Here is a 56147-nt window from a genome sequence, read left to right as displayed (position 1 = left end):
GGTGGAAATCGGCGGCACCGAGAAGATGGCCAAGTCGAAGAACAACGGCGTCGACCCGCAGTCGATGATCGACCAGTTCGGTGCCGACACCTGCCGTCTGTTCATGATGTTCGCCTCGCCACCTGACATGAGCGCCGAATGGTCGGACTCCGGAGTCGAAGGTTCGCACCGCTTCCTCAAGCGCGTTTGGCGTCTGGCTCAGGCCCACGTCACCCAAGGTCTGCCGGGCAAACTGAACCTCGCTGCGTTGAGCGATGAGCAGAAAGCCGTTCGCCGTTCGATCCACCTGGCCATCAAACAGGCCAGCCAGGACGTGGGCCAGAACCACAAGTTCAACACCGCCATCGCCCAAGTGATGACCCTGATGAACGTGTTGGAGAAAGCCCCGCAAGGCACCGAGCAAGATCGTACGCTGATTCAGGAAGGCCTGGAAACCGTGACCCTGCTGCTAGCCCCGATCACGCCGCACATCAGCCATGAGCTGTGGCAGCGCCTGGGTCACGCCGACGCGGTGATCGACGCCGCCTGGCCGGTGCTGGACGATAGCGCCCTGGTGCAAGACAGCCTGCAACTGGTGATTCAGGTCAACGGCAAGCTGCGTGGCCAGATCGAAATGCCCGCCAGCGCCACGCGCGAAGAAGTCGAAGCCGCCGCACGCGCCAACGAAAACGTGCTGCGTTTCGTCGACGGCCTGACTATTCGCAAAGTGATCGTGGTACCCGGGAAACTGGTCAACATCGTCGCCAGCTAATTGGAGCAGGTGCCAGGCCCGGCCTGGCACCGAACAAAACCTTTCGGGCTGCAGCGCAGCCCACACGGTTTCAAGGGGAACAACAAGATGATCAAACGCAATCTTCTGGTGATGGGCCTCGCGGTCCTGCTGAGCGCCTGCGGTTTTCAACTGCGCGGCACCGGCACCAGCGAACTGGCGTTAAAGGAAATCGACCTGAGTGCACGTAATGCCTACGGCGAAACCGTGGTGATGATGCGCCAGGTCCTGCAAAGCAGTGGCGTCAAGGTCACTGCCGGCGCGCCTTACAAGCTGGTGTTCACTAACGAGCAGACCTCCCAGCGCAGCCTCAGCTACTCGGGCGCCGGCCGTACCGCCGAGAACGAACTGACCACCGTGCTGGACTACCAGATCGTTGGCCAGAACAACCTCTCGCTGATCAGCGACAAGCTGCAAGTGCAGAAAGTCGTGATGCATGACGGCAGCAACATCACCGGTTCGGTCCAGGAAGAGGACGAAGCCCGCAAGGAAATCCATCGTGAGCTGGTCCAGCGCATGATGTTACGCCTGCAGCAAATTACCCCGGCCCAGTTGGATCAGTTGCAGCAGACCGCCAACGCCCGCGCCAAGGCTGAAGCCGATGCACTGGACGCTGCACAGAAGGCTGAAGCGAATACCCCGCGTCAGTCACCGCTGCAAATTCCTGCCGAGTAAGTCTGACGGGGCGCCTTGGCGCCCCATTGGCCCCGCCCTATGAAACTCGCCCCCGCCCAACTCGCCAAACACCTGCAAGGCACCCTCGCGCCGGTGTACGTCATCAGTGGCGACGATCCGTTGCTGTGCCAGGAAGCGGCTGACGCCATCCGAACCGCCGCCCGTCAACAGGGCTTCGACGAGCGCCAGGTATTCGCCGCCGACGCCAATTTTGACTGGGGCAGCTTGCTGCTGGCCGGCGCCAGCATGTCGCTGTTCGCCGAAAAGCGCCTGCTGGAGCTGCGCCTGCCTTCCGGCAAACCCGGGGACAAGGGCGCTGCGGCACTGATCGAATACTGCTCGCGTCCGGCTGAAGACACCTTGCTGCTGATCAGCCTGCCCAAGCTCGACGGCAGCGCGCAGAAAACCAAATGGGGCAAGGCCCTGGTCGAAGGCGCGCAAACCCAGTTCGTGCAGATCTGGCCGGTGGACGTGCACCAGTTGCCGCAATGGATTCGCCAGCGCCTGTCGCAAGCCGGGCTCAGCGCCAGCCAGGACGCGGTCGAACTGATCGCCGCGCGGGTGGAAGGCAATTTGCTGGCCGCGGCCCAGGAAATCGAAAAGCTCAAGCTGATGGCCGAAGGTGGACAGATCACCGTGGAAACCGTGCAGGCCGCCGTGGCCGACAGCGCGCGTTTTGATGTGTTCGGCCTCACCGATGCAATTCTCAACGGCGAAGCCGCCCATGCCCTGCGCATGCTCGAAGGCTTGCGCGGTGAAGGCGTCGAGCCGCCGGTGATTCTCTGGGCTCTGTCCCGTGAACTGCGGCTGCTGGCCAATCTGTCACTGCAATACAGCCAGGGGGTGCCGCTGGACAAGGCATTCAGCCAGGCCCGGCCGCCGATCTGGGACAAGCGTAAACCGCTGATGAGCAAGGCCCTGCAACGCTACTCCGCGTCGCGCTGGGCGCAGTTGCTGCTGGAAGCCCAGCGCATCGACGCACAGATCAAAGGTCAGGCCGCTGGCTCGCCGTGGATGAGCCTGAGCCGCCTGTCACTGCTGATGGCTGGCCAGCGCCTGGCACTGCCTGCCGAGTAAACACAGCGCTCGGCCCCTGACTTATAGCAACACTGGACAGAGGCCGAACTTGGGCAGATGATGCGAGCCGCACCAGCCACCCCCAGGGAGCCCACTGCCCATGAGCAAGCAAAAACAGCCGAACAAGGCCAAATCCATCGTCGCCCAGCCACTGTTCCGCAGTCGCCAGGAACAGCCCACCAAGGGCAAAGGCAGCTACCGCCGCGAAGCCTTCCAGTCTAAAAGCTGGGAGGCTTCTTACTTTCTGGCCGCTTGAAGCGCAGCACCCCCTCTCCATGATAAGGTCGGCACTTGATTCGTATTCCCTGGACCTGTGCATGCCCTTTTGTATTTCCCGTCACTGGCACCTGCGCCCACTGATTGCCGCCACCAGCTTCGTCTTGCTGGTTGCCTGCGCGGAAAAGCCCACCGCTGCCGACGCGCAAACGCTGCAGACCGTTCCTGTTACCACCGCTCCAGCCGTGGTTGCCCCCGTGGTTCCTACCGGCGACAACCTCGAGATCCAACCGACCCAGACCTTCGAACAATGGCAAGCGGCCTTCCGCCGAGACGCCCTGGCCGCGGGCATCAGCCCGAGCCTGTTCGACCGCGCCTTTGCCGGGGTCAGCCCGGACATGAGCGTGATCCGCGCCGACCGCAGCCAGCCGGAGTTCTCCCGTCCGGTGTGGGAATACCTCGACGGCGCGCTGTCCGCAGTCAGGGTGCGCCGCGGCCAGGCCCTGCTGGTGCAATACGCCGACACCCTGAATGCCATCGAGCAACGCTACGGCGTCGACCGTCAGGCGCTGGTGGCAGTGTGGGGCATGGAAAGTAACTTCGGCAGTTTCCAGGGCGACAAGTCGGTAATCCGCTCGCTCGCCACCCTGGCCTATGAAGGGCGCCGTCCGGGCTTTGCCCATGCTCAGTTGCTGGCGGCGCTGCAGATCTTGCAGCAAGGTGATATCGCTCCCGAGAAAATGCTCGGCTCCTGGGCTGGCGCCATGGGCCAGACCCAATTTATCCCGACTACCTATAACACCCACGCCGTGGACTTCGATGGTGATGGCCGTCGCGACATCTGGGGCAGCCCGGCCGACGCCCTCGCCTCCACCGCGCATTACCTGCAAAGCTCCGGCTGGCAGAAGGGTCAGCCTTGGGGCTTTGAAGTGGTGGTGCCGAGCACCTTCAACTATTCACTGGCCGACGGCGCGATCCGCAAGAGCGTTGCCGAATGGACCCAGCTCGGCGTGAAGCTGCCTAATGGCGCCAGCGTGCCGCCCGGTTCCGAGCAACTGTCTGCCGCCCTGCTGCTGCCGGCCGGCTATCGCGGCCCGGCGTTCCTGATCCTCGACAACTTTCGCGCCGTGCTCAAGTACAACAACTCGTCGTCCTACGCACTGGCGGTCAACCTGCTGTCCGAACGTTTCAGCGGTGCCGGCCTGATCAGTGGCCAGTGGCCCAAGGATGACCTGCCGCTGAGCCGTTCCGAACGTATCGAACTGCAGAACCTGCTCAGCGCCAATAACTACGACGCCGGCAATCCGGACGGCATCATCGGCGCCAACACGCGCAAAGCCATTCGGGCGGCGCAGCAGTCGTTCGGCTGGCCCGCTGATGGCTACCCGACGCACAAGTTGCTTGAGAATCTGCGCAAGCGCTAAAAGCATCGCGGCGGTGCGACGATTCGACAAGCCCACTCCCACAGGATTGAATCGATGACCTGTAGGAGCGGGTTTGTCGAAACGTCGCACCGCCGCGAAGACTGACCACCAGGCGCTACACCCCTAAGCCCTGAGCACTACATCCTGCTCCAACACCAACGCCTGCTCCCCCGCATCCAGCCGCACCAGCGCCCCCAGCGGCAATGTCAGGTTCGGATCACAATGGCCGCTACGCCAGCCTGCCAGCACCGGAATCCGCAACGGCTCGAAGGTCTGCTTGAGCAAGCGGTTCAACGCTTGCTGGTCGACCCCGGCGATATCCCCGGCCAACACCCCACGCAATTTGTGCAAGTGCCCGGCCAGGCGCATCTGAGTCAGCAGGCGGTCGATGCGGTACAGCGGCTCGTTGACGTCTTCAATCAACAGAATCACCCCGTCGGCATCGATCTCGTACGGCGTGCCCATAGTCGCGGCGATCATCGCCAGATTGCCGCCCAGCAACCGCCCGTGCGCGATACCCGGCTCAATTGTGGTCAGTGGATAGGCCACCGGGTGAGTCAACACACTGCCGGCCTTCAACTGGCCGCGCAGCATGGCGAAAAACGAAGTGACCGTCGGCGGCTCCTTGTCCCCCAGCAGGTCAGCGTTAAGCAGTGGCCCGTGAAAGGTCACGAACCCGGCATAACGGCTGATTGCCAGATGCAACGCGGTGATATCGCTGTAGCCGACGAACGGTTTGGCATGGCGGCGCAACAGGTCGAAGTCGATGCGGTCCAGCAGCCGCGGCGTACCGTAGCCGCCCCGCAGGCAGATGATTGCGTCAACCTCGTCATCGGAAAACGCGGCGTGCAGATCATTGAGGCGTACCTCGTCACTGCCGGCCAGATAGCCGTCCTTCTCGTAAACCCCAGGAAATACCTTCAGCCCATAACCCCGGGCGCGCATCCATTGCACGGCCTTGTCCGTATCCAGCGCTCCCGGGCCGGCAGGCGCAATGACGCCAATGATCCCCTCGGGGGGCAGCGCTGGCACCGGCTTGTGTGGATTGAGGTGAACAGTCATCCATGGATCTCCCTGCGTGTAGTCGTGCACACACAGTAGTCAGGAACGGAGGCAAACAAAAGGCTCCGTTGGCAGGTAGGGGGGTTGTCGTATAGCGGGCAAAAAAATACCCGCCGGGCAACGAAGCCTCGGCGGGTATTGTTCAGCAAGCGTCAATCAGGAACCGATCAGCTCGGCCTTGACCAGCTTGGCTTGCTCGTCGGCGTGGTACGACGAACGTACCAACGGGCCAGAGGCGACGTTCTTGAAGCCCATCTTGTAACCTTCCTCGGCGAACCAGGCGAAGGTGTCCGGGTGGACAAAGCGCTGCACCGGCAAGTGGTTGCGGGACGGCTGCAGGTACTGGCCCAGGGTCAGCATGTCGATGTCGTGCTCGCGCATGCGCTTCATGACTTCGATGACTTCTTCGTCGGTTTCGCCCAGACCCAGCATCAAGCCGGACTTGGTCGGAATGTGCGGCATCATCTGCTTGAACTTCTGCAGCAGGGTCAGCGACCACTGGTAGTCCGAGCCCGGACGCGCAGCCTTATACAGGCGCGGTACGGTTTCCAGGTTGTGGTTGAACACATCCGGTGGCTCGGCAGCGGTGATGGCCAATGCGACGTCCATCCGGCCACGGTAGTCCGGCACCAGGGTTTCCAGCTGCACATTCGGCGACAGCTTGCGAATTTCGCGGATGCAGTCGGCAAAGTGCTGGGCGCCGCCGTCACGCAGGTCGTCGCGGTCCACCGAGGTGATCACCACGTACTTCAGGCGCAGGTCAGCGATGGCGATGGCCAGGCTTTCCGGCTCGTTGACGTCCAGTGGCTTCGGACGACCATGACCCACGTCGCAGAACGGGCAGCGACGGGTGCAGATGTCACCCATGATCATGAAGGTCGCGGTGCCACCGGAGAAGCACTCGCCCAGGTTCGGGCAGGACGCCTCTTCACAGACACTGTGCAGCTTGTGCTTGCGCAGCAACGCCTTGATGCGGTCGACTTCCGGCGACACCGGAATGCGTACGCGGATCCAGTCCGGCTTCTTCGGCAGTTCGGTGGTCGGAATGATCTTCACCGGAATGCGTGCAACCTTCTCGGCGCCGCGCAGCTTGACGCCGGCTTCTACCTTGGCACGCGGGGCCGGACGCTCGGTGACATCCAGCGTCGGGATCATGGTTTGCACTGCATCAGTAGTCATATCAGTCGATTCCGCCCGTTAGGGTCGTCTGCTCAGCATAGTCGAGGTGTTTGACGAGCTGCGCGCGCAGCCGGGCACTTACCTCGGCAAATTCAATCGGTCCTGTATGGTCACGTAGCTGGGTCATTGCCAACCCGGCGTAGCCACAGGGGTTAATCCGTCGGAACGGCTCAAGATCCATATCCACGTTCAAGGCCAGGCCATGAAAGGAACAACCGTGGCGGATCCGCAGTCCCAGTGAAGCGATTTTCGCACCGTTGACGTAGACCCCCGGTGCATCCGGCTTGGCCACGGCGGTCACGCCATAACTGGCCAGTAGTTCGATCAAGCACTGTTCCATGCGGCTGACCAGGTCGCGCACACCAAAACCGAGCTTGCGAACATCCAGCAGCAGGTAGGCGACCAACTGGCCGGGACCGTGATAGGTCACCTGCCCGCCGCGATCGGCCTGCACCACCGGAATATCACCCGGGAGCAGCAGATGCTCGGCCTTGCCGGCCTGGCCCTGGGTGAACACCGGCAGGTGCTCCACCAGCCAGATTTCATCGGCCCGTGAGCTGCCGCGCTCGTTGGTGAAGCGTTGCATGGCCTGCCAGACCGGCTCGTACGCCAGCTGGCCGAGCTCGCGAAAGCCCAGCGGATCGGACATCACAGCACCATGTGCACGAAGCCGGTGGCTCGCAGGTCGCTGTTGATGTTGTACAGCTGGTCCTGATCGGTCGCGACGATGTGCAACTGAATGGTGGTGTACTTGCCGTTGGTGCTTTGACGCTCATCGACACGCTCATCGTTGATGGTCGCGTGTTTCTTGACGATCTCGATGATCTTGTCCTTGTTGCCCGCACCGGTATCGCTGATCACCTTAACCGGGTAATCCGTGACAGGAAATTCGATCTTTGGCGCCTTTACTTCGGTATCGCTCATGGCGTAACGGCCTCGTAAGCCGTGCCAACGAGCATGGCCCCGCTCCGGGTAGGAGCAGGGCCATGCAGGTCAACACTGAATCAGTTGAACAAACCGTAGAAGAATAGACGGATGCTATCCCACATGCGGCGGAAGATACCACCTTCCTCGACCGCGTCCAGCGCGATCAGGTCGGCGCTGTGTACCACCTTGTCATCCAGTTTGACTTCGACCTTGCCGATCACGTCACCCTTGGCGATTGGCGCCATCAGTTGCGGGTTCATGGTCATGCTGGCCGCGAGCTTTTTCAGCTGGCCTTTTGGCAGGGTCATGGTCAGGTCGTCAGCCAGGCCAGCCTTGACCTGATTGGTGGTGCCTTTCCAGACAGGAGCCTGGGCCAGTTCGGTGCCTTTCTGATAGAAGGTCTGGGTTTCGAAGAAACGGAAACCGTAGGTCAGCAGCTTCTGGGTTTCAGCGGCGCGTGCCGATTCGCTATTGGTACCGAACACCACGGCGATCAGGCGCATGCCATCACGTACCGCCGAGGACACCATGCAGTAGCCAGCTTCGTCAGTGTGACCGGTTTTCAGACCGTCGACAGTCTTGTCACGCCACAGCAGCAGGTTGCGGTTCGGTTGCTTGATGCCGTTCCAGAAGAACTCTTTCTGCGAGTAGATCGCGTAGTGAGCCGGGTCTTCGTGGATGATCGCGCGCGCCAGCACAGCCATGTCGTGAGCCGACGAGTAGTGCTCAGGGTTCGGCAAGCCGGTCGGGTTCATGAAGTGGCTGTTGGTCATGCCCAGGTCGCCGACGGTTTTGTTCATCATGTCGGCGAAGGCGTCTTCGCTGCCGGCGATGTGCTCAGAGAGCGCAACGCTGGCGTCGTTACCCGACTGGATGATGATGCCGTGCAGCAGGTCGCTGACAGTCACCTGCGAGCCAACCTTGATGAACATCCGCGAACCACCGGTACGCCAGGCGTTTTCGCTGACGGTCACTGGGTCGTTTTCACCGATCTGCCCGCGACGGATCTCCAGGGTCGCAATGTACGCGGTCATCAGCTTGGTCAGACTGGCAGGCGGCAGGCGCTGGTCACCGTTGTTCTCGACCAGCACATTGCCACTGCTGGCGTCCATGAGCACGTAGGACTTGGCGGCCAGTTGAGGTGGCGACGGCATCATCTCGACCGCGAACGCGGCGGGAGAGAGAAGCAGCGGGACTAGCAGGCACAGGCGTTTGGCAAAGGTGGTGATGTTCATCCGTCTCTCGAAATCGCTAATGGAAACTGCCCTTGCGGGCAAAACTAATCAGACAACCTTCTAACGGGTTATCGCGTGTTCAGTTGTTCACTCACTGACCCTTGCCGGGCTTTTGTTGTACATCGAGCCAACAACTCAGGTCCTCCCCCCAATACCGCGAGCGAACCTTGATACGGGTACTGCTTACTCGGCCGTCACCAGGCTCGGCGAACCGAGATTGGCCAGGCGCACGCTGTTTTGCACTTGCGCAATTTCACCCTGCGAGCCGATCGGCCCCAGGCGAACCCGGTGCAGGGTCTGCTGATTGCGCACGATAGAACTGATGAACACCGGAGCGCTCACCATACCGCTGAGCTTCGACCTCAGGAGTTCGGCAGCGTCCGGGTTGGCGAACGCGCCCACCTGCAGATACTGGCCAGAGGCTGCTACAGAAGCGTTTTTTTTTGCATTGACCTGGATCGGCACGACAGCGGCGGCATGTTGCTGCGGCGGCGGGGTCCATTGCTCGACCTTGCCAGTCGATGCAGTGATCACCGGACCGCTGTTTTGCGCGACCTGCGGCTCATTGAGCATCAATGGCGCCGGGCGCCCCTTGGCAGCCCACCACTCTTGCGGGTCGATGCCCTCGACCTTGACCCGCGCGGTGCCGGTCTCGGCATAACCGAGTTTTTTCGCGGCAGCATAGGACAAGTCGATGATCCGGTCGGAATAGAACGGCCCACGGTCGTTGACCCGCAGGATCACCGTGCGCTTGTTGTCCAGGTTGGTCACGCGGACATAGGCCGGCAGCGGCAGGGTCTTGTGTGCGGCGCTCATGCCGTACAGGTCATACACCTCGCCATTGGCAGTGTTCTGGCCATGAAACTTGGTGCCGTACCAGGAGGCCGTGCCGGTTTCGACATAGCGCTTGGACTCGGGCATCGGGTAATAGGTCTTGCCCAGCACGGTGTAGGGGTTAGCCTTGTAGTTGCCGGTGTGCAAGGTCGGGGTGGCGTCGGGAATCCGCGACACATCGACGTCCCACCACGGCGCACCGTCCTTGTGGGCCCGGTTGATATCCAGCCCCGGGGTGGCGCGGACAACGGTCGGTGCCTTCGGTTGCGGCGCACGGCTGGTCGAGCAACTGACGATCAGCATCGACAGCGCGGCAAAAGCCACCAGCTTCAGGGGTTTGTGGATTGGCGATGCCAGCATTACTTGACGCCCCGTGCTTGGACCAGCTGTTCAGACAACTGATGTACGGCCATGGCGTACATCACGCTGCGGTTATAACGCGTGATTGCATAAAAATTCTTCAAGCCCATCCAGTATTCCGGGCCATTGTCACCTTCCAGACGAAACGCCGTCACCGGCATGTCGTCGCGCAGCGCATCATGACTCGACCAGCCCAGCGCTCGCAACTCCCCGACGGTTTTCGTCGGTTCGATCCCGGTGGTCAAGCCCTCGTCGACCTGCTCGCCACGCACATCGGCGCGACTGACCACCGGCTGCCCGGCCTCCCAGCCATGGCGTTTGAAATAACTGGCGACGCTGCCGATGGCGTCGTCGGCGTTGGTCCAGATATTGATGTGGCCATCCCCGTCGAAATCCACCGCATAGGCGCGGAAGCTGCTCGGCATGAACTGCGGCAAGCCCATGGCACCGGCGTAGGAGCCTTTCAACGTCAACGGATCAACCTGCTCTTCACGGGCCAGCAGCAGGAATTCACGCAGCTCCTTGCGGAAAAACTCGGCCCGTGGAGGGTAGTCGAAACCCAGGGTCGACAGGGCGTCGATTACCCGGTAATTGCCAGTATTGCGGCCGAAAAAGGTCTCAACTCCGATGATTGCGACGATTACCTGGGCCGGCACCCCGTATTCCTGCTCGGCACGCGCCAATACGGCTTCGTGCTGGCGCCAGAAGTCGACGCCGCGGGCGATGCGTGCATCGGTGAGGAACATCGGACGATATTCCTTCCATTGCTTGACCCGTTCAGCGGGGCGCGAGATCGCGTCGAGAATCGACTGCTTGCGCTCGGCCTCGCGGAACACGCCCATCAACTGTTCACCAGCGAAGCCGTAGTCACGGGTCATTTCACCGACGAATTCAGCCACTTGCGGCGAGCCCTCATATTCGCCGGCAAGCGCCGCCGGGGCGCTGCCAAGGATGCTTGCCAGGCCGAGCCACGGAGCGTATCGCGTTGCCCAGCCACGCATTACTTGCATTGAAATCTTCACCTTATTCAAACCTGCGCGATCCACTTACGATGGGTATGGATCGACATCAAAACCCCAAACGCTGACAGCAGTGTCACCAGCGAAGTTCCGCCGTAACTAATGAATGGCAACGGCACCCCCACCACCGGCAACAGGCCACTGACCATACCGATGTTGACGAAAACATAAACAAAAAACACCATGGTCAGCGAACCTGCCAGCAACTTGCCGAACAGCGTCTGCGCCTGGGCGGTAATCACCAGCCCGCGACCAATCAACAGCAGATAGATCAGCAGCAAGGCGCAAATGCCCACCAGCCCGAACTCTTCGCCCATGACCGCGATGATGAAGTCGGTGTGGCTTTCCGGCAGGAAGTCCAGGTGCGACTGAGTGCCCAGCAGCCAGCCCTTGCCAAACACGCCGCCGGAGCCGATGGCGGCCTTGGATTGGATGATGTTCCAACCTGTGCCCAGCGGGTCGCTTTCCGGGTCCAGGAAGGTCAGGATCCGCTGCTTCTGGTAGTCATGCATGATGAAGAACCACATGGCGATCGCCACCGGCACCGTGGCCGCCAGCACACTGAGAATCCAGCGCCAGCGCAAGCCGCCCATGAACAGCACGAAAGCGCCGCCGGCGAGAATCAGCAACGAGGTGCCGAGGTCCGGTTGGCGCACGATCAGGGCGAACGGGATGCCGATCAAAATCAGGCTGACCCCGACGTGCTTGAGCTGTGGCGGCAAAGTGCGCTTGGACAGGTACCAGGCGATGGTCGCCGGCATGATGATCTTCATGAACTCCGAGGGCTGGAAGCGGATCACCCCGGGAATGTTGATCCAGCGCGTCGCGCCCATGGCGTTGTGGCCCATGATGTCCACCACCAGCAACAGCAGCACGCCGACCACATAGCCCAACGGTACCCAGCGCGCCATGAAACGCGGTTCGAACTGGGCGATGATGACCATCGACACCAGACCGATGCCGAACGACGTCGCCTGTTTGGCCAGCAAGTCCCAGCTCTTGCCGCTGGCCGAATACAGCACGAACAGGCTGCCGGCCGCGAGGATCAACAGCAGGATCAGCAGCGGGCCGTCGATGTGCATGCGCTGCAATAACGTCGCTCGGCGACGCATCACATCCTCGCTGGAGAGAATGCGATCAAAATTACTCTTCACGGGCCGTAGCCTCCGCGGAATTGGGGCTGGCAAATTCAGGCTTGAGTCGACCGTCCTGGTCCAGCAGCCAGGCATCCATCACCTGGCGCACCACCGGCGCAGCGACACCGGAACCGGACTCACCGTTCTCGACCATCACCGAAACGACAATTTTCGGGTTGTCGGCCGGGGCAAATCCTACGAACAACGCGTGGTCACGATGCCGCTCCTGAACCTTGGAGCGGTCGTACTTCTCGCCCTGCTTGATCGCCACTACCTGAGCCGTACCCGACTTGCCGGCGATCCGGTACTGCGCGCCAATCGACGCCTTGCGCGCGGTACCCCGGGCGCCGTGCATGACCTGCTGCATGCCATGGTTGACTCGGGTCCAGTCCGCCGGATCACGCAGGACGATATCCGGCATCGGATTCTCATCCACCGGCTTCTCGCCCTCGATCGACTTGGCCAGGTGCGGCCGGTTCCACTTGCCCTTGTTGGCGACCAGCGCCGTGGCCTGGGCCAATTGCAGCGGTGTCGACTGCATGTAGCCCTGGCCGATCCCGAGGATCAGGGTTTCGCCAGGGAACCAGGCCTGACGCCGGGTGGCCCGCTTCCATTCGCGCGAAGGCATGAGACCGGGCGACTCTTCGAACATGTCCAGCGAGACCTTCTGGCCGATGCCGAACTTGGTCATGTAGGCCGACAGTCGGTCGATCCCCAGCTTGTGCGCCAAGTCGTAGAAGTAGGTGTCGTTGGAGCGCATGATCGCCGTGTCGAGGTCGACAAAGCCGTCACCGGTGCGGTTCCAGTTACGGTACTTGTGATCGTAATTGGGCAGTTGGTAGTAGCCCGGGTCGAATACCCGCGAGGTCGCGGTGACAACCCCGGAATCCAGGCCGGCAATCGCCACCGCCGGCTTGATGGTCGAGCCTGGCGGATACAGCCCGCGCAGGACTCGGTTGAACAGAGGCCGGTCGATGGAATCGCGCAACTCGGCGTAAGCCTTGAAGCTGATGCCGGTGACAAACAGGTTCGGATCGAAACTCGGCTGACTGACCATCGCCAGCACTTCGCCGGTGTTCGGATCCATCGCCACCACCGCGCCACGACGCCCGCCGAGAGCCGCTTCGGCGGCCTCCTGCAGTTTAATGTCGAGGCTCAGGATGATGTCCTTGCCGGGAATCGGATCGGTGCGCTTGAGCACCCGCAGCACGCGGCCGCGAGCGTTGGTTTCGACTTCTTCGTAGCCGACCTGACCGTGCAATTGCGGCTCGTAGAAGCGTTCGATGCCGGTCTTGCCGATGTGGTGGGTACCGCTGTAGTTCACCGGATCGAGGGTCTTCAGCTCTTTCTCGTTGATCCGCCCCATGTAGCCCACCGAGTGCGCAAAGTGCGCGCCCTGCGGGTAATGGCGCACCAGTTGCGCAACCACCTCGACACCCGGCAGGCGGAACTGATTCACCGCAATCCGGGCAATCTGCTCTTCGGTCAACTCGAACAGGATCGGCACCGGCTCGAAGGGTCGCCGCCCCTGACGCATGCGTTTTTCAAAGATCACCCGATCCTCGGGCGTCAGCTGCAGCACTTCGACGATCACGTCGAGCACTTGCTGCCAATCACCGGAACGTTCTCGGGTCATGCTCAGGCTGAAACTGGGCCGGTTGTCGGCAATCACTACGCCGTTACGGTCGAAGATCAGGCCGCGGGTCGGCGGAATCGGCTGAACGTGGACGCGGTTGTTCTCCGACAGAGTCGAGTGATACTCGTACTGGATCACCTGCAGGAAATACAAACGCGCGATCAGCACGCCGATCAGCAGCACCACTGCAATTGCCCCGAACACGACGCGGCCACGCACCAGACGGGCGTCTTTTTCGTGGTCCTTGATGCGAATCGGTTGGGACATGAGCGCAGGGTTACTTGTGGTAAGGGTGACCGGACAGGACTGTCCAGGCACGGTACAGCTGTTCGCCGATGAGGATTCGCACCAGCGGATGGGGCAAGGTCAGCGGCGACAGCGACCAGCGCTGATCGGCCCGCGCGCAGACTTCCGGCGCCAACCCCTCGGGGCCGCCGACCATGAAGTTCACGGTACGCGAGTCCAGGCGCCAGCGATCGAGTTCCACCGCCAGTTGCTCGGTGCTCCACGGCTTGCCATGGACTTCCAGCGTGACGATGCGTTCGTTGGGGCCGACCTTGGCCAACATCGCTTCGCCTTCCTGGCGAATGAAACGCGCCACGTCAGCATTCTTGCCACGGGTATTGAGCGGTATTTCCACCAGTTCCAGCGCCAGCTCGGACGGAAGACGCTTGGCATATTCATGCCAGCCTTCTTCCACCCACTTGGGCATGCGTGAACCGACGGCGATCAGGCGCAGTCGCACAGCGAACCCTTAAAGCTGGTCTTTGTTGAGCTTGTTGAAGTGCTCGTGCGGGTTTTCCGGGCTGTGATGCGCAGCGCTGGCCGAACGACTCTGCTCGGCACCTGCCCAAAGGCGCTCCAGGTCGTAGAACTGGCGGGCCGAGGCGGTCATCATGTGCACGATGACGTCGTCCATGTCCAGCAGGACCCAGTCGCTGTCGCCCTTGCCTTCTTCACCCAATGGCTTGACGCCCTGGGCTTTGACGGCTTCACGGACCTTGTCGAGCATCGCGCCGATCTGGCGGTTGGAAGTACCGGTGGCGATGATCATGAAGTCGGTGATGCTTTGTTTTTCACGAACGTCGATCACCTGGATGTCCTGGGCCTTGACGTCTTCCAGGGCGGCTACGGCAACCTTGACCAGCGCTTCGCCAGCCAGCACTTCACCAGTGTGTGCTTCAACCGGCAGCGGCGCGCTCTTGAAGGTGCCTTTGCGCTTTACTTTCGATACATCTTTGTTAGTCATATAAAACTCGTTTTGCTCGTATGTTCGGGCGCTTCAATACACGTTGTTGCCACGTGCCTTGAGCACTCCTATTCAGTTCGACGCACGGTACAGACCGTGCGCATCGATGTAGGCCAGGACCGCGTCGGGCACCAGGAAACGTACCGACTTACCGCTGGCCAGCAGTTGACGGATCTGGGTGGCGGATACCGCGAGCGGTGTCTGCCAGACGAATGCAATCTGTCCGCTCGGCCCTTTGAGGGCCAGCGGGTCGCTCACCGAGCGCGCTGCCAGCAAGTTGCGCAAGGCATCTGGCGGTTCGCTGTCGGCATCCGGGCGTTGCAGCACCAGGATGTGGCAATGCTGGAGCAACTCTTCCCAGCGATGCCAAGTGGGCAGGCCGCAAAATGCGTCCCAACCCAACAGTAAAAACAACTGGTCATCCGCGGCGAACTCCGCACGCATCAGCTCCAGGGTATCGATAGTGTAGGACGGCTTGTCGCGTTTGAGCTCGCGGTCATCCACCACCAGGGGCACAACCCCTGCTACCGCGCACTCGACCATCGCCAGACGATCGAGTGCCGACACCTGCGGCGTACCCCGATGCGGTGGCCTGGCGCTGGGCGTCAGGCGCAACTCATCGAGGTTCAACGACTCGGCCACTTCCAGCGCGCCGCGCAAATGGCCGATGTGCACCGGGTCGAATGTCCCGCCGAGCACGCCAATACGCCGTGCCGAGGGACTCACCGGGGCTGTCGGGTCGAGATCGCCCAAGTCAGACCGGCTCCTGGCCGCGCAACTGGCCATCACCGACCACAATGTACTTCTCGCAGGTCAGGCCTTCGAGACCCACCGGGCCGCGGGCGTGCAGCTTATCAGTAGAAATGCCGATCTCGGCACCCAATCCGTACTCGAAGCCATCGGCAAAGCAGGTCGGGGTGTTGATCATCACCGAGGCGGAGTCGACTTCGGCGACAAAACGCCGGGCTTCGCCCTGATGTTCGCTGACGATCGAGTCGGTGTGGTGCGAGCCATAGTGATTGATGTGCTCGATCGCCCGATCCAGGCCATCGACCACCAGAATCGAGAGGATCGGCGCAAGGTATTCCGTGCTCCAGTCTTCCTCGGTCGCGGCCACGGCATCGATGATCGCCCGGGTCCGCTCGCAACCGCGCAGCTCGACGCCCTTTTCGCGGAACTGGGCAGCCATGGCCGGCAGGAAGTCCTTGGCCACGGCCTGATCCACCAGCAGGGTTTCCATGGCGCCGCAGATGCCATACCGATAGGTCTTGGCGTTGAAAGCAATGCGTCGCGCCTTGTCGAGATCAGCGTGGGCACTGACGTAGACGTGACAAATGCCGTCCAGGTGCTTGATCACCGGCACCCGGGCATCGCGACTGACGCGCTCGATCAGGCCCTTGCCACCGCGCGGCACGATCACATCGACGTACTCGGGCATGGTGATCAGGGCGCCAACTGCGGCACGGTCGGTGGTTTCGACCACTTGCACCACGGCCGCCGGCAAACCGGCCTCGGCCAGGCCACGCTGGATGCAGGCGGCAATCGCACGATTGGAATGAATCGCCTCGGAACCACCGCGCAGGATGGTCGCGTTGCCCGACTTCAGGCACAGGCTGGCGGCGTCGATGGTCACGTTCGGACGAGACTCATAGATGATCCCGACCACACCCAGCGGCACGCGCATCTTGCCAACCTGGATACCTGACGGCCGATAACTCATGTCGCGGATCGCACCTACCGGGTCGGGCAACGCTGCCACCTGGCGCAAACCGACGATCATGCCGTCGATGCGTGCCGGGGTCAGGGCCAGGCGTTCGAGCATGGCCGGCTCCAGGCCGTTGGCCCGGCCAGCGGCCAGGTCCAGCTCGTTGGCGGCAGATAGCTCGGCGCGAGCAGCGTCCAGCGCATTGGCAGCAGCCTGCAGGGCGCGGTTCTTCTGCCCAGTGCTGGCACGGCCGATCACGCGGGAAGCGTCGCGGGCAGCGCGACCCAAGCGGGTCATGTAGTCAAGAACGGACTCAGTCATGGTCTGGTGTGGTCTTGGCAAATAGGAAAGCGGCAGATTATAGCTGTCGCGCTCTCCTACTAACAGCGGTGACAGGCGGATGGTCGAAATGGACTGCAAATAGACCGTCTTCAGCCTGGATTAAGCCAGCGATTGTTATCATTACGTCACTTTCGCCCTGACATAACTGCCGCCATGTCCATCCTGACCGCCCACCGGCAGCCCAAAGCCCTGCCAGACAGCTTCTTCAACCGTGACGCCCAGCTTCTGGCCTGTGAGCTGCTGGGCAAAGTCATCCGCCATCGGGTCGGCGATTTGTGGCTTTCGGCACGAATTATTGAAACCGAAGCCTATTACTGCGACGAAAAAGGCAGTCATGCCTCCCTCGGCTACACAGAAAAACGTAAGGCTTTGTTTCTGGATGGCGGGCACATTTATATGTATTACGCCCGAGGCGGCGATTCGCTGAACTTCAGTGCCCAGGGCCCGGGTAACGCAGTGCTGATCAAGTCCGGCTATCCCTGGATCGACGAAGTGTCAGGGCCGGCGAGCCTGGCGCAGATGCTGCTCAACAATCCGGACGCCAACGGCCGGCCGCGGGCCTCGCAACGCCTGTGCGCCGGCCAGACCTTGCTGTGCAAGGCGCTGGGTTTGAAGGTACCGGTCTGGGACGCGAAACGCTTCGACCACGACATACTCCTGGTCGAAGACCTCGGCCGACCGCCGACCCAGGTCATCCAGACCACCCGCCTGGGCATCCCTCACGGACGCGACGAACACTTGCTCTACCGTTTCGTCGACAGCGACTACGCCCCCTACTGCACGCGGAACCCTCTGCGCCGCGGCCAGGTCGAAAGCCGCGACTACAACCTGCTGTAATTCTCCCCTGAGCGGGCCAACGAACAATGATGGAGTTGAACCTATGGGCCCATGGCTCGACAGCCTGACCGCCTGGTTGACGGCAAACCCGCAGTGGCTGGCCGCTGCGGTCTTTATCGTCGCCTGTATTGAGTGCCTGGCGATTGCCGGGCTGATCGTGCCGGGCACCGTGCTGCTGTTCGCAGTGGCCGTACTGGCCGGCAGTGGCGCACTGTCACTGGGAGAAACCCTGTTGCTGGGCTTCCTCGGCGGCGTCCTCGGCGATGTGGTGTCGTACTTCCTCGGCCGCCACTTTCACCAGAACATCCGCCGCCTGCCGGGCCTGCGTCATCACCCGGAGTGGATTGGCAGCGCCGAGACCTATTTCCAGCGCTACGGTATCGCCAGCCTGTTGGTCGGACGCTTCATCGGCCCGCTACGGCCGATGCTGCCGATGGTCGCGGGGATGTTCGACATGCCCTTCCTGCGTTTCTTCGCCGTCAGCCTGCTGGCCGGGGCCGGCTGGGCCGTCGCCTACCTGCTGCCGGGCTGGGCCACCGGAGCCGCCATTCGCCTGCCATTGCCCGAGGGTTTCTGGCCGCAAGCCGGGATTGTCGCAGCCAGTGTAGCGGTCATGGTCGGCCTGAGCGCCAACAGCAGCCTGCGCAGTCATCGCAAAGCCGCGATGCTTATCGCCGGCATGAGCTTTCTGATCCTGGCGGGATTGTTCATTGGCTACCCGCACCTCAGTGCCCTCGATCAAGGGGTCATGACCCTGGTCCAGGAACACCGTAACCCGACATTCGATGAAGTCGCCGTGGTCTTCACGCTGATTGGTGAATTCCGCAACATGTTGCTGTTCAGCGCCTTGTTGGTCGGGATACTGCTGGTCACCCGGCAGTGGCGCCAGGCCATATTCGCCGGCAGCACGCTGCTGTGCACTGCGCTGGCCAACACCCTGACCAAACACTTCTTCGCTCGCGTCCGCCCTGAAGTCCTCAGCGAGCCGTTGACCACCTTCAGCATGCCCAGTGGCCACGCTTCGGGCTCTTTTGCACTGTTTCTGACCCTGGCCGTCTTGGCGGGTCGCGGACAACCGCCCAGGATGCGTCTGACCTGGCTGCTGCTGGGCTGCCTGCCAGCGTTGGCCATTTCTGTTTCGCGGGTGTATCTGGGAGCGCACTGGCCGACGGATGTACTGGCGGGGGCGATGCTGGCAGCGTGTGTCTGTGCCGCCAGCCTGTGGTTCAGTCAACGCCAGACTTCGCTGTCCGCCCTGCACCCCAAGGTCTGGTGGATCGTCCTGCCGGCGCTGGTTGGACTGCTCGGGCTCTTCGTGTTGAGGCACCTGCCGCAAACCATGCTGCGCTACGCCTACTGAGCACCTGAATTTTCCGGTACCCAGACAAAAAACCCCGACCTGAGAGGTCGGGGTTCTTTTTCAACACCTGTTCAACTGACCAGCATCACGAACTTTGACGCTTACGCATTTCCAGAATCAGCGCATCGGCCAAGAGTCCTGCGGTGATCGCCGTTTGCTCGAACGACTGCCCGAGACTGGCATTTTTCAGCATGTAGCCCACTGCAGCAGCTTCCCATGCTGCTCGCTCGGATACGAAAATAGTCATGATTTAAATTCCTTTTAGATAATGAAATTGGCCACTTCGTGTGACGCCCCGAGAAACTAAATAATTCGTCCCCCCTTCACAATGCTGGCTAGCTGACTCAAGCCTTGCCAATTGTTACTCAGGCAAACAGTTCGCCCTGCAACTCATCAAGCAAAGCCTGAATGGCATCCAGGCGTTGCTGCGGATCATCGAGCTGCAGCAGGTCGATCTTGTCCAGCTCCGAGAACGGCAACAGGTACGCCAACTGATTGGCCAGGGACTGCTGGCCGTTCGCCTCGGTGCCCATGTTCAAGGCCACCACCATCGGATGCTCGGCCAGGGCCTTGAGCAAGGCCACAAGGTCGTCATCTTCCTCTTGCAGCGGTTGCTCGGGCTCGTCCTCCAGCCACTCGACCTCGGCGACCAGCAGTTGATCGCGCTGCACCTCAGTACGCAACACCTTGAAGCGCCGCCCGCCCGCGACGCGGATCCCCAGCAGACCGTTGTCCTGCTGCTGAAAATCGGTAATCCGTGCTTCACAGCCGATCAGGGCATAGCCTTCAGGGGCGAGCCCCACTTCGTCGCCTTCGAGAATGCACACCACGCCAAAGCCTGCGCCCTGTTTCATGCAGCGACTGATCATGTCCAGGTAACGCGCCTCGAAAATCTGCAAATCGAGGACGCAACCGGGAAACAGCACGGTGTTCAGCGGAAACAGCGCCAGGCTCATAGACATGTCCTTAAACCACCATCGATACCGCCAACGGCAACAACACGGCCGTGGCCACACCCATCAGACTCATCGCCAGCGCGGCAAATGCACCGCACTCGTCACTTTCCTGCAGGGCCACCGAAGTGCCCACCGCATGTGCGGTCATGCCCAGGGCCATGCCACGGGCCTCCGGGCCATGCACCCCGAGACACGTCAACAGCGCCGGGCCGAAAATCGCCCCGAGCACCCCGGTAATCAGCACGAACACTGCCGCCAGTGCCGCGACACCGCCAATCTGCTCGGCCACCAGCATCGCAATAGGCGACGTCACCGATTTCGGCGCCATAGTCATCAGGATCATGTGCTCGGCGCCGAACCACCAGCCCAGCAGCACACACAGGCCGGTTGCCACCACGCCACCTATCACCAGCGTAGTAAAAATCGGCCAGAACAGTTGGCGAATACGTCGCAAGTTGAGGTAAAGCGGAACCGCCAGCGCCACAGTGGCCGGCCCCAGCAGAATACTGAGGATTTCGGTGCTTTTACGGTACTCGGCGTAAGTGAGACCGCATACCAGCAACACGCCGATCACCAGCAACATCGACACCAGCACCGGCTGCAGGAAAATCCAGCGAGTCTTCTCGAACGCCGCCAGCACCAGTTGATAGGCGCCCAGGGTGATGCCAATGCCGAACAGTGGATGATGGATCACTGCCGCCAATGCCCCCTGCCAGTCGAACATCATGGCTGTTCCTCCTGCCGCGCCTGGCGCTTGACCAATCGCTGCATCAACACCCCGACAAAGGCCATCGACAGCAACAGCGACAGCACCAGCGCACCGACGATCGCCCAGAAGTCCGCCGCGATATCGGCGGCATACACCATCACCCCAACGGCGGGCGGCACCAGCAACAACGGCAGGTAACGCAACAGGCTGCCAGCGGCCAGGCTCAATGGCTCACCGACTTCGCCACGCACAATCAAGAAGCCCAGCAGAAGGAGCAAACCGATGATGGGCCCCGGCAGTATCGGCAACAGCAAGTGATTGAGCGCCGTGCCCAGCAATTGGAACAGCACCAGCCAGGTCAGGCCACGAAGCAACATGAGTGATCTCCAGCAAAACCCACTCCCCACAAGCGGACCGGCCATTATAAGCATGGCATCCGCTATGCATGGGTATTCGCCAAAGGTATGGGAGGTTGACCGGCACAGCACGCCATGATGATCTAAGGTGGTTGGCGGTCCTTTCAAAAAAAACTATAAATCGTTGAATCAAGGAGAGTCTCAATGCCCTTTGTTGCCGTTGCACAGATCAAAGATTATGTCGGCAAGGAACTCGGACACTCCGAGTGGCTGACCATCGACCAGGAGCGAATCAATCTGTTCGCTGAAGCCACGGGGGACTTTCAGTTCATCCACGTTGATCCGGTGAAAGCGGCCCAGACACCGTTTGGCAGCACCATCGCCCACGGCTTCCTGACACTGTCGCTGATTCCCAAGTTGATGGAAGACATTCTGGTGGTACCAGAAGGCTTGAAGATGGTGGTCAACTACGGCCTGGACAGCGTGCGTTTCATCCAGCCGGTCAAGGTCGGCTCCAAGGTCCGGCTCAAAGTCGAATTGACCGACGCTACCGAGAAGAAACCCGGTCAATGGCTGCTCAAGGCCACCACCACCCTGGAAATCGAAGGCGAGGAAAAACCTGCCTACATTGCCGAGCCTCTGTCGCTGGCATTCGTGTAACCCCGGCCGGATGCGAAGCAGTTCTCGCTGTTTCGCACCGCGTCTCTATTTATCAGGCATATAGCTGCGGCATACTCGGTCGCCTAATTGCCCGGATCCCGTTATGCGCTCACTTGCACCCCTTGCCCTGACCCTATTGCTCACTGCGTGTGGCGATGGCGAATCGCTGTTGCCACCAGACGCACGCCTGCCCGATGGCGGGCGGTATCGCGGTGAACTGGTCGACGGCTTGCTGCAAGGCCAGGGGCGCATCGATTACCCCAATGGCAGTTGGTACGCCGGTCAGTTCGACAAGGGCCAGTGGCACGGCCAGGGTGAATGGCACGGCAGCAACGGCGAACTCTATCGCGGCGGCTTCCAGCAAGGCCTGTTTCATGGCCAGGGCACCCTGAGCACCGGTGATAGCAATTACACCGGCAGCTTCAAACTGGGGCGCCGCGACGGTGAAGGCACGCTCAAGGAACACGGCATGACCTACCGTGGCGAGTTCAAATCCGACCAGTATTCCGGACTGGGCCGCCTTGAACTCGAAGACGGCAGCCAGTACCAGGGGCAATTCGCCCACGGCCAGCCCAATGGCGAGGGGCAGCGCAGCGATGCCAGCGGCAATCAATTCAGCGGGCATTTCGTCAACGGCCAACTGGACGGTGTCGGCAGCTTCAACAGCGCCGAGGGCGACAGCTATGTCGGTGGTTTCAAGCAAAACCAGCTGCACGGTAAAGGACGCTATGAAAACGCCGACGGTGACGTCTGGATCGGCGCGTTCAAGGAAGGCGCGTTGAGCGGCAAGGGCGAATTGATCGGTGCCGACAACAGTCACTACATCGGTCACTTCAGCGACTGGCGCTTCAGCGGCCAGGGCCGCCTCAACCTGCCCGACGGCAGCTTCTATATCGGCCAGTTCGACAACGACAGCTATCAGGGCCAGGGCACCCTGGTGCTGACCGACGGCACAGTGCAAAGCGGCCACTGGATCAACGGCCAGCGGGTACGCGACGCCGATGGAAAACTACTTCCAGACACCCTCGAACTGGGCTTGCTGGCCCAGGGTCGACTGTTGGAAGAGGCATTGGCCAACGTACCGCCGTCAACACCTGCGGTGGAGTTGTACAGCCTGACCCTCGGCGGTGATGGCAAACAGAGCGTATTCCTCCGTGAGTCCGACTACGTCAGCAACATGCTGTCCAGCCGGTTCGGCGCTTATGGACAGATTCGCCTGGTCAATCATCGCGATCATTCCGGCGACCGGCCCATGGCCACCCGCGAGAACCTGCGACGGGCGGCCCTGACCCTGGCCGAGCGCAGCGGCCCGGAAGACCTGCTGTTCATCTACCTGACCAGTCATGGCACGGCGGAGCACGAACTGGTGCTCGACCAACCGCGCATGGAACTGGCAGACCTGCCCGCCGATGAACTGGCAAGCGTGCTGGCACCGTTGAAGAACCGCGACAAGATCATCGTGATTTCAGCCTGCTACTCCGGCGGCTTCATTCCCGCCCTCAAAGACGAGCGGACCCTGATCATGACCGCCTCACGGGGTGACCGCGTGTCGTTCGGTTGCTCCGAGGAGGCCGACTTCACTTATTTCGGCGACGCTCTGTTCGCCCAGGCCCTGAACCAGACCGATGACCTGGAGCAGGCCTTCAAGCTGGCCAAGGCCACGGTCGCCGAGCGTGAGCTGGCGGACAACTTCGAAGCCTCCGAACCACAGATATGGGCGCCCAAGGGAGTACTGGCGCGCTGGCAGGCACTGCGCAAGCAACAAGCGCGAAAAGCGCTGCAAAGTGCCGCGCTGGACAGCAAGGAAACAAAGAGCAACTAAGCTGAACAGTATCAAGGGAGAAACACTATGTACTTGACGCCTCAGCACGTACTGCTCGCTGGAGCCACCGGCCTGACCGGTGAACATCTGCTCGACCGACTGCTCAACGAGCCCACCATCAGTCGCGTATTGGCGCCCTCGCGCCGGCCGCTGGCGGAACATCCGCACCTGGAAAACCCGGTCGGCGCACCGGCCGAGTTCCTGCCGCAGCTCAGTGGCCGGGTGGACATCGCCTACTGCTGCCTGGGCACGACCATCAAGCAAGCCGGCTCCGAACAAGCATTCCGTGCAGTCGACCTGGACATGGTGGTGGCTTTCTCCAAACGTGCGCGGGAAATGGGCGCGCGGCATCTGATCGTGATCAGCGCGATTGGTGCCGATCCGAAATCATCGGTGTTCTACAACCGCGTCAAGGGCGAAATGGAACAGGCTCTGCGCGCTCAGGATTGGCCACAACTGACCATCTGCCGACCTTCGCTGTTGCTGGGCGAGCGCCTGGAACCACGGCTTGCTGAGCAATTCGCCGGCCCACTCTCCAGGCTGATCCCCGGCAAATACCGCGGCATCGAGGCCTGCCAACTGGCCCGTGCCATGTGGCGCTTGGCGCTGGAAGAACAGGATGGGGTGCGAATTGTCGAATCGGACGAACTGCGCAAGCTCGGCAAATAACCGCTACAAACCGCCGGTTGCCTGAAAGCCGACACCCAGCACTGTCAGCAACGACAGTGGCAACAGCAGGGTGTCGAGCAAGGCACTGGCAGGCAAATCGACACCCGGGTAGCTCGGCGCTTCAGCGCCGAAGCGGTCCTTGGCGCAACAGCCCCCTTGCATGGCATACAGGTCCAGACGCGTTCCCGAATACACCACCGGTGCGCCCGGCTGAGCAGCATCGAGGGTACGCACCGTGGCGCAGCCGGCCAGTTGCAAGGCCAGCAGCGCGACCAGCAGCTTATTCATCGCTGCTCAAATGGTGCTCGCCCCAGCGTGGCAGCATGTCTTGCGGGATATTCAACAGATTGAGAATCCGCGCCACGACAAAGTCCACCAAATCATCGATGGTCTGCGGCTGATGATAGAACCCGGGCGACGCCGGCAAAATGGTCACGCCCATGTTCGACAGCTTGAGCATGTTTTCCAGGTGAATGCTCGAGTAAGGTGCTTCGCGAGGCACCAGAATCAACTGCCGGCGCTCCTTCAGGGTGACGTCGGCGGCTCGCTCGATCAGGTTGTTGCACGCCCCTGCCGCAATTGCCGCCAGAGTCCCTGTCGAACAGGGCACCACCACCATTGCCGCTGGCGAACCGGAGCCCGAGGCCACCGGCGACATCCAGTCCTCCTTGCCATACACACGAATCTGCCCGGCAACCGCGCCGGTGTACTCGGTGAGAAAGGCCTGCATCATCTGCGGCTTGGGTGGCAGGCTGACGTCGGTCTCGGTGGCCATCACCAGTTGCGCGGCCTTGGAGATTAGGAAATGCACCTCACGGTCCTCCCGCACCAGGCAATCGAGCAGGCGCAAACCGTACTGCGCGCCAGAAGCGCCGGTCATTGCCAGGGTGATGCGATCCGGACCGTTGTTCATTTGAGCGCCTCGGCGAGTTTGCCATGCAGGCCGCCGAAGCCGCCGTTGCTCATGATCACCACGTGGGTGCCGGGCTGCGCCTGGCTCTTGACCCGCTCAATGATGCCTTCCAGCGAGTCACTGACAATCGACGGCACCGTGCACAGGGCTGCGGTCGCCGCCAAGTCCCAGCCGAGGTTGGCTGGCGCGTACCAGATCACCTGATCGGCATCGACCACACTTTCCGGCAGGCCGTCACGGTGCGCGCCGAGCTTCATCGAGTTGGAGCGCGGCTCAATGATCGCGATCAGCGGCGCATCGCCAATGCGCTTGCGCAGGCCATCGAGGGTGGTGGCAATCGCTGTCGGGTGGTGGGCAAAGTCGTCGTAGATGGTGATCCCGTTGACCTGGGCCACCACTTCCATGCGCCGTTTCACACTCTTAAATGCGCTCAGGGCAGCGATCCCCATGCTCGGGACCACGCCCACGTGTCGCGCTGCCGCCAAGGTCGCCAAGGCGTTGGCCACATTGTGCTGGCCGGTCATGTCCCACTCCACCACGCCCTGGGCGACGCCCTCGAACATGACTTCGAAGCGCGAGCCGTCCTCGCTGAGCAGCTTGACCTGCCACTGGCCGCCGGCGCCGGTGGTTTGCACCGGGGTCCAGCAACCCATTTCGATGACCCGCTGCAGCGCCGGTTCGGTGGTCGGATGAATCACCAGGCCTTCACTCGGGATGGTGCGCACCAAGTGATGGAATTGCCGCTCGATGGCCGGCAAATCGGGGAAGATGTCCGCGTGATCGAACTCAAGGTTATTGAGAATCGCGGTGCGCGGACGGTAATGGACGAACTTCGAGCGCTTGTCGAAGAACGCGCTGTCATATTCATCGGCTTCGATGACGAAGAACGGTGTGTCACCCAGGCGGGCCGACACCGAGAAATTCTGTGGCACGCCACCGATCAGGAAGCCCGGGCTCATGCCGGCGTGTTCCAGGACCCAGGCCAGCATGCTGCTGGTAGTGGTTTTCCCGTGGGTACCCGCCACCGCCAGCACCCAGCGGCCTTGCAGCACGTGGTCAGCCAGCCATTGTGGACCGGAAACATAGGGCAGGCCCTTGTTCAGGACGTATTCGACGGCCGGGTTGCCACGGGACATGGCGTTGCCGATCACCACCAGGTCCGGGGCCGGATCGAGCTGGGCCGGGTCGTAGCCTTGCGTCAGCTCAATGCCCTGCGCTTGCAGTTGAGTACTCATCGGCGGATAGACGTTGGCGTCGGAACCGGTCACGCGATGGCCCAGCTCTTTGGCCAGAACCGCCATCGAGCCCATGAAAGTGCCGCAGATACCCAGGATATGAATGTGCATAGTCAACCTCGTAAAACATCGAGGCAGGTTAGCGTAGGGTGGGGAAATTCGCACCCTTTAGCTGAGCGGACGCGGCGTGTCCGAGCAACTAGCGGGCGATCGCGTGTTTGCGCAGCTTGCGATAGAGGGTATTGCGGCTGATGCCCAGTTGCTCGGCGGTATGGGTCATGTGCCAGCGCTGCTGCTCAAGGGCATTGAGCAGGGCCAGGCGCTCGGCGTCATCCAGCGGAAAATCGGTCAATGGCGGCGCACTGCTCATCTGCGGCCGCGACTGGCGAATCATCGCCGGCAGGTCATCCAGGCCGATGCTGCCATCCTCACACAAGGCGGCCAGGGTGCGCAGAACATTGCGCAACTGCCGCACGTTTCCCGGCCAGGCAAACGCCAGCAAGGCCTGCCGCGCCGGTTCGGCAATCTGTACCGCCTCGTCGCCGGCTTCTTCTGACAGGAGAAAATCCAGCAGCTGCGATTTGTCGCTGCGTTCGCGTAGTGCCGGCAAGGCCACTTCCAGACCATTGAGCCGGTAGTACAGATCCTCGCGGAAACCGCCATCCTGCACACGATCGAGCAGATTACGGTGGGTGGCGCTGATGATTCGCACGTTGACCGCCTGCGGTTCGCCGCCAATGGGCACCACCAGCCGATCCTCGAGCACCCGCAGCAGGCGGGTTTGCAGGGCCAGCGGCATGTCGCCAATCTCGTCGAGGAACAAGGTGCCGCCATCGGCCTGTTGCAACTTGCCGCGCATGCCTTCCTTGCGTGCGCCGGTAAAACTGCCGCCGCGATAACCAAACAGCTCGCTTTCGATCAGACTTTCCGGGATCGCCGCGCAATTGAGTGCGACGAATGCCTTGTCCGCGCGCTGGCTGGCCTGGTGCACCGCCTTGGCGAACGCCTCCTTGCCGGAGCCGGTTTCGCCATTGATCAACAGCGGCACATCACGCTCGAACACCCGCAGCGCTTTACGGAAGTCCGCCTGCAGCCCTTCGTCACCCAGGCAAATGCCGGCCAGGGGTGGCCGCTCCTCGATTTTCCGCGCAGGCACCAGCGGCACCGGCACACTGCGCGCCTGGCCGCGCAGTACGGCAAACAATCCGCGCCCGTCGCGGGTCCGCAGCGGCCAACTGGCGCTGGCGTTAACGCTGGCGCGGGACAGCAGTTCGTCCAGCGAACAGTCGAAAAAGTTATCCACCGGCTTGCCCACCAGACCGCCACGAATGTGCCCCAACAGGTTCAACGCACTCTGATTGACCGCACTGATCCGCCCTTCGCCGTCGAACGCCAGCAAGCCTTCACTGAACAACCCCACCGATTCCGCCTGCAGGTGGAAGCGCAACAGCCACTGATTTTCGAAATGTCGCAGGAAATAGCAGCTCTCGATCATTTTCGCCGAGAGGTTGACCAGCGCCATGGTGTGGAACTGGCTTTGCCGGGAAACGTCGTGGCGCGCCGATGAGACGTCGAGCACCGCCAGCAATTCGCCATGGGGATCGAACACCGGACTGGCGGAACAGGTCAGGCCGGTGTGCCGGCCGCGAAAGTGTTCATCCTGATGAATGGTCAGGGCCTGGCGTTCCACCAGGCACGTACCGATGCCGTTGGTACCTTCGCAGGCCTCGCTCCAGTCGGCGCCCAACCACAGCCCCGCACGTTCGAAAATGCGCCGCTCGGTGGGCGCGGTGACACAGTTGAGAATCACCCCGCGAGCATCGGTCAGCAGCACCGCATGGCCGGCACCGGACAATTGCTGATGCAGGCTGGTCATTTCGCCGCCAGCGATGTGCAGCACCTGTTGCAGGCGCTCGCGACTCTCCAGCACACGGCCGTGTTCCAGCACCGTAGGGGCCATGTTCAACGCCGGATCGAGATGGTAATCCTCAAGGCAGCGCAGCCAGGAACGGGCGATCGACGGATCACTGCCCGGCCCCTGCAATTGGTGTTTGCCCTGGGTAACGGTCAACACCTGCTGGGCATGGCGACTCAAATGGTTGTTGTGCATTTCTTATTCTGCTCCAGGGGGTGCGGCGAACCTGGCCTGTGGACGCCCAGCATCCCCCAGCCATCGGCGCATTGCAATGGCGACGAGACCGGCCGGTCACACTGTGTGCCATAAGCGGTACAAAGTGTCACACCCGCTGTACCGCATCTGTCACAAGCCTCACCGAATCCATTGAGAAAAACCTGCCAACCCCTTGATTTACAAGACCTGGACGGCACTGGCCCGACCTTTGCTCTAGGCTTGTACAAGCGCTTACCGCGCGTACTCCCTTATAAGCACAAAAGCCAAGGAGACACTCATCATGCGTTACGCTCACCCCGGTACCGAAGGTGCAATCGTTTCGTTCAAGAGCAAATACGGTAACTACATCGGTGGCGAATTTGTCGCGCCGGTCAAAGGTCAGTACTTCACCAACACCTCGCCGGTGAACGGCCAACCGATTGCCGAGTTCCCCCGCTCCACGGCTGAAGACATCGAAAAAGCCCTGGACGCTGCCCACGCAGCCGCCGATGCCTGGGGCAGCACTTCTGTCCAGGCGCGCTCGCTGATCCTGCTGAAAATCGCTGATCGTATCGAACAGAATCTGGAAACCCTGGCAATCACCGAAAGCTGGGACAACGGCAAGGCCGTGCGCGAAACCCTGAACGCCGACATTCCGCTGGCCGCCGACCATTTCCGCTACTTCGCCGGCTGCCTGCGCGCGCAGGAAGGCAGTGCCGCGGAAATCGACGGCAACACCGTGGCCTATCACATTCACGAACCGCTGGGCGTTGTCGGGCAGATCATCCCGTGGAACTTCCCGATCCTGATGGCCGCCTGGAAGCTCGCACCAGCCCTGGCCGCCGGTAACTGCGTGGTACTCAAACCGGCCGAGCAAACTCCGCTGGGCATCACCGTACTGATGGAGCTGATTGGCGACCTGCTGCCGCCGGGCGTGCTGAACGTGGTGCAAGGGTTCGGCCGCGAAGCCGGTGAAGCCCTGGCCACCAGCAAGCGTATTGCCAAAATTGCCTTTACCGGCTCGACTCCGGTGGGCTCGCACATCATGAAGTGCGCAGCGGAAAACATCATTCCGTCCACTGTGGAGCTGGGCGGCAAATCGCCGAACATCTTCTTCGAAGACATCATGAAGGCCGAGCCGAGCTTCATCGAGAAAGCCGCTGAAGGCCTGGTGCTGGCGTTCTTCAACCAGGGCGAAGTCTGCACCTGCCCGTCCCGTGCGCTGGTACAGGAATCGATCTACGACGAATTCATGCAAGTGGTGATGAAGAAAGTCCTGCAGATCAAACGCGGCGACCCGCTGGACACCGACACCATGGTCGGCGCCCAGGCCTCGGAGCAGCAATTCGACAAGATCCTTTCGTACCTGGAAATCGCCAAGGGCGAAGGCGCGGAGCTGCTGACCGGCGGCAAGGTGGAAAAACTCGAAGGCAACCTGGCGAGCGGATACTACATCCAGCCAACGCTGCTCAAGGGCACCAACAAAATGCGCGTGTTCCAGGAAGAAATCTTTGGCCCGGTGGTCAGCATCACCACCTTCAAGGACGAAGCCGAAGCCCTGGCCATCGCCAACGACACCGAGTTCGGCCTTGGCGCCGGCCTCTGGACCCGCGACATCAACCGCGCTTACCGCATGGGCCGCGCGATCAAGGCTGGTCGCGTCTGGACCAACTGCTACCACCTGTACCCGGCGCACGCCGCATTCGGTGGCTACAAGAAGTCCGGCGTCGGCCGCGAAACCCACAAAATGATGCTCGACCACTACCAGCAAACCAAAAACCTGCTGGTGAGCTACGACATCAACCCACTGGGCTTCTTCTGATTGACCCTCCCGGCGACTTCGGTCGCCGGGAGGCGCTTCGCTGTCCGCGTCACCGCTTATTTTTGCATCGACTTCGCCGTTCACCCGCGGCGGATGCCTTGTTGCAAGCGCATTTCCCCGATTCATGCAGCGCTCGCCCCGGGCCTCAGGCTGCGCTGAAAAACAACAATAAGAAGGAACTATGCAATGGATCAGATCGGCAACTACGTGCTCTATCTCATTATGTTCTGTGCCGTACTCGGCGCCTTCGCCGCGATTTACAACAGCGATGAAGGGCTGGGTAAAGAATTCATGGAGGGCATCCATGCCACGGGCCACATCTTTGTCCCGGCGGCCGGCATCATGGCCTCCATCCCCTACCTGACCGTGGTCATCGAAAAAGCCTTCGGCCCATTCTTCAGCGCCCTGGGCGCCGACCCGGCGCTGGCGGCGACCATGATCATCGCCTCAGACATGGGCGGCTACCACCTGGCCTCGGCCCTGGCAGCCAGCAAAGAAGCGCTGGTGATGGCGCTGATTACCGGCTTCATGGGCGGTGCAACCATCGTCTTCTCAATTCCCATGGGCCTGGCGATGCTCGACAAGCGCGACCATAAATACATGGCCCTGGGCATCATGTCGGGAATCCTGACCATCCCACTGGGCGTGCTGATCGCCAGCGTGATCCTCGCGTTCAGCAATCCGCTGGTCCGCGAACTGGTCTCGACCAACGGCGAGGCCACCTATCAACTGGCACTCGGCCTGGGCAGCATCTTCGCCAACCTGCTGCCGATCCTGATCTTCGTTGTCGCCCTGGCCCTCGGCCTGCGCTTCCTGCCCGACCTGATGATCAAGGGTTTCATCGTCTTTGGTCGAACCCTCGATGCCGCGATCAAGTTGGTCCTGGTGTTCTCCATCGTCGAATACTTCACCGGCGTGTTCACCCTGGTCTTTGGCGCCTGGGGCTTCCACCCGATCATCGCCGATGCCGAGGACCAGACCCGCGCCCTGGAAACCGCTGGCTACATCGGCATCATGCTGGCCGGCGCATTCCCGATGGTCTACCTGCTGCGCAAATACCTCGGTAAACCGCTGGAAAGCCTGGGTGGCAAGATTGGCCTGAGCGCCGTCGGCAGCGCCGGCATGCTGGCGACCATTGCCAACATCCTCGCAATGTTCCGCCTGGTGCGCTTCATGCCGCCCAAGGACAAGGTGATCAACATTGCCTTTGGCGTGTGCGCGGCGTTCCTGCTCGGCGACCACCTGTCGTTTACCGCCAACTTCCAACCGACCATCATCCTGCCAGTGCTGATTGGCAAGATAAGTGCAGGTTTCATCGCCGTCGGTCTGGCGTATTGGCTGTCGGTGCCCAAGGCCCTGCAACTGGAAGCTGAAGACCGTGCCGCCGGAATCATTGCCGAAGGCGAGTACCTGGGCCTACCGGTGCCGGAAACCATCGCCCCGAACGGCGTCAAGGCCACGGCTTGAGTGCGCTGCATTGATGTGCGCAGGCTGCACCGGGCGTGGCATGCTGGATCGACCGCAGCCCCGCCCAGCGCACTTTCCAATTTGAACGGAGACTGAGATGGCAAGTTTTTCCCATAGCGTCGGCGCCCAGACGTACCGCTTCGACGACCTCAAGGACGTCATGGCCAAGGCCAGCCCGGCGCGCTCCGGAGACTTCCTGGCCGGTGTTGCCGCCCACAACGATGGCGAACGGGTCGCGGCGCAAATGGCCCTGGCCGACATCCCGCTCAAGCACTTCCTGCAGGAAGCGCTGATTCCCTACGAAAGCGATGAAGTCACCCGGCTGATCATCGACACCCACGATGCCCAGGCTTTTACCACCGTCAGTCACCTCACCGTCGGCGGTTTCCGCGATTGGCTACTCAGCGACGCGGCCGATGAACACAGCCTGCGCGCGCTGGCGCCAGGCCTGACTCCGGAAATGGCCGCCGCCGTGTCGAAGATCATGCGCGTGCAGGATCTGGTGCTGGTCGCGCAGAAGATCCGCGTGGTCACCCGCTTCCGCGGCACCCTCGGCTTGCGCGGCCGCCTGTCGACTCGTCTGCAGCCTAACCACCCCACCGACGAACCGGCGGGCATCGCCGCGAGCATCCTCGATGGCCTGCTCTACGGTAACGGCGACGCGATGATTGGCATCAACCCAGCCACCGACAGCATCGCCTCGATCTGTGCCATGCTGGAAATGCTCGATGCCGTGATCCAACGCTACGAAATTCCGACTCAGGCCTGCGTGCTGACCCACGTCACCACTTCAATCGAAGCGATCAACCGTGGCGTGCCGCTGGACCTGGTGTTCCAGTCGATCGCCGGCACCGAAGCAGCGAATGCCAGTTTCGGCATCAGCCTCAGCGTGCTGCAGGAGGGCTATGACGCCGGCTTGAGCCTCAACCGTGGCACCCTCGGGCAGAACCTGATGTATTTCGAGACCGGCCAAGGCAGCGCCCTGTCGGCTAACGCCCATTTCGGCCTCGACCAGCAAACCTGTGAAACCCGCGCCTACGCGGTGGCGCGCCACTTCAAACCGTTCCTGGTCAATACCGTGGTGGGCTTCATCGGTCCGGAGTACCTGTACAACGGCAAACAGATCATCCGCGCCGGCCTCGAGGATCACTTTTGCGGCAAGTTGCTCGGTGTGCCAATGGGTTGCGACATCTGCTACACCAACCACGCCGAAGCCGACCAGGACGACATGGACACCCTGCTGACCCTGCTGGGTGTGGCCGGGATCAACTTCATCATGGGCATTCCCGGTTCCGACGACATCATGCTCAACTACCAGACCACCTCATTCCACGATGCCCTCTACGCGCGCCAGACCCTGGGCCTGAAACCGGCGCCGGAGTTCGAGGCGTGGCTGGCGAAGATGGGCATTTTCACTCAGGGTGACGGCAAAGTTCGTTTTGGCGACAACCTGCCGCCGGCCTTCCGCCATGCCTTGGCGCAACTGCGATGAGCGACCTGATGATGGATAAATCGGCAATCGATACGCAAAACCCTTGGCTGGATCTGCGCCGCCTGACGCCGGCACGAATCGCCCTCGGACGCAGCGGCACCAGTATGCCGACCAACGCCCAACTGGATTTCCAGTACGCCCATGCCCAGGCCCGGGATGCCGTGCACCTGCCGTTCGATCATGCCGGGCTGAGCCGCCAGTTGACCGAAGCCGGGCGCGACAGCCTGTTGCTGCACAGTGCCGCCGCAGACCGCGACAGCTACCTGCAGCGCCCGGACCTTGGCCGCAAGTTGAGCGACGACTCGGCGCAAAAGCTGCGTGACTATGCGCTGGCACATCCCGGTGGCGTCGACTTGGCAGTGGTGGTAGCCGGCGGGCTGTCGGCGCTGGCCGTGCATCGCCATACCTTGCCATTTTTGGCGCGCATGGAAGAACAAACCCAGGCCGAAGGCTGGTCGTTGTCGCCGGTCATCCTGGTGGAACAGGGTCGGGTCGCCGTCGCCGATGAAATCGGTGAGTTGCTGGGAGCCAAAATGGTGGTGATCCTGATCGGCGAGCGTCCCGGCCTGAGTTCGCCTGACAGCCTCGGCCTGTATTTCACCTACAACCCCAAGGTCGGCCTGACGGATGCGTACCGCAATTGCATTTCCAACGTGCGCCTGGAGGGTTTGAGTTACGGCATGGCGGCACATCGCTTGCTGTATCTGATGCGCGAAGCCTGTCGCCGCCAGCTGTCTGGGGTAAACCTGAAAGATGAGGCCCAGGTGCAGACCATCGAGTCAGAAAACGACTCAGGGCAGCACGCCAATTTCCTACTCAATCACCCACAAGACTGAGCCGAATCCGCATTGCGTTTTGCCGCAGCTTTGAGGCAGAGTCGACGAACGGCTGCCCGTGCGATGACACGATTGTCGTCAAATCCAATGGAAACTGCCGTCATAACTACTTGAAGTTGAGGCCTCGCATGCGGATTATTCAAGCAACTCTCGAGCACCTGGACCTGCTGACGCCTCTGTTCGTCAAGTACCGCGAGTTTTACGGCTCGCTGCCCTACCCTGACTCCTCCCGCGCGTTTCTGGAAAAGCGCCTGCGACGCAAGGAATCGGTGATCTACCTGGCCTTTCCGGATGATGATGACGGCCGATTGCTGGGTTTTTGCCAGCTCTACCCGAGCTTTTCCTCGCTATCCCTCAAGCGGGTTTGGATCCTCAACGATATCTACGTGGCCGAAGACGCACGCCGCCAACTGGTGGCCGACAACCTGATGCGCACCGCAAAGAAAATGGCCAAGGAAACCCAAGCGGTACGCATGCGAGTTTCGACCGACAGCGCCAACCTGGTGGCGCAGAAAACCTACGAGTCCATTGGCTTTCGCGAAGACACCGAGTTCAAGAACTACATCTTGCCGATAAGTGACGAATTATAACTGCCGCCGTTGGCTCAACTGGGACGCACAGCGTCCCAGCGACCTGAATACGGGCTGTATCAGGCGCATTCAGCTTCGGCGTTGATGCATTTACCGGTCGCCTCCGAAATCCTTCGCTACAAAACCCACACGCTTTTCACCTTCGTGTCCGTATAATTCCGAGCTCTATGGGCCGTAAGAATTCGTCCACAGCCCTGTAGCTCTCCTCTCTATTTATTCCGCACAGGCTTGCCGAGTCGAGCCATCACACAGGTGCCCTCCATGGATTTCAACCCGCTCGACCTTATCCTGCATCTCGACGTCTATCTCGATTTGCTGGTAACCAACTACGGGCCATGGATCTACGCCATTCTGTTTCTGGTGATCTTTTGCGAAACCGGTCTGGTGGTAATGCCCTTCCTGCCCGGCGATTCCCTGCTGTTTATCGCGGGTGCCGTCGCGGCCGGTGGCGGCATGGACCCGGTGCTGTTGGGCGGCTTGCTGATGCTGGCGGCAATTCTGGGTGACAGCACCAACTATGTGATAGGTCGAACAGCCGGGGAAAAACTCTTCAGCAACCCGAACTCGAAAATTTTCCGTCGCGACTACCTGCAACAAACCCACGATTTCTATGACAAGCATGGCGGCAAGACGGTGACGCTGGCGCGCTTCCTGCCGATCATCCGCACCTTCGCGCCGTTCGTGGCCGGTGTCGCGAAGATGCCTTACCCGCGCTTCTTCGGCTTCAGTGTGTTCGGCACCATCCTCTGGGTCGGCGGCCTGGTCACGCTGGGCTACTTCTTCGGTAACGTACCCTTTATCAAAAAGAACCTGTCGCTGCTGGTGGTCGGAATTATCCTGCTGTCCCTGGTGCCGATGATCATCGGTGTAATTCGCAGCCGCCTCGGCAGCTCCAGCTCCAAAGCCCATCCGCGCTGAAGCACCATGGGACTACTGACCAGTTGGCGGCGCCAGCGCATTTTGGCCAAGCATCCGGTTGCCGATGAAACCTGGCAGCGGGTGCACCAGCACTTGAGCTTTCTCGACGGCCTGGACGATGACGAAGACCGCTGGCTGCGTGAGTCTGCGGTGCTGTTTCTGCAGGACAAGTACCTGACCTGCCTGCACGGCGTCGAGTTGCATCAGGAACAACGCCTGTTGCTCGCGGCGCAGGCCCAACTGCCACTGCTGCATCTGGGGGACTTGAACTGGTATCAGGGCTTCCACGAGATCGTCCTCTACCCTGACGACTTCCTCAGCCCGCAACGTCATCGCGACGCCAGCGGTGTCGAGCACGAGTGGGATGGTGAGCACAGCGGCGAAGCCTGGCAACAAGGGCCGGTTATTCTGGCGTGGCCAGGCGTCATGGCCAGTGGCGGCTGGGAGGGCTACAACCTGGTGATCCACGAACTGGCGCATAAACTCGACATGCTCAACGGCGACGCGAACGGCCTGCCGCCCCTGCACAGCGACATGCGGGTCAGTGAGTGGGCGCAGGTCATGCAGCACGCCTACGACGATCTCAACCGTCAGCTCGACCACAACCCCGACGCCGAGACGCCAATCGACCCGTACGCGGCGGAAAATCCGGCAGAGTTCTTCGCCGTCACCAGCGAATACTTCTTCAGCGCCCCGGACCTGCTGCACAGCGCCTATCCACAGGTCTACCAGCAACTGCAACTGTTCTACCGCCAGGACCCACTGGCCAGACTCGAGCGCCTGCAGGCCGAGCATCCGGCCTATCGCAGCCACGACTAAGGTCTACACGACTTCTGATACGTAGCACCGGCGCGGGAATATGCCTATAATCGCCGCCACTTTTTGGTCAATCCGGCCAAGTCATTTGGCCACTAACGGGGGGCAACGCCCAATGAGCTACAGCAAGATTCCGGCTGGCAAAGACCTGCCGAACGACATCTACGTCGCGATCGAGATTCCGGCCAACCACGCGCCGATCAAATACGAAATCGACAAAGACAGCGATTGCCTGTTCGTTGACCGTTTCATGGCCACCCCTATGTTCTACCCGGCCAACTACGGTTTCATCCCGAACACCCTGGCAGACGACGGTGATCCCCTCGACGTGCTGGTCGTGACTCCGTACCCGGTAGCTCCAGGCTCGGTCATCCGCGCACGTCCGGTCGGTATCCTGAACATGACCGACGACGGCGGCGGCGATGCCAAAGTTATCGCAGTACCACACGACAAACTGTCGCAGTTGTATGTCGATGTGAAGGAATACACCGATCTGCCAGCCCTGCTGCTGGAACAGATCAAACACTTCTTCGAGAACTACAAAGATCTCGAAAAAGGCAAGTGGGTGAAGATCGATGGTTGGGGCGACGCAGAAGCTGCCCGCGCCGAAATCATGAAATCGGTTGCTGCCTACAAAGGCTGAGACGGCACTGACCCAAGGTCACTGACGGCTTGAATAAACCCCGGACTTCCGGGGTTTTTTATTCCCATTAAACAGCTCGCAGACATTAACTAACAAAACTATACAAAGTGTTTATTCGAGTTTAGTTAACGCGCACCATATCGCACTGAGGAGCAGAATATTCCTGCATAAATTACTCAAGTTGTTTATTCAAACTTGTAAGTTCACTCCGTAAAATCCGCACTCATGAAAAAACACAAATGCGGCCCACGCTTCAAAGCACTCCTCAAGGAGGTGAAAATCACCCCGTCGGAGTTCGCATCTTTCTGCAACGTCGAGCCCCAGCACGTCAATAACTGGTACATCCGCGGCGTACCCTACCCACGCCTGGAAGAAATTGCCCGCCTCCTGAGCGTCAACAGCCAGTGGCTACTCAACGGCGAGGGACCCAAGTATCCCAGCGCAGGGCAACCCAGCGAACCCAACGCCGCGCCATGCCAACTTTCACCTGTCCATGGCCCTTACGGCGGCTCGCTCGACCTGGAAATTCCGCTGTACAAAGAACTTCCCAAGGAACCCGGTGCCAGTGCCACCCACGTCGTCAAAATTCCCGGCGAAGTGGTGCGCCTGCCACGGCACTATCTGGAAAGCCTGGAAGTCGAGCCCGCGAAGGCCATCTGCGTGACCATGGTTGGCGACAGCATGTCGGAAAAAATCGAAGACGGCTCGACCCTGGCCATCGACCGCGGCCTGACCCAGGTCATCGACGGGCATATCTACGCCATCAAGCACGACGGCATGTTGCGCATCAAATACCTGCACCGCCTCCCGGGCGGCGCCTTGCGCCTGCGCAGCCACAACAGCCACGCCTATCCGGACGAGCTCTTCAGCGCCGCTCAGATCGAATCCCAGAAAATCGAAGTACTGGGCTGGGTGTTCTGGTGGTCAACCCTCAATAAACAAAGGCCACCGGTCCCCTTCGGTTGATCCGGCAATGCCTCGCAATACACATCGCGCTGGGAATTTCCCAAAAAAATCAGTATGCTGCGCCGCACATTTGCATCGACCCGCCTAGCGCCGGTCCGATCGCACCGACAAGGCAGAAGACTTTCTCGCCACGTCCCGCAGCCGGACGCAAGATCCGGATGTACGTTTTGAAGGCTGGTACGGTTTACCAAAAATAAACCAAGCCAGTCCCCGAGAAGCCGGCCACAAGCCGGCTTTTTAATATCTGCTGCGCAGCAGCCTTCCCACATCACCGCCCTCCCGTACAAGCACCGACGTTTGCCCCACACCCCCCTATCTGCTAGTGTCGCGCCGGTTTAACGTCACCGGGATAGCCGCCATGGCCCGCAAAAAAGCTGCACTGGATTTCGAACAATCCCTCGCCGACCTGCAAACGCTGGTTGAACGCCTGGAGAACGGCGAACTGTCGTTGGAAGACTCGCTGACGGCCTTCGAGCAAGGCATTGGCCTGACCCGTGACTGCCAAGCGGCATTGGCCCAGGCAGAGCAGAAGGTCCAAGTGCTGCTGGAGCGTGATGGCGAATTGTCCGAGGCGCCGTTCGACGCGGAACAGCCGGAATGATCGCGATGTATTCGGCCGACAGCCAGGCGCGAGTCAACGCAGCGCTGGAAAAACTGTTCATCGCCCCGAGCCCTGAACTCGCCCGTCTTTACGAAGCCATGCGCTACAGCGTGATGAATGGCGGCAAGCGCGTACGCCCGTTGCTCGCCTACGCGGCGTGCGAAGCGCTGGGTGGCCAGGCCGAGCAGGCCAATGGCGCGGCTTGCGCGGTGGAGTTGATCCACGCTTATTCGCTGGTCCACGATGACCTGCCCGCAATGGACGATGACGATCTGCGTCGCGGCCAGCCGACTACCCACAAGAAATTTGACGAAGCCTGCGCCATTCTCGCTGGTGATGGCCTGCAGAGCCTGGCTTTCAGCGCCCTGCTCGATCCGCAGTTGAACTGCGCTGACGCCGAGGTGCGCCTGCAGATGGTCAGCGCCCTCGCGCTGGCGGCGGGCCCTGCCGGAATGGTCGGTGGCCAGGCCATCGATCTCGGTTCGGTCGGCCTCAAGCTGGATCAGCAAGCCCTCGAATACATGCACCGGCACAAGACCGGCGCGCTGATCGAAGCCAGCGTCAAGCTCGGCGCCCTGGCCAGCGGTTGCGCGGAAAATGCCGAATTGCAGTCGCTGCAGACCTACGCCCAGGCAATCGGTCTGGCGTTCCAGGTGCAAGACGACATTCTCGACGTCGAAAGTGACACTCAGACCCTGGGCAAGCGCCAGGGTGCCGACATTGCCCGGGACAAGCCGACCTACCCGGCCCTGCTCGGTCTTGACGCCGCCAAGACCTACGCCCTGGAACTGCGTGACCAGGCGCTGCACGCACTGCGACCGTTTGCCGCGTCGGCCGAGCCGCTGCGTGAACTGGCGCGTTATATCGTCGAACGGCGTAGCTGATCTGGCGCCCGCTGCCCGGCAACTTCCGCGCTCTGCGTGGGCAGCGTGCGCTGCATCAGGTAAACTGCCGCATCTTTTATACCTATAACGATTCGCCTGATGCCCACGACGTTTCATGAGATTCCCCGCAAACGCCCGACCACGCCCCTGCTCGACCGCGCCAACACGCCGGACGGCCTGCGCCGGTTAGGCGAAGCCGAGCTGGAAACCCTGGCTGATGAGTTGCGCCTGGAATTGCTCTACACGGTCGGCCAGACCGGTGGGCATTTCGGTGCCGGCCTGGGCGTCATCGAGCTGACTATCGCGCTGCATTACGTCTTCGACACGCCGGACGACCGGCTGGTGTGGGACGTCGGTCATCAGGCCTATCCACACAAGATCCTCACCGGTCGACGCGAGCGCATGGGCACCCTGCGCCAGAAAGACGGCATTGCCGCCTTCCCGCGTCGCTCCGAGAGCGAGTACGACACCTTTGGCGTCGGCCACTCCAGCACCTCGATCAGTGCCGCGCTGGGCATGGCCATTGCCGCCCGCCTGCAGAACAGTGATCGCAAGGCGATTGCGGTGATCGGTGATGGCGCGCTGACGGCGGGCATGGCCTTCGAGGCGCTGAACCATGCGCCGGAAGTCGATGCCAATATGCTGGTGATCCTCAACGATAACGACATGTCGATCTCGCGCAATGTCGGCGGTCTGTCGAACTATCTGGCCAAAATCCTCTCCAGCCGCACTTACGCCAGCATGCGCGAGGGCAGCAAGAAGGTGCTGTCGCGCCTGCCTGGCGCCTGGGAAATTGCCCGCCGCACTGAAGAGTACGCCAAGGGCATGCTGGTTCCCGGCACCCTGTTCGAGGAGCTGGGCTGGAACTATATCGGCCCGATCGACGGCCACGACCTGCCGACCCTGATCGCCACCCTGCGCAACATGCGAGACCTCAAGGGCCCGCAGTTCCTGCATGTGGTCACCAAGAAAGGCAAAGGTTTCGCCCCGGCGGAAGTAGATCCGATCGGCTATCACGCCATCACCAAGCTCGAACCGCTGGACGCCCCTGCCACCGCGCCGAAAAAGGTCGGCGGGCCGAAGTATTCCGGCGTGTTTGGTCAGTGGCTGTGCGACATGGCGGCCGCCGACCCTCGCCTGGTGGGCATCACCCCGGCGATGAAGGAAGGCTCCGATCTGGTGGCCTTCAGCGAGCGCTATCCACAGCGCTACTTCGATGTGGCGATTGCCGAGCAGCACGCGGTGACCCTCGCCGCTGGCATGGCCTGCGAAGGCGCCAAGCCGGTCGTAGCGATTTACTCGACGTTCCTGCAACGCGGCTACGACCAACTGGTTCATGACGTCGCAGTGCAAAATCTCGATGTGCTGTTCGCCATCGACCGTGCCGGTCTGGTGGGCGAAGACGGCCCGACCCATGCTGGCAGTTTCGACCTGTCATTCCTGCGCTGCATCCCGGGCATGCTGGTGATGACCCCGAGCGACGAGAACGAACTGCGCAAGATGCTCACCACTGGCCACCTGTACAACGGTCCGGCGGCGGTGCGCTATCCGCGCGGCAATGGTCCGAACGCGACCATCGAACAAGACCTGGAACCGATCGAAATCGGCAAGGGCGTGGTGCGTCGCCAGGGCAGCAAGGTCGCCCTGCTGGTGTTTGGCGTGCAACTGGCTGAAGCCTTGAAAGTGGCCGAAACGCTGGATGCCACCGTAGTCGACATGCGCTTCGTCAAACCTCTGGATGAACAGTTGGTACGCGAGATTGCTGGCAGCCATGAGTTGCTGGTGAGCATCGAGGAAAACGCAATCATGGGCGGCGCCGGCGGTGCGGTCAGCGAATTCCTGGCGCGGGAAAACATCCTCAAGTCGGTGCTCCACCTCGGCCTGCCGGACAGCTACGTCGAGCACGCCAAGCCCGCGCAAATGCTCGCCGAATGCGGGCTGGACGAAGCCGGGATCGAAGCGACAGTGCGCCAGCGCCTGCAACTGCTGAACCTTTAAATCTCTGGATACATGCCCCCCTGTGGGAGCGAGCCTGCTCGCGATGGCGGACTGTCAGTCGACTCTATAGTCGACTGATACACCGTCATCGCGAGCAGGCTCGCTCCCACAGTTGATTTGTGTGTGCCACGAAATATCACCGGACCATCAATGAAGCTCTACCCCCTCGCCCTGACGCTGACGCTGCTGCCGTCCGCGCCGCTACTGGCCGACACCCTCGACCGCGAACAAGCCCTGAAACTGCCGGACGTGCTGATCAGCGCCAATCGCCAGGTCGAAGCGCGCAACGACAGCAGCGCAGCCAACACCGTGTTCACCCGCGACGACATCGACCGCCTGCAGCCCACCAGCGTGGTTGATCTGCTGAGCCGCGTGCCGGGCGTACAAGTGGCGCAAGCCGGTGGCCGTGGCAGTTTGCCGGGGGTGTACATTCGCGGCACCAAGGCCGCGCAAAGCCTGGTACTGGTGGACGGCCAGCGCATCGGCAACTCGACCTCGGGGGACAGCAACCTGCAGCACCTGAATATCCAGCAGATCGAGCGCGTGGAAGTGTTGCGTGGCTCGCGCTCGGTGATCTACGGCAGCGATGCAATTGGCGGAGTGATCCAGATCTTCACCCGACGCAGCGCCGAAGCAGGCCTGCAGCCACGCCTGCAAATGGCTCTTGGCAGCAATCAGACCTGGGAGCGCAGCCTGGGATTGTCTGGTGGCGACCAGAACACCCGCTTCAACCTCGGAGCCAGCCTCGACGAAACCGCCGGGATCAATCGCACACACGAGTCGTACCCCAGCGATGGCGATCACGACGCCTACCGCAACCAGGCCCTGAGCCTGAGTCTGAGTCACAGCTTCAATGACGACATCGAAGCCGGCCTGAATATTCTGGATAACCGCGGCAAGAGTGAGTTCGACAACCCGTTCGGACGCTATGACGAAAACACTGATAGCAGCTTCCAGCAAAAACCCTATAGCGATTTCACCGTCAGCAGTGTCAGCAGCTACGTCGACGCACGCCTGAACGATACCTGGCAATCCCGGGTGGAAATCGGCCACAGCGAAAACCGCGAGGAAACTTTCGACAAGCTCAGTGACGAAGACTCGGTGTTCAACACCTACCGCGACTCGCTGAACTGGCAAAACGACTTGCAACTCAATGCGCAACACAGCTTGATTCTCGGCGGTGACTGGTACGAGGACCGGATCAACAGCAGCACCTCGTTCGACGAAGACAGCCGCTGGAACCGCGCCGCCTTCGTTCAGCATCGCTTCCGCGCCGAGCACTTTTCCACCGAATTGGGCCTGCGCCACGACGACAACCAGCAGTTCGGCAGCCAGAATAGCTGGAGCGGCACCCTGACCCTGCCGGTGAATGCCGACAACGACCTGTTGCTGACCTACAGCGAAGGGTTCCGTGCACCGACTTTCAGCGACTTGTACTACCCGGGCTACAGCAATCCCGACCTGAAACCTGAGACTTCAAAGAGCTACGAACTGCAATGGCGCAGCCAGTTGAGCGAAACCAGCCGACTGGAAGCCTCGGTGTACCGCACCGACCTCAAAGACGCGATTATCTCCCGCAACTATTCCCCTCCAGAAAATATCGCCTCCGCCCGAATCTACGGCTTCGAAGCAGCGCTCAAGCAGGAGCTGTTCGGCTGGCAGAGCAACCTTGGGGTTTCGATCATCGACCCACAGGACCGCGACACCGGCCACACCCTGGCGCGCCGCGCTCGGCGCACCCTCAATCTGGATCTGGACCGACAGTACGACCGCCTAGGCCTCGGCGCGACCTGGCAAGCGGTCAGCAGCAGCTATGACGATGAGAACAATCAGCAGCCATTGGGTGGATATGGCCTGCTTGGCCTGCGCAGCAGTTGGGCGGTGAACCGTGAAGTGAGCCTGCAGATGAAGGTCGATAACCTGCTGGATAAGTCCTACAGCCGGGCGTTGTACAGCTACCAGGGCAATCAGTATGGCTATCGCGAGGAAGGACGGGCGTTGATGTTTGGGGTGACGTGGACGCCGGAGCTCTGATCCGGAATTGATGTTGTCTGGGCCGACCTCATCGCCCGGGGGCGAGCAACCGGCATAGCTTGGCGGTTGCCTCGATCATCTGCCCGCTCGGGCGCTCCAGGCCTTTATCCGTCACCAACAGCAATTGCCCACGCTCTACCGCCTTCACCTGCGGCCAGGCTTTCCAGGCATCAAGCTGCGCTTGGGCGGCGGCAAGAATCACCTCCGGATTTCTTGCCAGCACCGCTTCGACGCTGACCTGGGGTGCCGGCAGCTGTAGGTCGGCGAAGATATTACGCGCACCACACACCTGCAGCGCGTCGCTGATGATCTGCTTACCGCCCACGGTGTACAGCGGCTGGTCCCAGACCTGATAGAACACTCGCAGTGGCTCGCTGCGCCGGTAACGCTGGCGCAAGTCAGAAAGGCGCTGACGCAAGTTTGCCGCTAAAACCTGGCCACGCTCAGGCCGACCCAACTGCTCGGCAATGGCTTCAATCTGGATGATGAGCTGTTCGAGGCTGTGGGGTTCGGCGACGAACGTGGGGATCCCCAGTCGACTCAGTTGCTCGCGTTGCGCCGGACCGACACTGCCCGGCCAGAGTAGCAACAGATCGGGTTTGAGGCTGAGCAGGCGCTCCATGTCCAGTTGCCCGTAGCGACCGACCGATGGCACGTCCTTCAACGCCGCAGGCCGTTCACCTGCGTCGAGCACGCCGACCAGCAGATCCGCACCGTTCAGTTCAACGACGATTTCCGAGAGTGACGGCGCCAGGCTGACCACCCGCTCCACTGCTGCCGCCGAGCCACTGATGGCCAGCACAACAACCGCCAGCCAGCGGCCCATCAACCGAGTTGACGCGGGATACGGTACAGGTAGAACAACACCGCTGTGGACAACCCGAGCAGGGTCAGCGGCACGCCCTCGAGGCCAACGAACACCGCCAGGGCAGCGATCCAGGCCGGCAGCGAGGCCGCCAGCAGGGCCTTGCGCCGCGTCGCCGCGAGGGCGATCCAGGCAGTTGGCTCTTCAGGGGTGTCGAGGGCTTTATGGGTGCTGATCAGGCCATGCTTGTAGCCGCCGAAGAATTTCAGGCTGACAAACATTGAAGCCATGCCGGCGATAAAAAACGGCATCGCCAGCACCGGTGCAACCGCCTCGCCATCACCGAACAGCGCATTGATCACCAGCAGCGGCAACAAGGCCAGCGCCAGATATTGCCACCAGTTGACGGACAGCCGCCGCCGAACCTGACCCCGGGTCACGCCCGGTCAGCCTCGCCCTGATGTTCATTGCCCATCATATGGTCGAGCTTGCTGGCTTTGGTCGCCAGGTACAGTTTGTTGTGCGGGTTATGGCCGGTGTGCAGCGGCACGCGCTCGGCGACCACGATGCCCATGTCGGTCAGGGCTTTGACCTTGCGCGGGTTGTTGGTCATCAAGCGCAGGGATTTCACCCCCAGGTGCTCGAGCATCGGCAGGCACATCGCGTAGTCACGCTGGTCAGCGGCGAAGCCCAGGCGCTCGTTGGCTTCAACGGTATCGGCACCACCATCCTGCAGCTCATAGGCGCGGATCTTGTTCAGCAGGCCAATGCCACGGCCTTCCTGACGCAGGTACAGCAACACGCCGCGACCTTCGCGGGCAATGGCCTGCAAGGCGGCTTCCAGTTGCGAACCGCAGTCGCAGCGCTGGCTGAACAAGGCATCGCCGGTCAGGCATTCGGAATGCAACCGGCCAAGAACCGGCGCACCATCGGCCACATCACCCAAGCTCAATACAACGTGCTCGCGGCCAGTGGACTCATCGAGAAAGCCATGCATGGTGAATTGCGCAAATGGCGTTGGCAGCTTGGAAGCGGCAACAAAAACGACAGGCACCGGTGTGCTCCTGATCTAGATTCTGGTAATTCGCAGAGGCGGCATTGTAACAGCAGGTCGCAATAGACGCTTAGGCTGAATTATTTGTCATAACTATCAAATAGTTTGATTACTCGACGGCGGGCTTGGCACTTCCTTCGAACGGATAAGGCTCCTGCCAGCGTTCGAAAATCGGCTTCAGCTTGCCGCTGCTGACCAGCAATGCCATGCGCAGGTCGTACAATGCCATCAGCGAGCGGGCCTGCGGCGTGTCGGCGAAGCCCAGGTACAACGGCAGTTCCGCAACGTGAGTAGAACGATACGGCTTCACGTCCTTGGCTTCCCGAACCACCGCGTCGACCTCAGTCTGTGCATCGATATAGAAGTCCGCGCGCCCCTGCTTGAGCATTCCCAGAATCCCCTGGCGCCGCTCGATCTGGGTGAAGTTTTTTATGTCCGGCAGGTACTTGTCGTATCGATAGCCGCGCACCCAGGCCAATCGGTACTTGCCCAGCGTTGCCAGAGTGGGTGTCGGCGTGCCGGCCAGACCGAGAGCATAAATATGATCGGAATCGAAGTTCCACTTGGGATACAGCACGCCTTCGACTTCGTCCCGGTAGGAGCCCACCATGGCGTCCACTTCCTTGAGCTGCACCAGGCCAATGGAACGGGTATAGGGCACCGTGCTGATCTTCAGTTTGACTCCGGCCGGTTCGAACACTTCTCGCAGAATGTCCCAGGCCATGCCGTGCCCGTCAGCGGCGGTATAATCTTCCCAGTCCTCGCTCGCCAGTTGGATAACGGCGGGCACTTCCGCCGCCCGGACGACAGAGCAGAACAGCGCAAACAGAACAATCCAGCACCCGCGCCTCACCATTCCCTAGCCCCTCGAATCATCCCTTAGGTGAAATACCAGACCAGCCCCTGCATGCCCAACCAGGCGAACACCCCAGCCAGTACGTCGTCGAGCATGATCCCGACGCCGCCGTGTACATGCCGATCGATCCAGCGGATCGGCCAAGGTTTGAGGATGTCAAAAAAGCGGAACATCAGGAACCCCGCCAGCAACCAGTACCAACCTTCCGGCACCAGCCACAGGGTGATCCACATCCCGACCATTTCGTCCCAGACGATGCCTTCGTGGTCGTGCACACGCAAATCGTCAGCCACCTTGCCGCACAGCCAGAAGCCGAACAGCATGGTGATGCCGAGCATCAGCCAGTAACCCCAGTCGGGTAACATCTGCCACAAAGGGATGAAGGGTAACGCAACCAGCGAACCCCAGGTGCCAGGCGCTTTGGGCAAAGTACCCGAGCCGAAGCCGAACGCCAGGAAATGCCAGGGATTACGCCACACCGACGGCGGCACAAACTCGGCCGGGACCTGTTTGGGATGATCTGTCACGGTGTCTCCTGAAAGTGTTGGTAGCCGCGGATCTGCGGGGTGATGTCCTGCCCGCTCGCGTCAACCAGGGTCACGCCCTGCCCGGCCATGACCCGACCGACCACATGGACCGGCCAGCCCTCGGTCAGCAGTGCCGACAGATGCTCCTCTGGCAAGGTAAATGCCAGCACGTAGTCGTCGCCACCACTGACGGCGGCAACGCGGGCCGCATTCTCGCCGAGAAAACCCACCAGCGCCTCGGACAACGGCAGTTTGTGATTTTCGATCAGCAAGCCGACAGCCGAAGCCTTGGCGATATGCCCGCAATCGGCCAGCAAGCCGTCGGATATATCCAACGCCGAACTGGCTTTGCCCCGCAGCGCCTGGCCCAAGGCCAATTGCGGCTGGGGCGACCAGTAATGCGCCAGTAAAGGCTCGGCAACGGCAGCAAGCGCCGTTCGCTGCCCCAATACCAGCGGCAAGGCACCGGCGGCGTTGCCCAGATCGCCGCCGACGCACAACAGATCGCCAACCTGCGCACCGCTGCGGGTCAGGGCCTGGCCGGCCGGCACCCGGCCGAACACGGTCATGGTCAGGCTCAGCGGGCCACGGGTGGTATCGCCGCCCACCAGACGCACACCACAGCCTTGGGCCATGCTGTTCAAGCCACGGGCATAGGCCTGCAGCCAATCGGCGGTCACCGTCGGCAAGGTCAGGGCAAGGGTAAAGGCAACAGGGGTGGCGCCCATGGCAGCCAGGTCGCTGACCGCCACGGCCAGCGAGCGCTGGCCGAGCAGGAACGGGTCGCATGGATCGGCGAAATGCACACCGGCCACCAGGGTGTCGGTAGAGATCGCCAGTTGCTCCCCGGCAGGCAGCGCGAGCAAGGCGCAGTCGTCGCCAATCCCCAGTGCAACGCCATCGCCCGCCTGCGCACAAGGCGCAGCGGCGAAGTAGTTGCGGATCAGCTCAAACTCGCCCATAGGCACATGTTCAAGCGCCAATCAGCGCTTGAACGCCTTCACTTCAGCTTCACGCAGGCGCGGCGCCAGCTTGTCGAGTACACCGTTGACGAACTTGTGGCCGTCGGTGGAGCCGAATACTTTTGCCAGCTCGATACCTTCGTTGATCACCACGCGATACGGCACGTCAACGCGCTTGAGCAGTTCCCAGGTGGACAGGCGCAATACCGCCAGTTCAACCGGGTCCAGTTCTTCGATGGTCAAGTCCAGGCAAGGCTTGAGCGCGGTGTCGATTTCGGTCTTGCTCGCCGGAACCCCGTGGAGGATTTCGCGGAAGTAAGCGCCGTCAACATCACTGAAATCGTTATCGACCCGGAATTGCGCTTCGATCTCGTTCAGCGAAGCCTTGGCCATGTGCCATTGATACAGGGCCTGGGTCGCGAGCTGACGAGCTTCGCGACGCTTGGCGCTTTTCGATGGCTTGCCGGCATCCGCAGGTTTCGGATCGCGCGGGTTGAAACGATCGCTTTCGTCGCTAATCACTTGGCCTCCAACTGCGCCAGCAGGCTGACCATTTCCAGAGCGGACAGGGCAGCTTCGGCACCTTTGTTACCGGCCTTGGTGCCGGAGCGCTCGATGGCTTGCTCGATGGAATCAACGGTCAGGACGCCAAAGGCAACCGGTACGCCGAACTCCATGGACACCTGGGCCAAGCCCTTGGTGCATTCGCCAGCCACGTATTCGAAGTGCGGAGTACCGCCACGAATGACCGCGCCCAGGGCGATGATTGCCGCGAACTCGCCTTTCTGGGCGACTTTCTGCGCAACCAGCGGGATTTCGAAGGCGCCAGGCGCGCGGATGATGGTGATGTCGCTTTCGCTCACGCCATGGCGAACCAGGGCATCAACAGCACCGCTGACCAGGCTTTCAACCACGAAGCTGTTGAAACGGCCCACTACCAGAGCGTAGCGGCCTTTAGGGGCGATGAAGGTACCTTCGATGGTCTTCAGGGTCATTCGATAGATCTCTTAAAGAGCCGGGACGCGTCTTCTACGCGCCCCTCAGTGATATTTGAACCGCGAACAAGGGGGTAAAAACTACCGGCCTTTATTCGGAGGGCACGTATTCTACAACTTCCAGATCGAAACCGGATATCGCATTAAATTTCATCGGTGCCGACATCAGGCGCATTTTGCGCACACCGAGGTCGCGCAGGATCTGCGAACCGGCGCCGACGATGCTGTAGGTGGTCGGTTTTTTCGGCGCTGCCTGCTCACCGGTTTCACGGATATGTGCCAGCAGCACGTCGCCATCGAGCGGGTGTCCGAGCAACAGCACCACACCGCTGCCGGCCTCGGCAACCGCAGCCATCGCGGCGCGCAGGCTCCAGCGACCCGGTTGCTTGACCATCAGCAGGTCGCGCAGCGGGTCCATGTTGTGCACTCGGACCAGGGTCGGTTCTTCGGCGCAGACAGTGCCCAGGGTCAGTGCCATATGCACATCGCCTTCCACCGAATCACGATAGGTCACCAGGTTGAATTGGCCCAGTTCGCTGTCCAGCGGCTGCTCGGCGATCCGCTGAACGGTACGTTCGTGGATCATCCGGTAGTGAATCAGGTCGGCAATGGTGCCGATCTTGATGTTGTGTTCGGCAGCGAAGGCTTCGAGCTCAGCACGGCGGGACATGGTGCCGTCGTCGTTCATCACTTCGCAGATCACCCCGCTCGGCTCGAAACCGGCCATACGCGCCAGGTCGCAAGCGGCTTCGGTGTGTCCGGCACGTGCCAGGGTACCGCCGGCCTGGGCCATCAGCGGGAAGATGTGGCCCGGGCTGACGATGTCGTCGGCCTTGGCATCACGGGCGGCGGCAGCCTGTACGGTGCGCGCACGGTCGGCGGCGGAAATGCCGGTGGTGACGCCGGTCGCCGCTTCAATCGACACGGTGAACTTGGTGCCGAAGCCCGAGCCATTGCGTGGCGCCATCAATGGCAACTTGAGCAACTCGCAGCGCTCGCGGCTCATCGGCATGCAGATCAGGCCACGGGCGTGCTTGGCCATAAAGTTGATGTGCTCGGGCTGGCAGCACTCGGCGGCCATGATCAGATCGCCTTCGTTCTCGCGGTCTTCGTCATCCATGAGGATGACCATCTTGCCTTGGCGGATGTCTTCAACCAGTTCTTCGATGCTATTGAGCGCCACAAGGCACCCCCTTTAATTCGAAATTTGAGCTCAGGATTTGAGGTAGCCGTTGGCGGCCAGAAAGCTTTCGGTGATGTTGCTGGCAGCCGGCTCTGCGGCCTTGTCGCCCAGCAGCAGGCGCTCCAGATAACGGGCCAGCAGGTCCACTTCGAGGTTCACCCGGCGACCTGGCTGGTACGAAGCCATGATGGTTTCGCTCAGGGTGTGCGGAATGATCGTCAGCAGAAACTCGGCGCCGTCCACGGCGTTCACGGTCAGGCTGGTGCCGTCGACGGTGATCGAACCCTTGTGGGCGATGTACTTGGCCAGCTCCTTCGGCGCACGGATGCGGAATTCCACGGCGCGGGCGTTTTCGGTGCGGGCAACCACTTCGCCGACACCGTCGACGTGACCGCTGACCAGGTGACCACCCAGGCGAGTGGTCGGGGTCAGGGCTTTTTCCAGGTTGACCGGGCTGCCGCTTTTAAGATCATTCATCGCGGTGCAATCCAGGGTCTCGCGGCTGACATCCGCCGCAAAACCGTTGCCTGGCAATTCAACTGCGGTCAGGCAGACGCCGTTCACCGCGATGCTGTCGCCCAGCTTGACGTCGCTCAGGTCGAGCTTGCCGGTTTCTACGTGTACCCGCACATCTCCGCCTTTTGGGGTCAATGCACGAATACTGCCGATGGATTCGATGATGCCGGTAAACATGGAGTCCTCCTCGAGAACAAAACCTTCTTGGCCGCAGCCGGGAATTATACGCTGGCTGATGGCACAGGAATGGCAGTGACCCGCCAGTCATCGCCAACCGCACGAATTTCAGTGATTTTCAGCGCCGGGGCATCCTTCATTTGCGCCAGGGGCCAGTCCAGCAGAGGTCGCGCGGACGATCCGAGGAACTTGCCGGCCATGAAGATCTGGTACTCGTCCACCAGGCCCTGCTGGGCAAAAGCGCCGGCCAGGCGTGGGCCGGCTTCCACCAGTACCTCGTTGACCCCGCGAGCGGCCAACTCGACCAGCAGTTGTCGCAGGTCTACCTGACCCTCAGTGCCAGGCACGATCAGACACTCCGGGCCGTTGGCGTATTGCTCTTCGACTGCGACGCAGGTCGCGACCAAGGCCGGCCCGGCCTTGAAGAAGGCGGCCTCCAGCGGCACCCGCAGGCGTCCGTCGATCAACACCCGCAGCGGCGGTCGGCTCAGCGCCAGGGCGGTCTGCTCGGCGTCCAGCCCCAGCTCGGCGGCGCGCACGGTCAGGCGTGCGTCATCCGCCAGCACCGTGTCGGCACCGGTCAGCACTACGCTGGCCTGGGCGCGCAGACGCTGCACCGCAGAACGGGCATCCGGGCCGGTGATCCATTGGCTTTCGCCGCTGGCCATCGCCGTACGGCCATCCAGGCTCATCGCCAGCTTGACCCGCACGAACGGCATGCCGTGCTCCATGCGCTTGAGGAACCCTTGATTGAGCAGACGCGCCTCGTTTTCCAGCACGCCACTGTCAGTGGCAATGCCAGCCTGTTGCAGACGCTGCAAACCGCGTCCGGCGACTTCCGGGTTGGGGTCCTGCATCGCCGCCACCACCCGCGCCAGCCCGGCATTGACCAGGGCATCGGCGCAGGGCGGCGTGCGCCCATGATGACTGCACGGTTCCAGCGTCACATAGGCCGTAGCCCCGCGCGCCAGCTCGCCGGCCGCGCGCAAGGCGTGGACTTCGGCATGCGGCTCGCCCGCGCGCTCATGCCAGCCTTCGCCGACAATTTGCCCGTCGCGCACGATCACGCAACCGACGCGCGGATTGGGATGGGTGCTGTAGTGGCCCTTGCGCGCCAGCTCTACGGCGCGTGCCATGTAATGGGCGTCGAGGATGGCCTGCTCTGGAGAAGTGGTCATGGCTTGATCGGCTCACGGGCCAGGCGATCGATTTCTTCACGGAACTCGTTGAGGTCCTGGAAGCGGCGATACACCGAGGCGAAACGAATGTAGGCAACTTCATCGAGCTTCTGCAGCTCGGCCATCACCAGCTCACCGACCACCAGCGACTTGACCTCGCGCTCACCGGTGGCGCGCAGCTTGTGCTTGATCTGCGCCAGCGAGGATTCCAGGCGTTCGACACTCACCGGACGTTTTTCCAGGGCGCGCTGCATCCCGGCACGGAGTTTTTCTTCGTCGAACGGCTGACGGCTGCCGTCGGTTTTGATCAGGCGCGGCAACACCAGTTCGGCCGTCTCGAACGTCGTGAAACGTTCGCCGCAGGCCAGGCATTCACGCCGGCGGCGCACCTGATCGCCCTCGGCGACCAGTCGCGAGTCGATGACCTTGGTGTCGTTGGCACCGCAGAAGGGACAGTGCATGGTGGCAGGCAACAAAAAAAGGGAGGGCCATGGTAGCGCATCCCGGTGGCAAGACAAGCCATAGGCTTTGCGGTATACAGACGGGCTATAGTGCCTGAACCATGGATTTGATCTCGCTGGAGCCGTAAATGCCGCTACGACCGCTCGTTTTACTCAGTTTCGCCGGCCTGTTGGTCGCCTGCAGCAGCGATGCGCCCAAGCCCGCCGAACCGACGCCCGGCCCGGCCCCGCAGATGGCCCAGAAAAAAGCCCAGGAGTCCGCCGCCCTTGGTCCGCTTCCCGCCTATCAACGTGAGTTGACCGGCTCCCTGCAGGGCGTACCGCAAGGCGCCGAAGTGGAACTGGCGTTGCTGGTGATCGACGAACGTTCGCGCCCGCAACAACTGTTGGCCAGCGCCAACCTGATCGGCAACAACCAGACTTTGCCGTTTCACCTGCGCTTCAACCCTGAAGCCTTTCCCGCCGGTGCCCGTGTTGAATTGCGCGGCCGCGCCAGCCAGTCCGGGCAATTGATTTTGCACCTGCCGGCGCAGCGAATTTTCCAGCCGACCACCCAGGCCCTGGGTCAACTGCAATTCGTCAAAGCACCATGAATGCACCGTTAGACCTGCAGCAGGCCCTCGACGACCTGCTCGGCGACGCACAACTGGTGCCTAGCCCATTGCCGGGCACCGAGCTGAAGTTGTGGCTGATCGATGGCGACAACATGGACCGCGCTTTCAGCCCGGAAGAAACCCGGCGCATCCTTCATGAGCCGCCGTACTGGAGTTTTTGCTGGGCCAGCGGCCTGGCGCTGGCCCGATACCTGGCCGAGCAGCCGCAGTGGGTCGTCGGTAAACGAGTGCTGGATTTCGGCGCTGGGTCCGGCGTCGCCGGGATTGCCGCGGTGAAGGCCGGCGCGCTCGAAGTGGTGGCCTGTGACCTGGATCCGCTGGCGATTGCCGCCTGCCGGGCCAACGCCGAATTGAATGGTGTCGAGCTGAACTACTCGGTGGATTTTTTCGCCGAGGCCGACCGCTTTGACCTGATCCTGGTGGCTGACGTGCTTTATGACCGCGCCAACCTGCCGTTGCTCGACCAGTTCCTCAGTCGCGGCCGCGAAGCGCTGGTGGCGGACTCCCGGGTGCGCGATTTCCGTCACCCGCTGTACCAGCGCCTGCAGATCCTCGAAGCCATGACCTTGCCAGACCTGGCCGAACCCCACGAGTTTCGTCATGTCAGCCTGTACCACGCCCGCCGGACATGAGGCTTTCGGCCATACCCCGGCACGCCGTATAGTTGTTCCATTCACGTTTTTTCGAGATGCCCCATGAGTCAGGACACGCCGTATATCTTCGATGCCACTACTGCTGATTTCGACCAGTCGGTGATCGAGAATTCATTTCACAAGCCGGTGCTGGTGGATTTCTGGGCCGAGTGGTGTGCGCCATGCAAGGCGCTGATGCCGATGCTGCAAGGCATCGCCGAGAGCTACCAGGGCGAACTGCTGCTGGCCAAGGTCAATTGCGATATCGAGCAGGACATTGTCGCCCGCTTCGGCATTCGCAGCCTGCCGACCGTGGTGCTGTTCAAGGACGGGCAACCGGTGGACGGCTTCGCCGGCGCCCAGCCCGAGTCCGCCGTGCGCGCGCTGCTTGAGCCCCATGTGCAGATGCCACCACCGCCAGCCGCCGATCCCTTCACACAAGCCCAGTTGCTGTTTGACGAGAGCCGTTTTGCCGAGGCCGAGGCTGCGCTCAAGGTACTGTTGGGCGAAGACAACACCCATGCTGGCGCGCTGATTCTGTACGCCCGTTGCCTGATCGAGCGCGGTGAGCTGAGCGAAGCCCAGGCCGTGCTGGATGCGGTCAAGAGTGATGAACACAAGGCGGCGCTGGCCGCTGCCAAGGCGCAGATCCAGTTCCTCGGCCAGGCCGCCAATCTGCCGGATGTCGCCGAACTGAAATCGCGTCTGGCGCAGAATCCGCAGGACGACGAAGCGGTCTATCAACTGGCGATCCAGCAGTTGGCCCGCCAGCAATACGACCCGGCGCTGGACTCGCTGCTCAAGCTGTTCATCCGCAACCGCAGCTACAGCGAAGGCCTGCCGCACAAGACCTTGCTGCAGGTGTTCGAACTGCTGGGTAACGATCACCCGCTGGTCACCACTTACCGCCGCAAGCTGTTCGCCGCGTTGTACTAAGACGCCTACTCGGGCGTGATCCAGCGATAGAGCGGCGTATCGGCGCCGCTCAGCACCTTGACGTCGGCACAGTGGCGCAAGCGCACCAGCAAGCGCTTTCCGGCCGACGGGCTGCCGGTCACGCCCTCCAGTTGCTCCAGCAAGTCCGGCCCGCTCAGTTCGCCGGCCTTGCGCAACAACTCCCGGGCAAGCTGCCATTGCCGATCATCCTGACTCGCCGGTTTGACGACCGTGGCTGCGGCAGGCGCTTCGCCATCGACGCGGCTGACCTGTAGCTGCGCGCCCAGTTTTGCCCAATCACCATCATCGAGTTCCAGGGTCAAATCCACCGGCCAGTCGCCGATGCTTCCACGTATGCGCAACATTGGGGTTCCCCTCAGGTTTGTACTGAACATGCTCCCATGCGTCTTGCGCAACGCCAAGCTTGAGTTCAAACTGCCGGACCAAGTGTTATAAGATTACATAACATAATTGTTAATTGACGACTCGGAGTGTTGCCATGCGCCGCCTGCTTCTCGCTTTGCCGTTTGCCCTGCTGCCACTGGCTATCGCCCAGGCCGCTGAAACCCACGATCACGAACACGGCAGCCTCGGTGCTCACGAGCATGGGGTCGGGCGCCTGAACGCCGCACTCGACGGCCAGACCCTGGAACTGGAACTGGAAAGCCCGGCGATGAATCTGGTGGGCTTCGAACATGCCGCCAGCACCCCGGCCGACAAGGCCAAGATCGCCGCGGTCCGCGCGCAACTGGAACAACCCCTGACGCTGTTCGGCTTGCCCAAGGCGGCCAATTGCGTACTCAGCGAGCAGGCGTTGGAGAGCCCGTTGTTCGGTGACAAACCCGAGGACCATGTGGCCCACGATCACGCAGACGAAGCCAAGGACGCCGACGCCCACGAGCATCACCACGACCACAGCGAGATCCACGCCCACTACCAGTTCACCTGCACCCAACCGGATGCGCTGAAGACCCTGGACCTGGCGCCGCTGTTCAAGACCTTCCCCGCCACGCAAAAAATTCAGCTACAACTGATTGGCCCGAACGGCCAGAAAGGCCTTGAGGTCACACCCCAGTCAGGCACTCTGAGCTTCTGAATCATCCTTCCCCAGCCGACCGGTTTCCCATGACCCAAGCACTTATCGAACTGACTGACCTGGGCTTCAACTGGCCCGGTCATCCGACGCTGCTGGATATCCCGGCGTTTCGCCTGGAGCCCGGCGAAACCTTGTTTCTAAAAGGCCCCAGTGGCAGTGGCAAGACCACTCTGCTGGGCCTGCTCGGCGGGGTGCAGAAAGCCAATCGTGGCAGCATCCGCTTGCTCGGCCAGGAGCTGAGTGACCTTTCAGCAGGCGCCCGCGATCGCTTTCGGGTCGATCACACCGGCTACATTTTCCAGCAGTTCAATCTGCTGCCGTTTCTTTCCGTCCGCGAGAACGTCGAACTGCCCTGTCATTTCTCGGCGCTGCGTACTCGCCGGGCGATCCAGCGTCACGGCAGTGTCGATGCCGCCGCCGCGACCCTGCTCGCGCACCTCGGGCTCAAGGATCCCGGCATCCTCGCCCGACGCGCCGACTCACTGTCGATTGGCCAACAACAACGGGTCGCCGCCGCCCGCGCCCTGATCGGGCAACCGGAACTGGTGATCGCCGACGAGCCGACCTCGGCTCTCGATTACGACGCCCGCGAAGCGTTTATTCGCCTGCTGTTCGC

At 61.6% G+C, this 56147-nt stretch carries 62 protein-coding genes (2 of these 62 only partly in view); 28 read left to right on the top strand and 34 right to left on the bottom strand.

Annotated features, from left to right (window positions below; all coding sequences use genetic code 11):
* The 5 genes from leuS to NR126_RS14145 form a co-directional block, all read left to right on the top strand.
* Positions 1-751 carry the 3' portion of a leucine--tRNA ligase gene (leuS, locus tag NR126_RS14165; protein ID WP_256830475.1) on the top strand. Its footprint begins 1856 nt before the window's first position, so only the last 751 of its 2607 coding nucleotides appear in the window; its start codon lies beyond the left edge, outside the window; its stop codon occupies positions 749-751.
* An 87-nt stretch (positions 752-838) separates the two neighbouring features.
* Positions 839-1444 carry an LPS assembly lipoprotein LptE gene (gene lptE, locus NR126_RS14160; protein WP_105754466.1) on the top strand — a complete coding sequence of 202 codons (606 nt, stop codon included), beginning with the start codon at positions 839-841 and terminating at the stop codon, positions 1442-1444.
* Positions 1445-1483: 39 nt separating this feature from the next.
* Positions 1484-2521, top strand: coding sequence for a DNA polymerase III subunit delta (holA, locus tag NR126_RS14155; RefSeq protein WP_027617766.1), 1038 nt, complete (start codon positions 1484-1486; stop codon positions 2519-2521).
* 100 nt (positions 2522-2621) lie between these two features.
* Complete coding sequence (gene arfA, locus NR126_RS14150; protein ID WP_256830474.1) at positions 2622-2777, top strand: alternative ribosome rescue factor ArfA; 156 nt, start codon at positions 2622-2624, stop codon at positions 2775-2777.
* Between the two features lie 61 nt (positions 2778-2838).
* Entirely contained in the window at positions 2839-4161 is a 1323-nt protein-coding gene (locus NR126_RS14145; protein WP_027617764.1) for a lytic murein transglycosylase, read from the top strand.
* Between the two features lie 123 nt (positions 4162-4284).
* Here NR126_RS14145 and NR126_RS14140 read toward each other — a convergent pair whose 3' ends face one another.
* The 13 genes from NR126_RS14140 to NR126_RS14080 all read right to left on the bottom strand — a co-directional run bounded on the left by NR126_RS14140 (position 4285) and on the right by NR126_RS14080 (position 16824).
* Positions 4285-5223 carry an LD-carboxypeptidase gene (locus tag NR126_RS14140; protein WP_256830473.1) on the bottom strand — a complete coding sequence of 313 codons (939 nt, stop codon included), beginning with the start codon at positions 5221-5223 and terminating at the stop codon, positions 4285-4287.
* Positions 5224-5379: 156 nt separating this feature from the next.
* Positions 5380-6402 (bottom strand): lipoyl synthase, encoded by a 1023-nt coding sequence (lipA, locus tag NR126_RS14135; protein ID WP_027617762.1) that lies wholly within the window; start codon positions 6400-6402, stop codon positions 5380-5382.
* A gap of 1 nt (position 6403) precedes the next feature.
* The gene (gene lipB, locus NR126_RS14130) at positions 6404-7051 is read right to left on the bottom strand and encodes a lipoyl(octanoyl) transferase LipB (protein WP_027617761.1); all 648 of its coding nucleotides are present in this window, start codon (positions 7049-7051) and stop codon (positions 6404-6406) included.
* Positions 7051-7326: a DUF493 domain-containing protein gene (locus tag NR126_RS14125; protein WP_027617760.1), complete on the bottom strand. Its 276-nt coding sequence runs from the start codon at positions 7324-7326 to the stop codon at positions 7051-7053. The genes lipB and NR126_RS14125 overlap by 1 nt, the downstream gene beginning before the upstream one ends.
* An 80-nt stretch (positions 7327-7406) precedes the next feature.
* Positions 7407-8564, bottom strand: coding sequence for a D-alanyl-D-alanine carboxypeptidase family protein (locus NR126_RS14120; protein ID WP_027617759.1), 1158 nt, complete (start codon positions 8562-8564; stop codon positions 7407-7409).
* Between the two features lie 183 nt (positions 8565-8747).
* On the bottom strand, positions 8748-9758 hold the full coding sequence (locus NR126_RS14115; RefSeq protein WP_027617758.1) for a septal ring lytic transglycosylase RlpA family protein: 1011 nt from the start codon (positions 9756-9758) through the stop codon (positions 8748-8750).
* Positions 9758-10768 carry a lytic murein transglycosylase B gene (mltB, locus tag NR126_RS14110; RefSeq protein ID WP_027617757.1) on the bottom strand — a complete coding sequence of 337 codons (1011 nt, stop codon included), beginning with the start codon at positions 10766-10768 and terminating at the stop codon, positions 9758-9760. Before mltB ends, NR126_RS14115 begins: the two co-directional genes overlap by 1 nt.
* A gap of 17 nt (positions 10769-10785) precedes the next feature.
* The gene (gene rodA / locus NR126_RS14105; RefSeq protein ID WP_051550489.1) at positions 10786-11889 is read right to left on the bottom strand and encodes a rod shape-determining protein RodA; all 1104 of its coding nucleotides are present in this window, start codon (positions 11887-11889) and stop codon (positions 10786-10788) included.
* 31 nt (positions 11890-11920) lie between these two features.
* On the bottom strand, positions 11921-13816 hold the full coding sequence (gene mrdA, locus NR126_RS14100; RefSeq protein ID WP_027617755.1) for a penicillin-binding protein 2: 1896 nt from the start codon (positions 13814-13816) through the stop codon (positions 11921-11923).
* Positions 13817-13826: 10 nt separating this feature from the next.
* Complete coding sequence (rlmH, locus tag NR126_RS14095; protein ID WP_003185785.1) at positions 13827-14294, bottom strand: 23S rRNA (pseudouridine(1915)-N(3))-methyltransferase RlmH; 468 nt, start codon at positions 14292-14294, stop codon at positions 13827-13829.
* Between the two features lie 9 nt (positions 14295-14303).
* Complete coding sequence (gene rsfS, locus NR126_RS14090) at positions 14304-14798, bottom strand: ribosome silencing factor (protein WP_027617754.1); 495 nt, start codon at positions 14796-14798, stop codon at positions 14304-14306.
* 72 nt (positions 14799-14870) lie between these two features.
* Positions 14871-15584 (bottom strand): nicotinate-nucleotide adenylyltransferase, encoded by a 714-nt coding sequence (gene nadD, locus NR126_RS14085; RefSeq protein ID WP_033866063.1) that lies wholly within the window; start codon positions 15582-15584, stop codon positions 14871-14873.
* A complete protein-coding gene (locus NR126_RS14080; protein ID WP_027617752.1) occupies positions 15553-16824 on the bottom strand; it encodes a glutamate-5-semialdehyde dehydrogenase in 1272 nt (423 codons plus the stop codon). Before NR126_RS14080 ends, nadD begins: the two co-directional genes overlap by 32 nt.
* A gap of 174 nt (positions 16825-16998) precedes the next feature.
* Here NR126_RS14080 and NR126_RS14075 point away from each other — a divergent pair, with 174 nt between their 5' ends.
* Complete coding sequence (locus NR126_RS14075) at positions 16999-17682, top strand: DNA-3-methyladenine glycosylase (RefSeq protein ID WP_256830472.1); 684 nt, start codon at positions 16999-17001, stop codon at positions 17680-17682.
* Positions 17683-17725: 43 nt separating this feature from the next.
* Positions 17726-19042, top strand: a complete 1317-nt coding sequence (locus NR126_RS14070) for a bifunctional DedA family/phosphatase PAP2 family protein (RefSeq protein WP_256830471.1) — start codon at positions 17726-17728, stop codon at positions 19040-19042.
* Between the two features lie 85 nt (positions 19043-19127).
* On the opposite strand, the gene NR126_RS14065 is transcribed toward NR126_RS14070, so the two are convergent.
* The 4 genes from NR126_RS14065 to NR126_RS14050 all read right to left on the bottom strand — a co-directional run bounded on the left by NR126_RS14065 (position 19128) and on the right by NR126_RS14050 (position 21084).
* A complete protein-coding gene (locus tag NR126_RS14065) occupies positions 19128-19289 on the bottom strand; it encodes a hypothetical protein (RefSeq protein ID WP_256830470.1) in 162 nt (53 codons plus the stop codon).
* Between the two features lie 118 nt (positions 19290-19407).
* Complete coding sequence (locus NR126_RS14060) at positions 19408-19998, bottom strand: LON peptidase substrate-binding domain-containing protein (RefSeq protein ID WP_105754427.1); 591 nt, start codon at positions 19996-19998, stop codon at positions 19408-19410.
* A 10-nt stretch (positions 19999-20008) separates the two neighbouring features.
* Complete coding sequence (locus tag NR126_RS14055) at positions 20009-20725, bottom strand: LrgB family protein (RefSeq protein ID WP_105754426.1); 717 nt, start codon at positions 20723-20725, stop codon at positions 20009-20011.
* The gene (locus NR126_RS14050) at positions 20722-21084 is read right to left on the bottom strand and encodes a CidA/LrgA family protein (RefSeq protein ID WP_027617747.1); all 363 of its coding nucleotides are present in this window, start codon (positions 21082-21084) and stop codon (positions 20722-20724) included. The genes NR126_RS14055 and NR126_RS14050 overlap by 4 nt, the downstream gene beginning before the upstream one ends.
* Positions 21085-21267: 183 nt before the next feature.
* On the opposite strand from NR126_RS14050, the gene NR126_RS14045 reads away from it, so the two are divergent.
* From NR126_RS14045 to NR126_RS14035, 3 genes are all read left to right on the top strand, one after another.
* Complete coding sequence (locus NR126_RS14045) at positions 21268-21723, top strand: MaoC family dehydratase (RefSeq protein WP_027617746.1); 456 nt, start codon at positions 21268-21270, stop codon at positions 21721-21723.
* Positions 21724-21826: 103 nt separating this feature from the next.
* Positions 21827-23545, top strand: coding sequence for a C13 family peptidase (locus tag NR126_RS14040; RefSeq protein WP_027617745.1), 1719 nt, complete (start codon positions 21827-21829; stop codon positions 23543-23545).
* Between the two features lie 27 nt (positions 23546-23572).
* Entirely contained in the window at positions 23573-24214 is a 642-nt protein-coding gene (locus tag NR126_RS14035) for an oxidoreductase (protein ID WP_027617744.1), read from the top strand.
* A 3-nt stretch (positions 24215-24217) separates the two neighbouring features.
* Here the strand turns inward: NR126_RS14035 and NR126_RS14030 are convergent, their stop codons facing one another.
* The 4 genes from NR126_RS14030 to NR126_RS14015 form a co-directional block, all read right to left on the bottom strand.
* Complete coding sequence (locus tag NR126_RS14030; protein ID WP_027617743.1) at positions 24218-24502, bottom strand: YceK/YidQ family lipoprotein; 285 nt, start codon at positions 24500-24502, stop codon at positions 24218-24220.
* Complete coding sequence (gene ubiX / locus NR126_RS14025; RefSeq protein ID WP_027617742.1) at positions 24495-25127, bottom strand: flavin prenyltransferase UbiX; 633 nt, start codon at positions 25125-25127, stop codon at positions 24495-24497. Before ubiX ends, NR126_RS14030 begins: the two co-directional genes overlap by 8 nt.
* Complete coding sequence (mpl, locus tag NR126_RS14020; protein ID WP_105754425.1) at positions 25124-26473, bottom strand: UDP-N-acetylmuramate:L-alanyl-gamma-D-glutamyl-meso-diaminopimelate ligase; 1350 nt, start codon at positions 26471-26473, stop codon at positions 25124-25126. Before mpl ends, ubiX begins: the two co-directional genes overlap by 4 nt.
* Positions 26474-26561: 88 nt before the next feature.
* A complete protein-coding gene (locus NR126_RS14015; protein ID WP_105754424.1) occupies positions 26562-28472 on the bottom strand; it encodes a sigma-54-dependent Fis family transcriptional regulator in 1911 nt (636 codons plus the stop codon).
* A gap of 301 nt (positions 28473-28773) precedes the next feature.
* Here NR126_RS14015 and NR126_RS14010 point away from each other — a divergent pair, with 301 nt between their 5' ends.
* The 13 genes from NR126_RS14010 (at position 28774) to NR126_RS13950 (ending at position 43539) form a co-directional block, all read left to right on the top strand.
* Positions 28774-30294 carry an aldehyde dehydrogenase family protein gene (locus NR126_RS14010; RefSeq protein WP_027617739.1) on the top strand — a complete coding sequence of 507 codons (1521 nt, stop codon included), beginning with the start codon at positions 28774-28776 and terminating at the stop codon, positions 30292-30294.
* A gap of 186 nt (positions 30295-30480) precedes the next feature.
* On the top strand, positions 30481-31761 hold the full coding sequence (eutH, locus tag NR126_RS14005; protein ID WP_027617738.1) for an ethanolamine utilization protein EutH: 1281 nt from the start codon (positions 30481-30483) through the stop codon (positions 31759-31761).
* 97 nt (positions 31762-31858) lie between these two features.
* Positions 31859-33253 carry an ethanolamine ammonia-lyase subunit EutB gene (locus NR126_RS14000; protein ID WP_027617737.1) on the top strand — a complete coding sequence of 465 codons (1395 nt, stop codon included), beginning with the start codon at positions 31859-31861 and terminating at the stop codon, positions 33251-33253.
* Positions 33254-33261: 8 nt separating this feature from the next.
* Complete coding sequence (gene eutC, locus NR126_RS13995) at positions 33262-34089, top strand: ethanolamine ammonia-lyase subunit EutC (RefSeq protein ID WP_372826476.1); 828 nt, start codon at positions 33262-33264, stop codon at positions 34087-34089.
* A 128-nt stretch (positions 34090-34217) separates the two neighbouring features.
* Positions 34218-34679 (top strand): N-acetyltransferase, encoded by a 462-nt coding sequence (locus tag NR126_RS13990; RefSeq protein ID WP_027617735.1) that lies wholly within the window; start codon positions 34218-34220, stop codon positions 34677-34679.
* Between the two features lie 261 nt (positions 34680-34940).
* On the top strand, positions 34941-35597 hold the full coding sequence (locus NR126_RS13985; RefSeq protein WP_027617734.1) for a DedA family protein: 657 nt from the start codon (positions 34941-34943) through the stop codon (positions 35595-35597).
* 6 nt (positions 35598-35603) lie between these two features.
* Positions 35604-36416, top strand: a complete 813-nt coding sequence (locus tag NR126_RS13980; RefSeq protein ID WP_256830468.1) for a zinc-dependent peptidase — start codon at positions 35604-35606, stop codon at positions 36414-36416.
* Positions 36417-36528: 112 nt separating this feature from the next.
* Positions 36529-37056, top strand: coding sequence for an inorganic diphosphatase (gene ppa, locus NR126_RS13975; RefSeq protein WP_027617732.1), 528 nt, complete (start codon positions 36529-36531; stop codon positions 37054-37056).
* Positions 37057-37281: 225 nt separating this feature from the next.
* On the top strand, positions 37282-38022 hold the full coding sequence (locus NR126_RS13970) for a helix-turn-helix transcriptional regulator (RefSeq protein WP_256830467.1): 741 nt from the start codon (positions 37282-37284) through the stop codon (positions 38020-38022).
* A gap of 358 nt (positions 38023-38380) precedes the next feature.
* Positions 38381-38623, top strand: coding sequence for an exodeoxyribonuclease VII small subunit (locus NR126_RS13965; protein ID WP_027617730.1), 243 nt, complete (start codon positions 38381-38383; stop codon positions 38621-38623).
* Positions 38620-39507 (top strand): (2E,6E)-farnesyl diphosphate synthase, encoded by an 888-nt coding sequence (ispA, locus tag NR126_RS13960; RefSeq protein WP_256830466.1) that lies wholly within the window; start codon positions 38620-38622, stop codon positions 39505-39507. Before NR126_RS13965 ends, ispA begins: the two co-directional genes overlap by 4 nt.
* A 99-nt stretch (positions 39508-39606) precedes the next feature.
* A complete protein-coding gene (dxs, locus tag NR126_RS13955; protein ID WP_027617728.1) occupies positions 39607-41505 on the top strand; it encodes a 1-deoxy-D-xylulose-5-phosphate synthase in 1899 nt (632 codons plus the stop codon).
* A 150-nt stretch (positions 41506-41655) separates the two neighbouring features.
* Entirely contained in the window at positions 41656-43539 is a 1884-nt protein-coding gene (locus NR126_RS13950) for a TonB-dependent receptor domain-containing protein (protein ID WP_256830464.1), read from the top strand.
* A gap of 28 nt (positions 43540-43567) precedes the next feature.
* Here NR126_RS13950 and NR126_RS13945 read toward each other — a convergent pair whose 3' ends face one another.
* The 12 genes from NR126_RS13945 to nrdR all read right to left on the bottom strand — a co-directional run bounded on the left by NR126_RS13945 (position 43568) and on the right by nrdR (position 52253).
* Positions 43568-44365, bottom strand: coding sequence for a cobalamin-binding protein (locus tag NR126_RS13945; protein WP_027617726.1), 798 nt, complete (start codon positions 44363-44365; stop codon positions 43568-43570).
* The gene (locus NR126_RS13940; RefSeq protein ID WP_027617725.1) at positions 44365-44784 is read right to left on the bottom strand and encodes a hypothetical protein; all 420 of its coding nucleotides are present in this window, start codon (positions 44782-44784) and stop codon (positions 44365-44367) included. Before NR126_RS13940 ends, NR126_RS13945 begins: the two co-directional genes overlap by 1 nt.
* Positions 44781-45398, bottom strand: a complete 618-nt coding sequence (ribA, locus tag NR126_RS13935; RefSeq protein WP_027617724.1) for a GTP cyclohydrolase II — start codon at positions 45396-45398, stop codon at positions 44781-44783. The genes NR126_RS13940 and ribA overlap by 4 nt, the downstream gene beginning before the upstream one ends.
* A gap of 109 nt (positions 45399-45507) precedes the next feature.
* Positions 45508-46254, bottom strand: a complete 747-nt coding sequence (locus NR126_RS13930) for an ABC transporter substrate-binding protein (RefSeq protein ID WP_256830463.1) — start codon at positions 46252-46254, stop codon at positions 45508-45510.
* Positions 46255-46277: 23 nt separating this feature from the next.
* The gene (locus NR126_RS13925) at positions 46278-46781 is read right to left on the bottom strand and encodes a phosphatidylglycerophosphatase A (RefSeq protein ID WP_027617722.1); all 504 of its coding nucleotides are present in this window, start codon (positions 46779-46781) and stop codon (positions 46278-46280) included.
* On the bottom strand, positions 46778-47743 hold the full coding sequence (gene thiL / locus NR126_RS13920) for a thiamine-phosphate kinase (RefSeq protein ID WP_105754418.1): 966 nt from the start codon (positions 47741-47743) through the stop codon (positions 46778-46780). Before thiL ends, NR126_RS13925 begins: the two co-directional genes overlap by 4 nt.
* A gap of 21 nt (positions 47744-47764) precedes the next feature.
* On the bottom strand, positions 47765-48265 hold the full coding sequence (gene nusB / locus NR126_RS13915; protein WP_027617720.1) for a transcription antitermination factor NusB: 501 nt from the start codon (positions 48263-48265) through the stop codon (positions 47765-47767).
* Positions 48262-48738, bottom strand: coding sequence for a 6,7-dimethyl-8-ribityllumazine synthase (ribE, locus tag NR126_RS13910; protein WP_003228649.1), 477 nt, complete (start codon positions 48736-48738; stop codon positions 48262-48264). The genes nusB and ribE overlap by 4 nt, the downstream gene beginning before the upstream one ends.
* 91 nt (positions 48739-48829) lie before the next feature.
* The gene (gene ribBA / locus NR126_RS13905) at positions 48830-49921 is read right to left on the bottom strand and encodes a bifunctional 3,4-dihydroxy-2-butanone-4-phosphate synthase/GTP cyclohydrolase II (protein ID WP_027617719.1); all 1092 of its coding nucleotides are present in this window, start codon (positions 49919-49921) and stop codon (positions 48830-48832) included.
* A gap of 30 nt (positions 49922-49951) precedes the next feature.
* On the bottom strand, positions 49952-50614 hold the full coding sequence (locus NR126_RS13900; protein WP_027617718.1) for a riboflavin synthase: 663 nt from the start codon (positions 50612-50614) through the stop codon (positions 49952-49954).
* A 44-nt stretch (positions 50615-50658) separates the two neighbouring features.
* Positions 50659-51792: a bifunctional diaminohydroxyphosphoribosylaminopyrimidine deaminase/5-amino-6-(5-phosphoribosylamino)uracil reductase RibD gene (gene ribD / locus NR126_RS13895; protein WP_027617717.1), complete on the bottom strand. Its 1134-nt coding sequence runs from the start codon at positions 51790-51792 to the stop codon at positions 50659-50661.
* Positions 51789-52253: a transcriptional regulator NrdR gene (nrdR, locus tag NR126_RS13890; protein WP_027617716.1), complete on the bottom strand. Its 465-nt coding sequence runs from the start codon at positions 52251-52253 to the stop codon at positions 51789-51791. The genes ribD and nrdR overlap by 4 nt, the downstream gene beginning before the upstream one ends.
* A 128-nt stretch (positions 52254-52381) precedes the next feature.
* Here nrdR and NR126_RS13885 point away from each other — a divergent pair, with 128 nt between their 5' ends.
* From NR126_RS13885 to trxA, 3 genes are all read left to right on the top strand, one after another.
* Positions 52382-52846: a YbaY family lipoprotein gene (locus NR126_RS13885; RefSeq protein ID WP_027617715.1), complete on the top strand. Its 465-nt coding sequence runs from the start codon at positions 52382-52384 to the stop codon at positions 52844-52846.
* A complete protein-coding gene (locus tag NR126_RS13880; protein WP_256830460.1) occupies positions 52843-53499 on the top strand; it encodes a methyltransferase in 657 nt (218 codons plus the stop codon). Before NR126_RS13885 ends, NR126_RS13880 begins: the two co-directional genes overlap by 4 nt.
* Before the next feature lie 63 nt (positions 53500-53562).
* A complete protein-coding gene (gene trxA, locus NR126_RS13875; protein ID WP_027617713.1) occupies positions 53563-54435 on the top strand; it encodes a thioredoxin in 873 nt (290 codons plus the stop codon).
* 5 nt (positions 54436-54440) lie between these two features.
* Here trxA and NR126_RS13870 read toward each other — a convergent pair whose 3' ends face one another.
* The gene (locus NR126_RS13870; protein ID WP_027617712.1) at positions 54441-54800 is read right to left on the bottom strand and encodes a hypothetical protein; all 360 of its coding nucleotides are present in this window, start codon (positions 54798-54800) and stop codon (positions 54441-54443) included.
* 134 nt (positions 54801-54934) lie between these two features.
* Between NR126_RS13870 and NR126_RS13865 the strand changes: the two genes are divergently transcribed.
* Both NR126_RS13865 and NR126_RS13860 read left to right on the top strand, forming a co-directional pair.
* Positions 54935-55531 carry a DUF2796 domain-containing protein gene (locus NR126_RS13865; RefSeq protein WP_256830458.1) on the top strand — a complete coding sequence of 199 codons (597 nt, stop codon included), beginning with the start codon at positions 54935-54937 and terminating at the stop codon, positions 55529-55531.
* 29 nt (positions 55532-55560) lie between these two features.
* Positions 55561-56147: the 5' portion of an ABC transporter ATP-binding protein gene (locus NR126_RS13860; protein ID WP_027617710.1), read on the top strand. 124 nt of this gene lie beyond the right edge of the window; 587 of the gene's 711 nt are visible here — the first part of the coding sequence; it begins with the start codon at positions 55561-55563; its stop codon lies beyond the right edge, outside the window.

This window comes from Pseudomonas sp. Pse1, assembly GCF_024519635.1.
Lineage (GTDB): Bacteria > Pseudomonadota > Gammaproteobacteria > Pseudomonadales > Pseudomonadaceae > Aquipseudomonas.
This window is presented reverse-complemented; position numbering and strand designations above follow the sequence as displayed.

Coding starts and splice junctions, on each gene's coding strand:
- mpl (WP_105754425.1), bottom strand. CDS start 26,473: ATGCACATTCATATCCTGGGTATCTGCGGCACTTTCATGGGCTCGATG.
- lptE (WP_105754466.1), top strand. CDS start 839: ATGATCAAACGCAATCTTCTGGTGATGGGCCTCGCGGTCCTGCTGAGC.
- NR126_RS13950 (WP_256830464.1), top strand. CDS start 41,656: ATGAAGCTCTACCCCCTCGCCCTGACGCTGACGCTGCTGCCGTCCGCG.
- trxA (WP_027617713.1), top strand. CDS start 53,563: ATGAGTCAGGACACGCCGTATATCTTCGATGCCACTACTGCTGATTTC.
- NR126_RS13870 (WP_027617712.1), bottom strand. CDS start 54,800: ATGTTGCGCATACGTGGAAGCATCGGCGACTGGCCGGTGGATTTGACC.
- NR126_RS14145 (WP_027617764.1), top strand. CDS start 2,839: ATGCCCTTTTGTATTTCCCGTCACTGGCACCTGCGCCCACTGATTGCC.
- NR126_RS13880 (WP_256830460.1), top strand. CDS start 52,843: ATGAATGCACCGTTAGACCTGCAGCAGGCCCTCGACGACCTGCTCGGC.
- NR126_RS14120 (WP_027617759.1), bottom strand. CDS start 8,564: ATGAACATCACCACCTTTGCCAAACGCCTGTGCCTGCTAGTCCCGCTG.
- NR126_RS14035 (WP_027617744.1), top strand. CDS start 23,573: ATGTACTTGACGCCTCAGCACGTACTGCTCGCTGGAGCCACCGGCCTG.
- ribD (WP_027617717.1), bottom strand. CDS start 51,792: ATGACCACTTCTCCAGAGCAGGCCATCCTCGACGCCCATTACATGGCA.
- NR126_RS13970 (WP_256830467.1), top strand. CDS start 37,282: ATGAAAAAACACAAATGCGGCCCACGCTTCAAAGCACTCCTCAAGGAG.
- nadD (WP_033866063.1), bottom strand. CDS start 15,584: ATGGCCAGTTGCGCGGCCAGGAGCCGGTCTGACTTGGGCGATCTCGAC.
- NR126_RS14040 (WP_027617745.1), top strand. CDS start 21,827: ATGCGCTCACTTGCACCCCTTGCCCTGACCCTATTGCTCACTGCGTGT.
- NR126_RS14055 (WP_105754426.1), bottom strand. CDS start 20,725: ATGATGTTCGACTGGCAGGGGGCATTGGCGGCAGTGATCCATCATCCA.
- NR126_RS14000 (WP_027617737.1), top strand. CDS start 31,859: ATGGCAAGTTTTTCCCATAGCGTCGGCGCCCAGACGTACCGCTTCGAC.
- dxs (WP_027617728.1), top strand. CDS start 39,607: ATGCCCACGACGTTTCATGAGATTCCCCGCAAACGCCCGACCACGCCC.
- NR126_RS13985 (WP_027617734.1), top strand. CDS start 34,941: ATGGATTTCAACCCGCTCGACCTTATCCTGCATCTCGACGTCTATCTC.
- NR126_RS14045 (WP_027617746.1), top strand. CDS start 21,268: ATGCCCTTTGTTGCCGTTGCACAGATCAAAGATTATGTCGGCAAGGAA.
- NR126_RS14030 (WP_027617743.1), bottom strand. CDS start 24,502: ATGAATAAGCTGCTGGTCGCGCTGCTGGCCTTGCAACTGGCCGGCTGC.
- lipA (WP_027617762.1), bottom strand. CDS start 6,402: ATGACTACTGATGCAGTGCAAACCATGATCCCGACGCTGGATGTCACC.
- NR126_RS14060 (WP_105754427.1), bottom strand. CDS start 19,998: ATGAGCCTGGCGCTGTTTCCGCTGAACACCGTGCTGTTTCCCGGTTGC.
- NR126_RS13965 (WP_027617730.1), top strand. CDS start 38,381: ATGGCCCGCAAAAAAGCTGCACTGGATTTCGAACAATCCCTCGCCGAC.
- ubiX (WP_027617742.1), bottom strand. CDS start 25,127: ATGAACAACGGTCCGGATCGCATCACCCTGGCAATGACCGGCGCTTCT.
- rodA (WP_051550489.1), bottom strand. CDS start 11,889: ATGCGTCGCCGAGCGACGTTATTGCAGCGCATGCACATCGACGGCCCG.
- rsfS (WP_027617754.1), bottom strand. CDS start 14,798: ATGACTAACAAAGATGTATCGAAAGTAAAGCGCAAAGGCACCTTCAAG.
- NR126_RS14080 (WP_027617752.1), bottom strand. CDS start 16,824: ATGACTGAGTCCGTTCTTGACTACATGACCCGCTTGGGTCGCGCTGCC.
- mrdA (WP_027617755.1), bottom strand. CDS start 13,816: ATGTCCCAACCGATTCGCATCAAGGACCACGAAAAAGACGCCCGTCTG.
- NR126_RS13945 (WP_027617726.1), bottom strand. CDS start 44,365: ATGGGCCGCTGGCTGGCGGTTGTTGTGCTGGCCATCAGTGGCTCGGCG.
- NR126_RS14075 (WP_256830472.1), top strand. CDS start 16,999: ATGTCCATCCTGACCGCCCACCGGCAGCCCAAAGCCCTGCCAGACAGC.
- NR126_RS14070 (WP_256830471.1), top strand. CDS start 17,726: ATGGGCCCATGGCTCGACAGCCTGACCGCCTGGTTGACGGCAAACCCG.
- NR126_RS14065 (WP_256830470.1), bottom strand. CDS start 19,289: ATGACTATTTTCGTATCCGAGCGAGCAGCATGGGAAGCTGCTGCAGTG.
- NR126_RS13885 (WP_027617715.1), top strand. CDS start 52,382: ATGCCGCTACGACCGCTCGTTTTACTCAGTTTCGCCGGCCTGTTGGTC.
- NR126_RS13990 (WP_027617735.1), top strand. CDS start 34,218: ATGCGGATTATTCAAGCAACTCTCGAGCACCTGGACCTGCTGACGCCT.
- NR126_RS13865 (WP_256830458.1), top strand. CDS start 54,935: ATGCGCCGCCTGCTTCTCGCTTTGCCGTTTGCCCTGCTGCCACTGGCT.
- NR126_RS14115 (WP_027617758.1), bottom strand. CDS start 9,758: ATGCTGGCATCGCCAATCCACAAACCCCTGAAGCTGGTGGCTTTTGCC.
- NR126_RS14050 (WP_027617747.1), bottom strand. CDS start 21,084: ATGTTGCTTCGTGGCCTGACCTGGCTGGTGCTGTTCCAATTGCTGGGC.
- lipB (WP_027617761.1), bottom strand. CDS start 7,051: ATGTCCGATCCGCTGGGCTTTCGCGAGCTCGGCCAGCTGGCGTACGAG.
- NR126_RS13900 (WP_027617718.1), bottom strand. CDS start 50,614: ATGTTTACCGGCATCATCGAATCCATCGGCAGTATTCGTGCATTGACC.
- NR126_RS14125 (WP_027617760.1), bottom strand. CDS start 7,326: ATGAGCGATACCGAAGTAAAGGCGCCAAAGATCGAATTTCCTGTCACG.
- holA (WP_027617766.1), top strand. CDS start 1,484: ATGAAACTCGCCCCCGCCCAACTCGCCAAACACCTGCAAGGCACCCTC.
- ribE (WP_003228649.1), bottom strand. CDS start 48,738: ATGACCCTGAAGACCATCGAAGGTACCTTCATCGCCCCTAAAGGCCGC.
- mltB (WP_027617757.1), bottom strand. CDS start 10,768: ATGCAAGTAATGCGTGGCTGGGCAACGCGATACGCTCCGTGGCTCGGC.
- eutH (WP_027617738.1), top strand. CDS start 30,481: ATGGATCAGATCGGCAACTACGTGCTCTATCTCATTATGTTCTGTGCC.
- ispA (WP_256830466.1), top strand. CDS start 38,620: ATGATCGCGATGTATTCGGCCGACAGCCAGGCGCGAGTCAACGCAGCG.
- NR126_RS13930 (WP_256830463.1), bottom strand. CDS start 46,254: ATGGTGAGGCGCGGGTGCTGGATTGTTCTGTTTGCGCTGTTCTGCTCT.
- NR126_RS13980 (WP_256830468.1), top strand. CDS start 35,604: ATGGGACTACTGACCAGTTGGCGGCGCCAGCGCATTTTGGCCAAGCAT.
- ppa (WP_027617732.1), top strand. CDS start 36,529: ATGAGCTACAGCAAGATTCCGGCTGGCAAAGACCTGCCGAACGACATC.
- nrdR (WP_027617716.1), bottom strand. CDS start 52,253: ATGCACTGTCCCTTCTGCGGTGCCAACGACACCAAGGTCATCGACTCG.
- arfA (WP_256830474.1), top strand. CDS start 2,622: ATGAGCAAGCAAAAACAGCCGAACAAGGCCAAATCCATCGTCGCCCAG.
- eutC (WP_372826476.1), top strand. CDS start 33,262: ATGATGGATAAATCGGCAATCGATACGCAAAACCCTTGGCTGGATCTG.
- NR126_RS14015 (WP_105754424.1), bottom strand. CDS start 28,472: ATGCACAACAACCATTTGAGTCGCCATGCCCAGCAGGTGTTGACCGTT.
- NR126_RS14140 (WP_256830473.1), bottom strand. CDS start 5,223: ATGACTGTTCACCTCAATCCACACAAGCCGGTGCCAGCGCTGCCCCCC.
- NR126_RS14010 (WP_027617739.1), top strand. CDS start 28,774: ATGCGTTACGCTCACCCCGGTACCGAAGGTGCAATCGTTTCGTTCAAG.
- thiL (WP_105754418.1), bottom strand. CDS start 47,743: ATGGGCGAGTTTGAGCTGATCCGCAACTACTTCGCCGCTGCGCCTTGT.